Source organism: Candidatus Ruthia endofausta (assembly GCF_013342985.1).
GTDB classification, from domain to species: domain Bacteria; phylum Pseudomonadota; class Gammaproteobacteria; order PS1; family Pseudothioglobaceae; genus Ruthia; species Ruthia endofausta.
In genome coordinates, this window is sequence record NZ_CP054490.1 from 113369 (window position 1) to 171039 (window position 57671).

Annotated in this window: 55 protein-coding genes, 1 tRNA gene and 4 pseudogenes (2 of these 60 running past the window's edge); 39 read left to right on the top strand and 21 right to left on the bottom strand. The window is 36.4% G+C overall.

Annotated elements, in window-relative coordinates:
• The 12 genes from nuoL to HUE58_RS07270 all read left to right on the top strand — a co-directional run.
• Nucleotides 1-373, top strand: partial view of an NADH-quinone oxidoreductase subunit L gene (gene nuoL, locus HUE58_RS00645; protein ID WP_174605176.1) — the 3' portion only. 1589 nt of this gene lie to the left of the window's left edge; 373 of the gene's 1962 nt are visible here — the last part of the coding sequence; its start codon lies beyond the left edge, outside the window; it ends in the stop codon at nucleotides 371-373.
• 2 nt (nucleotides 374-375) lie between these two features.
• Nucleotides 376-1881 (top strand): NADH-quinone oxidoreductase subunit M, encoded by a 1506-nt coding sequence (locus HUE58_RS00650; RefSeq protein WP_174605177.1) that lies wholly within the window; start codon nucleotides 376-378, stop codon nucleotides 1879-1881.
• A gap of 3 nt (nucleotides 1882-1884) precedes the next feature.
• Nucleotides 1885-3339 (top strand): NADH-quinone oxidoreductase subunit NuoN, encoded by a 1455-nt coding sequence (gene nuoN / locus HUE58_RS00655; RefSeq protein WP_174605178.1) that lies wholly within the window; start codon nucleotides 1885-1887, stop codon nucleotides 3337-3339.
• Nucleotides 3340-3538: 199 nt separating this feature from the next.
• A complete protein-coding gene (locus HUE58_RS00660; RefSeq protein WP_174605179.1) occupies nucleotides 3539-4165 on the top strand; it encodes a hypothetical protein in 627 nt (208 codons plus the stop codon).
• Nucleotides 4166-4347: 182 nt separating this feature from the next.
• Entirely contained in the window at nucleotides 4348-12342 is a 7995-nt protein-coding gene (locus HUE58_RS00665; protein ID WP_174605180.1) for an Ig-like domain-containing protein, read from the top strand.
• 169 nt (nucleotides 12343-12511) lie between these two features.
• Nucleotides 12512-12874, top strand: a complete 363-nt coding sequence (locus tag HUE58_RS00670; RefSeq protein ID WP_174605181.1) for an addiction module protein — start codon at nucleotides 12512-12514, stop codon at nucleotides 12872-12874.
• A 52-nt stretch (nucleotides 12875-12926) separates the two neighbouring features.
• Nucleotides 12927-13217 carry a type I secretion C-terminal target domain-containing protein gene (locus HUE58_RS00675; RefSeq protein WP_174605182.1) on the top strand — a complete coding sequence of 97 codons (291 nt, stop codon included), beginning with the start codon at nucleotides 12927-12929 and terminating at the stop codon, nucleotides 13215-13217.
• Between the two features lie 8 nt (nucleotides 13218-13225).
• Nucleotides 13226-14821: a TolC family protein gene (locus HUE58_RS00680; RefSeq protein ID WP_174605183.1), complete on the top strand. Its 1596-nt coding sequence runs from the start codon at nucleotides 13226-13228 to the stop codon at nucleotides 14819-14821.
• A 413-nt stretch (nucleotides 14822-15234) separates the two neighbouring features.
• Entirely contained in the window at nucleotides 15235-15402 is a 168-nt protein-coding gene (locus tag HUE58_RS00685) for a hypothetical protein (RefSeq protein WP_174605184.1), read from the top strand.
• A 608-nt stretch (nucleotides 15403-16010) separates the two neighbouring features.
• Complete coding sequence (locus tag HUE58_RS00690) at nucleotides 16011-18104, top strand: ATP-binding cassette domain-containing protein (protein WP_174605185.1); 2094 nt, start codon at nucleotides 16011-16013, stop codon at nucleotides 18102-18104.
• Nucleotides 18101-19270, top strand: coding sequence for a beta-barrel domain-containing protein (locus HUE58_RS00695; protein WP_174605186.1), 1170 nt, complete (start codon nucleotides 18101-18103; stop codon nucleotides 19268-19270). Before HUE58_RS00690 ends, HUE58_RS00695 begins: the two co-directional genes overlap by 4 nt.
• 111 nt (nucleotides 19271-19381) lie before the next feature.
• A complete protein-coding gene (locus tag HUE58_RS07270) occupies nucleotides 19382-19798 on the top strand; it encodes a DUF2927 domain-containing protein (RefSeq protein WP_174606199.1) in 417 nt (138 codons plus the stop codon).
• Nucleotides 19799-20030: 232 nt separating this feature from the next.
• On the opposite strand, the gene bioC is transcribed toward HUE58_RS07270, so the two are convergent.
• From bioC to cmoB, 3 genes are read right to left on the bottom strand one after another with little or no spacing between them, the layout of a single operon-like run.
• Nucleotides 20031-20819 carry a malonyl-ACP O-methyltransferase BioC gene (gene bioC, locus HUE58_RS00705; RefSeq protein ID WP_174605187.1) on the bottom strand — a complete coding sequence of 263 codons (789 nt, stop codon included), beginning with the start codon at nucleotides 20817-20819 and terminating at the stop codon, nucleotides 20031-20033.
• Nucleotides 20807-21784 (bottom strand): metal ABC transporter solute-binding protein, Zn/Mn family, encoded by a 978-nt coding sequence (locus HUE58_RS00710; protein ID WP_246260815.1) that lies wholly within the window; start codon nucleotides 21782-21784, stop codon nucleotides 20807-20809. The genes bioC and HUE58_RS00710 overlap by 13 nt, the downstream gene beginning before the upstream one ends.
• Nucleotides 21759-22715: a tRNA 5-methoxyuridine(34)/uridine 5-oxyacetic acid(34) synthase CmoB gene (gene cmoB, locus HUE58_RS00715; RefSeq protein ID WP_174605188.1), complete on the bottom strand. Its 957-nt coding sequence runs from the start codon at nucleotides 22713-22715 to the stop codon at nucleotides 21759-21761. The genes HUE58_RS00710 and cmoB overlap by 26 nt, the downstream gene beginning before the upstream one ends.
• A 101-nt stretch (nucleotides 22716-22816) precedes the next feature.
• Between cmoB and HUE58_RS00720 the strand changes: the two genes are divergently transcribed.
• Entirely contained in the window at nucleotides 22817-23197 is a 381-nt protein-coding gene (locus HUE58_RS00720) for a hypothetical protein (RefSeq protein WP_174605189.1), read from the top strand.
• Nucleotides 23198-23275: 78 nt separating this feature from the next.
• Here HUE58_RS00720 and frr read toward each other — a convergent pair whose 3' ends face one another.
• Both frr and pyrH read right to left on the bottom strand, forming a co-directional pair.
• Nucleotides 23276-23833, bottom strand: coding sequence for a ribosome recycling factor (frr, locus tag HUE58_RS00725; RefSeq protein WP_174605190.1), 558 nt, complete (start codon nucleotides 23831-23833; stop codon nucleotides 23276-23278).
• 3 nt (nucleotides 23834-23836) lie between these two features.
• The gene (pyrH, locus tag HUE58_RS00730) at nucleotides 23837-24550 is read right to left on the bottom strand and encodes a UMP kinase (protein WP_174605191.1); all 714 of its coding nucleotides are present in this window, start codon (nucleotides 24548-24550) and stop codon (nucleotides 23837-23839) included.
• 85 nt (nucleotides 24551-24635) lie between these two features.
• On the opposite strand from pyrH, the gene uvrA reads away from it, so the two are divergent.
• A complete protein-coding gene (gene uvrA / locus HUE58_RS00735; protein WP_174605192.1) occupies nucleotides 24636-27452 on the top strand; it encodes an excinuclease ABC subunit UvrA in 2817 nt (938 codons plus the stop codon).
• Here uvrA and HUE58_RS00740 read toward each other — a convergent pair.
• Genes HUE58_RS00740 through purM form a run of 3 tightly spaced genes read right to left on the bottom strand, consistent with a single transcriptional unit; the run spans nucleotide 27409 to nucleotide 29794 of the window.
• Entirely contained in the window at nucleotides 27409-28176 is a 768-nt protein-coding gene (locus tag HUE58_RS00740) for a DUF3108 domain-containing protein (protein ID WP_174605193.1), read from the bottom strand. The two genes, uvrA and HUE58_RS00740, sit on opposite strands and share 44 nt — an antisense overlap.
• Nucleotides 28173-28778 carry a phosphoribosylglycinamide formyltransferase gene (purN, locus tag HUE58_RS00745; RefSeq protein WP_174605194.1) on the bottom strand — a complete coding sequence of 202 codons (606 nt, stop codon included), beginning with the start codon at nucleotides 28776-28778 and terminating at the stop codon, nucleotides 28173-28175. Before purN ends, HUE58_RS00740 begins: the two co-directional genes overlap by 4 nt.
• Nucleotides 28779-28792: 14 nt before the next feature.
• Complete coding sequence (gene purM / locus HUE58_RS00750; protein WP_174605195.1) at nucleotides 28793-29794, bottom strand: phosphoribosylformylglycinamidine cyclo-ligase; 1002 nt, start codon at nucleotides 29792-29794, stop codon at nucleotides 28793-28795.
• 54 nt (nucleotides 29795-29848) lie between these two features.
• Here purM and HUE58_RS00755 point away from each other — a divergent pair, with 54 nt between their 5' ends.
• Nucleotides 29849-30415, top strand: coding sequence for a CDP-alcohol phosphatidyltransferase family protein (locus tag HUE58_RS00755; RefSeq protein ID WP_174605196.1), 567 nt, complete (start codon nucleotides 29849-29851; stop codon nucleotides 30413-30415).
• Entirely contained in the window at nucleotides 30412-31086 is a 675-nt protein-coding gene (locus HUE58_RS00760) for an HdaA/DnaA family protein (protein ID WP_174605197.1), read from the top strand. Before HUE58_RS00755 ends, HUE58_RS00760 begins: the two co-directional genes overlap by 4 nt.
• Here HUE58_RS00760 and HUE58_RS00765 read toward each other — a convergent pair.
• A complete protein-coding gene (locus tag HUE58_RS00765) occupies nucleotides 31083-31490 on the bottom strand; it encodes a hypothetical protein (RefSeq protein ID WP_174605198.1) in 408 nt (135 codons plus the stop codon). The genes HUE58_RS00760 and HUE58_RS00765 overlap by 4 nt on opposite strands.
• Nucleotides 31491-31588: 98 nt before the next feature.
• Here HUE58_RS00765 and cysG point away from each other — a divergent pair, with 98 nt between their 5' ends.
• Entirely contained in the window at nucleotides 31589-32989 is a 1401-nt protein-coding gene (cysG, locus tag HUE58_RS00770) for a siroheme synthase CysG (protein ID WP_174605199.1), read from the top strand.
• Nucleotides 32990-33043: 54 nt separating this feature from the next.
• On the opposite strand, the gene HUE58_RS00775 is transcribed toward cysG, so the two are convergent.
• Nucleotides 33044-33247, bottom strand: a complete 204-nt coding sequence (locus tag HUE58_RS00775) for a YgaP family membrane protein (RefSeq protein WP_174605200.1) — start codon at nucleotides 33245-33247, stop codon at nucleotides 33044-33046.
• A 94-nt stretch (nucleotides 33248-33341) separates the two neighbouring features.
• On the opposite strand from HUE58_RS00775, the gene HUE58_RS00780 reads away from it, so the two are divergent.
• The 18 genes and pseudogenes from HUE58_RS00780 (at nucleotide 33342) to HUE58_RS00860 (ending at nucleotide 48808) form a co-directional block, all read left to right on the top strand.
• Nucleotides 33342-33426 (top strand) — tRNA-Leu (locus HUE58_RS00780).
• A gap of 22 nt (nucleotides 33427-33448) precedes the next feature.
• Nucleotides 33449-34252, top strand: coding sequence for a phosphoserine phosphatase SerB (serB, locus tag HUE58_RS00785; RefSeq protein WP_174605201.1), 804 nt, complete (start codon nucleotides 33449-33451; stop codon nucleotides 34250-34252).
• Between the two features lie 6 nt (nucleotides 34253-34258).
• Nucleotides 34259-36163: a heme lyase CcmF/NrfE family subunit gene (locus tag HUE58_RS00790; protein WP_174605202.1), complete on the top strand. Its 1905-nt coding sequence runs from the start codon at nucleotides 34259-34261 to the stop codon at nucleotides 36161-36163.
• A 23-nt stretch (nucleotides 36164-36186) separates the two neighbouring features.
• Nucleotides 36187-37326, top strand: coding sequence for a c-type cytochrome biogenesis protein CcmI (ccmI, locus tag HUE58_RS00795; RefSeq protein ID WP_246260816.1), 1140 nt, complete (start codon nucleotides 36187-36189; stop codon nucleotides 37324-37326).
• Between the two features lie 4 nt (nucleotides 37327-37330).
• Complete coding sequence (gene dapE / locus HUE58_RS00800) at nucleotides 37331-38461, top strand: succinyl-diaminopimelate desuccinylase (protein WP_174605204.1); 1131 nt, start codon at nucleotides 37331-37333, stop codon at nucleotides 38459-38461.
• A gap of 3 nt (nucleotides 38462-38464) precedes the next feature.
• A complete protein-coding gene (gene trmD, locus HUE58_RS00805) occupies nucleotides 38465-39157 on the top strand; it encodes a tRNA (guanosine(37)-N1)-methyltransferase TrmD (RefSeq protein ID WP_174605205.1) in 693 nt (230 codons plus the stop codon).
• A gap of 157 nt (nucleotides 39158-39314) precedes the next feature.
• The gene (locus tag HUE58_RS06730; protein WP_246260817.1) at nucleotides 39315-39539 is read left to right on the top strand and encodes a hypothetical protein; all 225 of its coding nucleotides are present in this window, start codon (nucleotides 39315-39317) and stop codon (nucleotides 39537-39539) included.
• 41 nt (nucleotides 39540-39580) lie between these two features.
• Nucleotides 39581-39988: pseudogene (locus tag HUE58_RS06735) on the top strand (hypothetical protein).
• A gap of 422 nt (nucleotides 39989-40410) precedes the next feature.
• The gene (locus HUE58_RS00815) at nucleotides 40411-40749 is read left to right on the top strand and encodes a P-II family nitrogen regulator (RefSeq protein WP_174605206.1); all 339 of its coding nucleotides are present in this window, start codon (nucleotides 40411-40413) and stop codon (nucleotides 40747-40749) included.
• Between the two features lie 10 nt (nucleotides 40750-40759).
• Nucleotides 40760-42034, top strand: coding sequence for an ammonium transporter (locus HUE58_RS00820; protein WP_174605207.1), 1275 nt, complete (start codon nucleotides 40760-40762; stop codon nucleotides 42032-42034).
• Between the two features lie 281 nt (nucleotides 42035-42315).
• Entirely contained in the window at nucleotides 42316-43206 is an 891-nt protein-coding gene (gene dapA, locus HUE58_RS00825) for a 4-hydroxy-tetrahydrodipicolinate synthase (RefSeq protein ID WP_246260818.1), read from the top strand.
• A 2-nt stretch (nucleotides 43207-43208) separates the two neighbouring features.
• On the top strand, nucleotides 43209-44345 hold the full coding sequence (gene bamC / locus HUE58_RS00830; RefSeq protein ID WP_174605208.1) for an NlpB/DapX family lipoprotein: 1137 nt from the start codon (nucleotides 43209-43211) through the stop codon (nucleotides 44343-44345).
• 14 nt (nucleotides 44346-44359) lie between these two features.
• Nucleotides 44360-46252 carry an NAD-dependent DNA ligase LigA gene (locus HUE58_RS00835; RefSeq protein ID WP_174606202.1) on the top strand — a complete coding sequence of 631 codons (1893 nt, stop codon included), beginning with the start codon at nucleotides 44360-44362 and terminating at the stop codon, nucleotides 46250-46252.
• A 115-nt stretch (nucleotides 46253-46367) separates the two neighbouring features.
• On the top strand, nucleotides 46368-46742 hold the full coding sequence (locus HUE58_RS00840; RefSeq protein WP_174605209.1) for a P-II family nitrogen regulator: 375 nt from the start codon (nucleotides 46368-46370) through the stop codon (nucleotides 46740-46742).
• Nucleotides 46723-46937 (top strand): annotated as a pseudogene (locus HUE58_RS00845) (ammonium transporter); the annotation flags it as partial. The gene HUE58_RS00840 and the pseudogene HUE58_RS00845, both read left to right, overlap by 20 nt.
• Before the next feature lie 295 nt (nucleotides 46938-47232).
• On the top strand, nucleotides 47233-47418 hold the full coding sequence (locus HUE58_RS00850; protein WP_174605211.1) for a hypothetical protein: 186 nt from the start codon (nucleotides 47233-47235) through the stop codon (nucleotides 47416-47418).
• Nucleotides 47419-47786: 368 nt separating this feature from the next.
• Complete coding sequence (locus HUE58_RS00855; RefSeq protein ID WP_174605212.1) at nucleotides 47787-48227, top strand: CBS domain-containing protein; 441 nt, start codon at nucleotides 47787-47789, stop codon at nucleotides 48225-48227.
• Entirely contained in the window at nucleotides 48224-48808 is a 585-nt protein-coding gene (locus tag HUE58_RS00860; RefSeq protein WP_174605213.1) for an ANTAR domain-containing response regulator, read from the top strand. The genes HUE58_RS00855 and HUE58_RS00860 overlap by 4 nt, the downstream gene beginning before the upstream one ends.
• A 4-nt stretch (nucleotides 48809-48812) precedes the next feature.
• Here HUE58_RS00860 and tatC read toward each other — a convergent pair whose 3' ends face one another.
• From tatC to hisI, 5 genes are read right to left on the bottom strand one after another with little or no spacing between them, the layout of a single operon-like run.
• Nucleotides 48813-49679, bottom strand: coding sequence for a twin-arginine translocase subunit TatC (gene tatC, locus HUE58_RS00865; RefSeq protein ID WP_174605214.1), 867 nt, complete (start codon nucleotides 49677-49679; stop codon nucleotides 48813-48815).
• A complete protein-coding gene (tatB, locus tag HUE58_RS00870) occupies nucleotides 49679-49981 on the bottom strand; it encodes a Sec-independent protein translocase protein TatB (RefSeq protein WP_174605215.1) in 303 nt (100 codons plus the stop codon). The genes tatC and tatB overlap by 1 nt, the downstream gene beginning before the upstream one ends.
• A 3-nt stretch (nucleotides 49982-49984) precedes the next feature.
• Nucleotides 49985-50197: a twin-arginine translocase TatA/TatE family subunit gene (gene tatA, locus HUE58_RS00875; RefSeq protein WP_174605216.1), complete on the bottom strand. Its 213-nt coding sequence runs from the start codon at nucleotides 50195-50197 to the stop codon at nucleotides 49985-49987.
• Between the two features lie 17 nt (nucleotides 50198-50214).
• A complete protein-coding gene (locus HUE58_RS00880) occupies nucleotides 50215-50535 on the bottom strand; it encodes a phosphoribosyl-ATP diphosphatase (protein WP_174605217.1) in 321 nt (106 codons plus the stop codon).
• On the bottom strand, nucleotides 50528-50908 hold the full coding sequence (gene hisI, locus HUE58_RS00885) for a phosphoribosyl-AMP cyclohydrolase (protein WP_174605218.1): 381 nt from the start codon (nucleotides 50906-50908) through the stop codon (nucleotides 50528-50530). Before hisI ends, HUE58_RS00880 begins: the two co-directional genes overlap by 8 nt.
• A gap of 58 nt (nucleotides 50909-50966) precedes the next feature.
• On the opposite strand from hisI, the gene HUE58_RS00890 reads away from it, so the two are divergent.
• Nucleotides 50967-51167 carry a thermonuclease family protein gene (locus tag HUE58_RS00890; RefSeq protein ID WP_174605219.1) on the top strand — a complete coding sequence of 67 codons (201 nt, stop codon included), beginning with the start codon at nucleotides 50967-50969 and terminating at the stop codon, nucleotides 51165-51167.
• A 19-nt stretch (nucleotides 51168-51186) separates the two neighbouring features.
• Entirely contained in the window at nucleotides 51187-51405 is a 219-nt protein-coding gene (locus HUE58_RS00895; RefSeq protein WP_174605220.1) for a hypothetical protein, read from the top strand.
• A 339-nt stretch (nucleotides 51406-51744) separates the two neighbouring features.
• Here HUE58_RS00895 and gorA read toward each other — a convergent pair whose 3' ends face one another.
• The 3 genes and pseudogenes from gorA to HUE58_RS07275 form a co-directional block, all read right to left on the bottom strand.
• The gene (gene gorA / locus HUE58_RS00900; RefSeq protein ID WP_174605221.1) at nucleotides 51745-53076 is read right to left on the bottom strand and encodes a glutathione-disulfide reductase; all 1332 of its coding nucleotides are present in this window, start codon (nucleotides 53074-53076) and stop codon (nucleotides 51745-51747) included.
• Between the two features lie 60 nt (nucleotides 53077-53136).
• Nucleotides 53137-53333, bottom strand: a pseudogene (locus HUE58_RS00905) (ferritin family protein).
• 320 nt (nucleotides 53334-53653) lie between these two features.
• A complete protein-coding gene (locus HUE58_RS07275; RefSeq protein ID WP_174605222.1) occupies nucleotides 53654-53776 on the bottom strand; it encodes an NAD(P)H-dependent oxidoreductase in 123 nt (40 codons plus the stop codon).
• An 80-nt stretch (nucleotides 53777-53856) separates the two neighbouring features.
• Between HUE58_RS07275 and HUE58_RS07280 the strand changes: the two are divergent.
• A pseudogene (locus HUE58_RS07280) lies at nucleotides 53857-53904 on the top strand (hypothetical protein); the annotation flags it as partial.
• A 50-nt stretch (nucleotides 53905-53954) separates the two neighbouring features.
• Here the strand turns inward: HUE58_RS07280 and prfB are convergent.
• The 3 genes from prfB to HUE58_RS00925 form a co-directional block, all read right to left on the bottom strand.
• Nucleotides 53955-55031, bottom strand: a complete 1077-nt coding sequence (prfB, locus tag HUE58_RS00915) for a peptide chain release factor 2 (protein ID WP_174606203.1) — start codon at nucleotides 55029-55031, stop codon at nucleotides 53955-53957.
• 76 nt (nucleotides 55032-55107) lie between these two features.
• Entirely contained in the window at nucleotides 55108-55368 is a 261-nt protein-coding gene (gene rpsO, locus HUE58_RS00920) for a 30S ribosomal protein S15 (RefSeq protein ID WP_174605223.1), read from the bottom strand.
• A gap of 57 nt (nucleotides 55369-55425) precedes the next feature.
• A complete protein-coding gene (locus HUE58_RS00925; protein ID WP_174605224.1) occupies nucleotides 55426-56322 on the bottom strand; it encodes an LpxL/LpxP family acyltransferase in 897 nt (298 codons plus the stop codon).
• A 40-nt stretch (nucleotides 56323-56362) separates the two neighbouring features.
• Here HUE58_RS00925 and dnaG point away from each other — a divergent pair, with 40 nt between their 5' ends.
• Nucleotides 56363-57671: the 5' portion of a DNA primase gene (gene dnaG / locus HUE58_RS00930; protein WP_174605225.1), read on the top strand. 476 nt of this gene lie beyond the right edge of the window; only the first 1309 of its 1785 coding nucleotides appear in the window; its start codon is at nucleotides 56363-56365; its stop codon lies beyond the right edge, outside the window.

Below are 57671 nucleotides of genomic sequence, written 5' to 3' on the forward strand. Positions count from 1 at the left end.
GATGGTAAGTGGTATTGCCACTGCCTGGGTTTTTTCAATTTATAAAACACAATGGGCTGATTGGATACAAAAGAAATACCACCGTACCAACTACGTACTTGAATCCTTGTACGGTTTTGATCGTTTTAATGATATTGTTTTTGTCAGTGGTGTTAAGAAATTAGGCAATCTTTTATATAAGGTGTCCGATATTGGTTTGATTGATCAGATACTGGTCAATGGCAGTGCAAAATTTATTGGTTTTATTGGCAAGATTGTGCGTCCTATTCAAACAGGCTATGTTTATCATTACGCTTTTTTTATGATTTTTAGTTTATTAATTATTTTAACTTGGGCGCTGTTTGCAGGCGATAATCCATTACTTGAACTTTAATTATGGAAAATTCATTACTTAGTTTGCTAATTTGGTTGCCGATTTTCTCTGGTGTACTGGTGATTTTTATTGGTAACAATCGCGCCAATACAGCCCGTTGGGTGAGTGTCATCATTTCAGTACTTGTTTTTATGATGTCACTAAGTCTTTATACAGGCTTTGACTCATCAACGCATTTAATGCAGTTTGTTGAAAAAGTCTCTTGGATATCACAATTTAACATTCATTACCATATTGGTATAGATGGCATTTCTATACCATTGATTATCCTCACAACCTTCTCAACAATTTTAGTTATTGTTGCAGGCTGGGAAGTAATTACCAAAAGATGCGCCCATTATATGGCAGCTTTTTTGATGATGGAAGGTTTGATTATTGGCGTGTTTTCCTCATTAGACGCCATTCTATTTTATGCATTCTGGGAAGCATCATTAATCCCCATGTTGTTGATTATTGGCATTTGGGGTGGGGACAATCGCGTGTATGCTTCTATTAAGTTTTTCTTGTATACCTTTTTAGGTTCGGTATTTATGTTGGTGTCGCTCATCTATATGTATAACAAAGGTGGCTCGTTCTCAATCCTTGATATGCACAATTTAGAATTAAGTCTTGCGGAGCAAAGCTATATTTTCTGGGCGTTTTTTATGGCATTTGCGGTTAAAGTACCCATGTTTCCCGTGCACACTTGGCTACCAGATGCACATGTACAAGCACCAACAGGTGGTTCTGTTATTCTAGCGGCAATCATGTTGAAAATGGGCGGCTATGGTTTTTTCCGTTTTTCACTTCCTATCACGCCCGACGCCTCATTAGAATTTTCAGAAATCATCATTGTATTATCCCTTATTGCCATTGTTTATATTGGTTTTGTTGCACTGGTGCAACGTGACATGAAGAAACTCATCGCCTACTCCTCAATTTCACACATGGGTTTTGTAACATTGGGTGTATTCACCTTATTTTTAGTCTACAAGTCAGGCGCAATAGAAGGCGCGTTATTGGGTCTTGAAGGCGCTATGGTACAAATGATTTCACATGGTTTTATCTCAGCCGCTATGTTCTTAGTGGTGGGTGTGTTGTATGATCGTTTACATTCAAGAGAGATATCAACTTATGGTGGTGTGATTAATTCTATGCCTAAATTCACGGGTTTTGCTGTGCTGTTTGCAATGGCCAATGCAGGCTTGCCAGGTACCTCAGGTTTTGTGGGAGAGTTTATGGTCATTTTAGGTGCCATTCAAGCAAATATCTGGTACGGCGTATTAGCGGCAAGCACGCTTATTGTAGGTGCGGCGTATACATTATGGATGGTAAAACGAGTGTTTTGGGGCGCTGTTACCAATCCTGCTGTGGCAACTCTAAAAGACATTAATGCTCGTGAATTTTCAATCCTTGCTATTTTGACAGTGGCAGTACTGGTCATGGGCCTGTATCCACAGCTACTGATTGAGCTGATACATACCTCAATTGAGCATTTATTATATCAAGCCTTAACGTCTAAACTTTAACTTATGAATAATATTATCGAATTTGACGCATCATCTTTGTGGATTGCTCTACCAGAGATTTTTTTACTCAGTGCAATTGTGGTCATTTTATTGCTAGATTTATTTCTAGACAAGCGTTTTAAGCAAGTTACCTATTATTTAATTCAATTCAGTTTATTAGTCACTGGACTACTGGCATTTAATTTAATTAACCACCCCCAAACAATCATTTTTGATGACTCATTCGTGTTGGATAATATGGCATCCGTGTTTAAAGTATTTATGATGGGTGCTACCATGGTTGCCATGGTTTACTCGCGTCATTATTTAAGAGCGCACTCCCTTTTTAGGGGGGAGTATTTTGTTTTAGTCTTGTTGTCAGTACTAGGTATGATGGTAATGATATCGGGCTACAGTCTACTAACCTTATATCTAGGTTTAGAAATCTTATCTTTGTCACTGTATGCACTTATTGCTATTGCACGTGAAAGGGCAGACGCCATTGAGGCAGCACTTAAATACTTCGTTCTAGGCGCAATTGCATCAGGTTTGTTATTATATGGCATGAGTATGATTTATGGCATTAGTGGTAGTCTTAATATTAACGACATTGCTAGTTTTGTATCCAACGTCAATCTTGCCCCAAGAGAAACACTGATTATTAATTTTGGCTTAGTATTTTTGGTTATTGGTATTGCCTTTAAATTAGGCGCTGTGCCTTTTCATATGTGGGTGCCTGATGTCTATCAGGGCGCACCAACTTCAGTCACATTATTTATCTCAACTGTGCCTAAAATCGCAGCAGTTGCTATGTTGCTGCGCATTTTGGTTGATGGCTTGGGCAGTATGCACGCTTATTGGTCAGATTTATTCATGGTGCTGTCTATTTTGTCCATTGCACTGGGCTCTGTTGTTGCGCTCATGCAAACCAACATCAAACGCATGTTGGCCTATTCAACCATTTCACATGTTGGTTTTATTATGCTTGGTTTTGTCACTGGGACGCTAACGGGTTATGGTGCAGCAACATTTTATATGTTGGTTTATGTACTGATGAGTTTGGCAGCGTTTGGCATGATTATCTTACTCAATAAACAAGGCTTTGAAGTTGATCAAATTTCTGACTTTAGGGGACTTAGTAAACACGCCCCATGGTTTGCACTGATGATGCTCATTATCATGCTGTCTATGGCAGGTGTTCCACCATTGGTTGGTTTTTATTCCAAATTTTTCATCCTTCAAGAAGTGATATCAGCAGGGTTTATAATGATTGCAGTTATTGCTGTTATCTTTGCTGTTATTAGCGCTTATTACTATTTACAAATTATTAAATCCATGTATTTTGATGAGACTGATAAAAACATAACCATCCAAGCGTCAATAGATATACAGTTAGTTTTGTCAATCAATGCTATCTTAATATTGGCAGTTGGCTTGTTCCCAGATTTTTGGATGAAATTAGCACTGTCATTATTCTAAGCCAGTTCTTATTTTAAGATTTTAAGCAGTAAAAACCTCAATGCCTGACTAAGAATACCTGTTTAAATTTATACTTAACAAATCACCAATACAAAAAAGTTAAAAATAAACTTGCAGAAATAACTTTTGTTTATGTAATAACGAACTATGAAAAAAAATTATTAGAAATTTTCCCAAAACGATTGCTCCTATGGTGAACATGGGGTTAGAGTTAGGCATCACGTATAAAGAGTTTAATGCTGCAATAAAGCAAATGTTTGTCGAGCAAGCCAATGGAATTGTTAAAAACAAGGGTGGTAAAGTAATGGATGCTGCTGTTAGTATTATTAGCGGGCTATCAAGAACTTACGTGACTCAACTAATTAACAACAAAACCAAAGCCAGTCGTGAATGGGTTAGCACTCCTGTAAGAATTCTTGTTACTTGGGTGGCACAAGACTTAGAGTCAGTCATTTCTTATTTTTCTGAAGATGACACGCCTGATATTGCCACATTGGCCAAAGGCGTTACTTTAGATAAATTCATCAAAGTTATTTTAGATGAGTTGGTGCGCTTAAAGCAAGTCAGCGTAACTGATAATAAGGTGACATTCATCCCTGTTAGTATTGATGAAAATCAAGCAACTGGTAAAGAAACTTTATTGCTTGATTTTACTGACAATCTTCAAGCACATGCATTGGCAGGTGTTGGCGATTTAACAAACACATCCTATGTACCGTTTTTAGAACAAGCCGTCAAAGTTGATGGCATTCACAAGAACAGCGCTAAATATTTGTCTAAATTTAATGTTGATATTTGGAAAGAAGTTTATAAAGAAAATCATTGATGAGGCGTGGCCTATTTCTGACAAAGAAGGTGAAAAACACAAAATAACCTTCGGTATTTATTGTTATTACGAGTAAAACACCGAAAAACTTAAGTACAATAAAAAAAATAAGTAAAAAAATACAACAATAGGAAAAGATAATAAAAACTAACAGCACAAAAACAACAGCACAATTAAAAGCATTGCAAACTCAAGCACAAGTTCTTTCCCAAACGCTAAGTAAAGAAGTTGTTGTTGTCACCAAAGGTGAGCAACACATTAGGGTCGTGCCAAATCGTGCTTATGAGCTAAGCATCGAAGATGGCAAAGACTTTGACCTAATTGCTAAAAAAGTAGGCGATGATTTGGAAGTGTTGTTGCCTAATGATACCACTGTTGTGTTTGATGGATATTTTGAAGTGTGTGCAAGTGATTTGTCTTGTTTAGTATCTTTACCAAGCGAAGGCGGTATTTATTATGTTGTTGAGGGTAATTTTGTCACGCTTGCTGATAGCTCTCAAATCATTCATTTTTATGGCGATGAATCTGCATTATCAGCCATCGCTACTTATCAATCTTCCTTGTTTTCTGAAAGTTTTAGCGAAGTTTATCTTATTGGTTTTTTTTCATCTTTAAGTATAGGTAGCGGTGAAATATTAGGTGGCTCAGCAGGTGTAGATGGCGGCGACATTTCTTCTTTGGGAGATGTTGTCCTTCAGATAGTCGCTAGTGCAGGTGAGTTTATTGAAAATAATGGTGGACTTGTTAAATTATACAAATACAATCCTGCCACTGGCAAGTTAAACTTTTTCACGGACGTGGATCTGAACAATTCAGGCGCGCAAGATTTCTCTATTGGTAGTTATGAAGGTATTATTGTTGCCAAATTAATTGATACTAATGGCGACAACGCTGATTTTAGAGACGAAGCAACAGGCGTGGATACCGACATATCTGCTATATTATTAGCAGTTATTGACACCTCTAAAGGTGGCAATATTGACGTTAGTATTACACCATTAACAACCATAGCTGCACTTAGAATGGATTTAACCACGTCTGGTGAATTACCTACAGGGGTAATGCTGGATGCATCCACTATTAATAACACCAATAAAGGCGTGGCTAAGGCCTTTGGTTTAGGCAATGATGCTGATGTAGTCACCACTAGAGTACAAACAGTAACAACACAAGATGGCGAAACCTCTACTTCCAATGCCTATGGTAATGCTTTAGCAGCATTATCTGGTGTAGACTCAGAGAAAAACTCAGGTGATATGGCTGCAACCATTACGCAGTTTGAAGAAGAATTAACAGGCACGGGCGCTGATTTAAAACTAACCAGAAATGGGCAAGAAGATTTGCTTGCTGGTGCCTCTAAAGCCGAAACAAGCAATAGCAAGATTGATGTTGCTTCAGGATTAGCCGCCGCCATTAAAAGTACTGATGCTATTGACAGTTTTAGTGGCATCGAGATTATGTTAGGTTTTGAAGATACAGGCACTAGTGCAACAGATGATATTGTTCAGGCTATCGATGCTGATGATAACCCGACTGTTGGCACTGTTGCTACTGGAAATATAAGAATTAATGTTGTTGGTGTTGGTTCAGATTGGTTTTATTCAACTAATGATGGTGTGGGTTGGACTCAAGGCGTTACAGATGCTGAGCTTGGTGTTGGCTTTAATTTAGCTGAAAACGCAAATGCCTACAACAAAGAACACATTATGGTTCGACCTACTGGCAGCCTTTCTGGTAAAGATGGTACTGAAGTGATACTAGGTACTGGAACAATTCTTGTTGATGGAGAAGCGCCAAATGGAGCCACTTCAACAGCATTAAGTTCGTCTACTGCTTCAGTGATAGATGTAGCAATAGCAACCGGCAATACTTGGCAGTATTCTACTGAAAATGGGGCCGATGGCACTTGGAAAGTAGGTGTAGGTACTAGCTTCTCTTTGGCTGCTAATGTCGTCCATGCAGCAAATCAAATACAAGTTAAAGAAATAGATGCTGCAGGCAATGAGTCTACAATACTTAAAAATGCTGTAGAAATTACAGGGTCAAGTCTAGCATTAAACCTTAACAGTGATACAGGTAATGATATATTTGATGGTAAAACAAAAGATGCCACTATTAATGTAATTACTGGCTCTAACGTTACTTGGGAGTTCACAATTAATGGCGGCACAGATTGGAATCCAGGTGATACAGGCAATGGTAGTTTTGAATTATTAATTCCAGGACAAGAAACAGGTGATATTTTACAAAGCAATATCAAGGTTAAAGTAGCAGGTCAAGATGACTCAAATGCCGTAACTCTTTCTCACTACGATGTAGCATCAATAGATGTATCAACTCTTACTATCGATGCCACATTAACACTTGCATCTGATGGCGACACAGGCACTGCTGGTGATAAAATTACCGGTAATAAAGTAATTAATGTAACTGGCGGCGGCATTTGGGAGTACTCTACTGATAGTGGTGGAAATTGGAAAAAAGGCTCAGGCTCATCATTTGAACTATCAAGTCAATCTTATGTGCAAGGTCAAGTACAGGTTAAAAAAGTAGACGAGTATGATAATGATTCTCAATCCACTCTATTAAATGCAATAACTATTGACTATATATCCCCTAGTGTCATCTTATTCACCTCAAGCACAGTTGGTGGTTCTCATGGTGTAGGTAGTAAGATTAATATCACTGCTACAGTGAGTGAAGAAATTACTTCAGGCGCAATCACAGTGACACTAAATACAGGCGAAACAGTAACTTTAATAGTGTCAGCAGATGACAAAACCCTTTTGACAGGAGACTACACAGTAAATACTAACGACGCCACGACAGACTTAAAAGTAGCCAGTTTTTCTATCAGTTCAATCATTGTTGACATTGCAGGCAATGAAATGACTGGCACGAGAGTGCCTGATAAAAATATCTCAGACAACATCGAAGCTAGCGATAGTGCCATTCTCATAGACGGCGTTGCACCAACTATTACTTCTTTTATTTCAACAACAGCAGACAATTCTTACAAAGCAGGCAGTGAAATTAACATTACTGCCACAGTAAGTGAGTCAATTAAAGCAGGCGGTAAAATTACAGTAACACTAAATTCAGGTGGCGCCGCAGTATTAACTATTGCTGCAGGCGGCGCTAGCTTAACAGGTACTTATACTATCGGCTCATCTGATAACACTGCAGACCTTAGCGTTGTTAGTTTTGTAATCGGAACGGAAGCAGACGCAGTAATTGATGTTACAGGCAATGCAATGACTAGTAACACATTACCTTCTGGTAGTAACATTTCAGATATAAGCGCTATCGTTGTTGACACAACTGCACCAACAGCAACACTCAGTAGTAATATAGCGCCAGTAGTAAACTTAATCATGACATTTGATGCAGACGTTACAAAGATTGACGGCAAAGAAATCAAGATTCATAAAGTTGGTGAGGCGACAGCTGTCCACACTACTATTATTGGCAATGATGTTACTGGAACTGTGAGCATTACTGACAACAGAGTAACAATTGATCCAATTGTTGATTTAGAGCCTAATACAGATTATTATGTAACAATAGAAACTGGCACTTTTAAAGACATAGCAGGTAATGAATATGCTGGTATTACTGACGCAGCAGATTGGGCATTCACCGCAGCCGCTTTAACAACATCTGCCATATGGTCTAATAGCTCAACTGATGTATCATCAAATGGTATTAATATTGCTGAATTTGGTGCTTTATCTATTAAAGGTATCTTGTCCAATATAGGTGATGCAGCTACTGGTGTTACTATAGATAGGATAGTTTTTAAAGCGGCAAGTGGAAGTGACAATGATATTACTTACTCTGGCGGTATGCCAACTCTAAGTGGTGATACCAACGAAAGTACTTGGGAGTTAATGCACGCTAATATTCTTACTTTATCTTTAGTAGATGGAGAAACCTATACAATTGAGGTGAGTTTAACTGCAAGTGGTGGTATTACAGGTAGTGGTGGTAGTAGTACACAAGTTTTAATTGATCAAACAGCTCCGACAATACCAACTATTAATACAATAGCTAGAGATGATGTAATCAACTTTTCTGAGAAAAATTCAGCTATTACAGGCACAAGCGAAGCTAATAGCACTATAACACTATCTATCGGCGGCAACACTAGAATTGCTGCAGTTACAGGCATAACTTGGAGCTATACACTAACAGACGCAGACATCACTGCCATGGGTCAAGGTTCAGAAAGCATCACTGCTACAGCAACTGATATTAATAATATAGCCACTTCATCAGCTAAATCTATTACTGTTGCAACAGTAGCCCCAACCATTACTAGTGTGACAGATGACCATGATCAGTCTGGACAAGAAGTCACATCTGGGATAGTAATTTACACCGTGACTTTCAGTCACGGTGTAAATTCGAGTTTCACCTCAAACGATGTCGTTTTAGTAGATAATTCAGGAGAGGTAATAGATACCATGGATCGGGTCATAGGCATCCTTACTGAGCTCTCAGGGAGTTCTGGTACTCAATGGACTGTTTCAGTCACCCCGCCTTCTGGCTTTAACGCTATTGATGTTACTGCGGTACGTCTAAAAATAAAAAAAACAGGCTTGACAGATATCTATGGCAATGACCCTTTTGACATCAATCATACTCAAGATATTGCTGATGCCCAAAGTTTTGACACTCAGCCACCTTCTGACCCAATCCTCACCCTAAATACAGATACAGGTACAAGCGCTACTGATGGCATTACTAATAATGGCGTGATGGATGTTACTAATCTTGCTGTTGATCTTGCTTCATGGCAATATAGTATTGATGGTGGTGTGAACTGGGCAACTGTTTCAGACAGTGTTGTGACTAGCTTTACTTTAGCAGCGGGCACTTATGGTGTTAATCTTATTCGAGTTAGACAAACGGACAATGCAGGGCAAACCAGTAACATTACTAAATACATTACTGATATTACGGTTGATACTTCCATTGACACGCCAACGCTTGCTCCTGCAGATGGTGGCACAATGTCTAGCACAGACAGCTTTGTCTTAACCTTTGCAGAGAATATGAATGCAGTGATAGGTAAGAGCATTGTTATTAAATGCTTTAGTGATGACACTGTGATAGAAGCCATTACAGCAGATAGTGGCATACAAGTTAGTATTAATGCTGCAGGTGTGGTCACCATTAACCCAACCGATATTAAGTTAGTTGCAGGAACAAGTTACTATGTTGAAATAGATGCAGGTGCTTTTAAAGACACTGCAGGTAATGAATCCACTGCCATTACTGGCAGCACTGCTTGGAATGTTACTGTGAATGAAATGGATGTTATCATTGCAGTTGCTACAGACAACAAGGTTAACGCGATAGAGAATGCCACTGACATTACCATTGCAGTAACCATTAGTAGTACATCTGCTATCTTAGGTGCTTTATTGCTTGGTGACTTTAGTGTGACAGCGACTAAGGTTTCTGATAGTAGTAATGTAGTATTTACAGGCGCTACTTATGATAATGCAACAGGCATATGGACAGCCACCATCAGTGATGGTGGACTTATCAATGGGGATAGCTACACCATACAATCCGATGTCACAGGTAGTGTTCTTAACATAAACGCATCAAGCACACAAACAGTCAGGGTTGATACTGACGTACCAATCCTGAGCTTAACAGGCAACATTGCAATAGACAATGTCATTAACATTGCTGAGTCTGCCAGTGGCTTTAGTATCACAGGCACTTCTACAGGCTTAGCAATAGGCAGAGAGATGAGTATTGTACTTAACACTCAAACTTATACAACAACAGTGACAGACGTTAGTGGCAGTTGGGATGTTAACATTCCTTCAACAGACGCAAGCGCGCTAATGGAAGGTACAACTTATGCAGTCACTGTTAATGCCAGTGATGACTATGGCAACCCTGCCACACAACTATCACAAGATATCACTGTAGATAAGACAGCACCTGTTAGCACTGTGGTGATTGATGAAGTCATCACTGACTTGCCAACCATCACAGGACAGACTAGCGCCAGTATAGCTGTAGAGATTAAACTAGATACAGACAATGACAATAGCTATGATGATGTCACTTATACAGTTACTAGTGATACCACTGGTAACTGGACGCTAGACTTAACCAGTGTTGCCTCACTTATTTCAGGCATTGCATCTACCTTTGCAAGTATTGATACTCAACTGGGTGTTCAAGTAAGCATCACCGATGCTGCGGGCAATATGACAACCAGAACAGGAATAGCAACCAAGCAAGACTCTTCTTACTCTATCTCTGACTCAAGAGTGATTGAAGGCATAACAGGGAGAAAGACCATGACTTTTATGGTGACTAGAGAGGGGGGGTTGTCAGCAGCAGGGACGGTTGATTATGCAGTAGACACGACATTAAGTTTGGCTAAGTCAGGTGGTACGGCTGATGGTATTGATGATGACTATTCAGTAGACGGAGATGGGGATGTAAGTGGCACAGTTACTTTTGCAGCAGGTGAAAGTTTTAAAGAGATTACCTTTATAGTGAATGGTGATTACTATAAAGAAGTGAATCAGAACATCATTGTTGATTTAACCAATCCAACAGAAGGTGCAATTTCTAAGGCAACGGGTATTGGTGAGATTAGTGAGGTGGATGTTTCAGCGATGAGCGGTGCGTTTAGTCTAAAAGATATAAATGCAGACTTAGCAAGTAATGCAATTAGGGTTAGACGTTCAAGTGATGATGCTGAGTTGGATATTGGATTTGATAAGTATGGTAATTTGGATACACAAGCATTGCTAAATTTTGTTGGCACAGGCACAGGAGACACAGGTTATGTCACGACTTGGTATGATCAGTCGGCTAGAGGGGGAAACCTAACACAAACTATTAATAGCAAACAAGGGGTGATTATAGATGATGGACAACTTGTTACCACATCAGATGGGGCAAGGACTATCAGCTTTAATCAAGGATTGAATGGCAGTAATAATGACTGGATGAGCATGTCCGGAACCGGGGGAAGTGCTACTAATATAGAGATGTATTTTACTTATCAGTACGCCGCTACTTCTAATGGAACTCTGGTAAATATAGGAACTGCTGTAAGCACTGGTCGTATATCAGTACATTCTCCGTGGAGCACTGGAATAACTTATTGGGATGCCGGCTCGGCAGTCGGTGACGCTCGTTTATCTGCTGCTAACATCCAAACAGTAAATCAAGTGCAACAATTGGTGTTTACAGCGAACTATAATCATAGTGGTGCTGGAACCCTTACTCAAAATAAAGTAGATGCAAAACAAGCTATTTTTGTTGATGGGGAAGTTAAAGGGGCTGATGACAATCTATTGGATTCAGCTTTAGTTCTTGGTTTTACTTGGTATCTTGCAACTTTTGGATATGGAGGTACAGGGTTTCAATCGGGGATGATTAGTGAATTTTTGTTCTATACCAATAATTCCAACACCACTGTAACAGACCCAACAGCTTTCCTAGGTACCGCTGTCAACAACACCTTTACCTACGCAGGGGAGACTACATTAGCAAGCATTGATGGTAAAGTTGGTTATGACACAGTGATTCTATCAGGCGCCTCAAGCAACTTAGACACAACCACAGTAGCGTTAAACTCTATTGAATTAATCCACATGCGAAATGGCGAAACTAACACACTCACCATCAACAATACACAACTAGACACAAACGTTCCTGTCCTAAGTGTTCTGATGGACACCGGTGATAGTATTGTCTATGAAGGTACTATACTTAACTACAGTGCCACCCAAGAAGTTGTGAACTTTGGCACAACAGGCAATGACACCATTAATATGTCTTCCTTCAATGAAACAGTTTATGGCAGAGGCGGCAACGACACCTTTGTCTATAAATCATGGAGTGATGCCGCAGCAAGCAGCAGTTCTGATAGCATTGCTGACTTTACCATTGGCGACACTGGTGCTGGCAATGACACTCTTAACCTTAAAGACTTACTCAGCAGTTATAATTCTACAAACTTAACTGACTTTATCAACTTAACTGAAAGTGGCGGTAACACGATCATTAATGTTGGTAAGAATGGTGCTGTTGGTGGCGCATTTGCTGAAGATATTAGCATTACTTTAACAGGCGTGACTGGGGCTAATTTGCTTACCATGATTACTGATGGTAACTTGGTGCTTGAGTAGTGTTATTTATTATTGATATTTGATAAATGACAGACCTATCTTTTGTAGTAACAGTGAAATATTGATAGTACCTAATTTTATTGTGAAAATTTTATAATCATTGCTTATATTAGTGACTTGATACTGATGTGTTAAAATTCATAAAAGATATTTAAATATTGGAGGCTACATGTCAGTTGTATTTAAGCAAGTTATTGAGAATATTGGTGCACTTTCTTCAAGTGAAAAAGCGCTAATGGCTCATTGTTTAATCTCTTCATTAGAGTCAGAACAGGATAAAAATGTAGATGAAATTTGGGTAAAATTAGCCGAAAAACGATATTTAGATTTGACGTCAAGGGTAGCAAAAGGCGTATCATGGGGAGAGATAAAAAACACAGTAAAATTCAAAAGTGGCCAGTCTGAAAGTGTATTTACTGTTGAAAATAACATAGTTAGTAAAGTGAAAACTGATGGCAACAAAGCATATCTTTCTGTTCAGAATACAGTTGATGATGCTAGTGCTATTGAAATAAGCTACACCAAGACATAGTAGCGATAAGCTATCATCTATAAAAGACAAAGAAAATAATTTGGTTAATAACTTGAAAATTAGCACAAAAGATGCTGATACTCCATTAACTGGCATAAGCTTTAACGATACCTTTAAAGAAAGTTTGGGCAATAATACGCTTACAGAAAATAGCGGTGTCGATACTTTTGATTACAACGCTATAACCGACTTTGTCATAGGCAATGGTGATAAACTAAATCTTAAAGACTTACTAAGTTATCAAACAGGAGATACTTTGAATGACTTTTTAAGCGTCACAGATGGTAGTTCTGCTGGAGATGTTGTGATTAATATTGAGGCGAACAACTTAATTGTGTTGTAGATTTAAAAATGATTAAAAGAACGGTTGTATTATTATTTTTTAGTTTTTTTCTTGGTAATGCGAGTGCACAAGAGCAATCAAAAGGTGAGTTTAATTTATCTAATTTAATCAATAAAGCAATTACCTATCACCCTTCTATTAAAAGTAATATTTTTTTAGAAGACGCTGCTAAAAATGAAATTACCAGTGCTAAATGGCAATATTTTCCAACCCCTAAGTTTTCAGTAAGTCAAGTTGACAGTTCTGGTACAGACCTTAGTTATAAAAATAGTGATAGTCGTGTTTTAATTATCAGTTTAACGCAACCGCTTTGGGCGGGTGGGTCTATTGATGCAGGTTTGGCAAAATCAAGAGCTCAACTTTTATTAGCTCAGGCATCAACCAAGGCCACACAGCAAGATTTAGCTTTAAAAGTAATCAATGCTTATAGTAAATGGTATGACAGTTATTTAAAAAAAAAGTCGTATAGTAAGAATCAAGAGGAGCATGACATATTGCGCGCTCGTCTAAGGCGTCGTATTAAACAAGGATTGTCTTCTAGTAGTGATTTAAATTTGGCAAATTCACGCTCAACTCAGGCAGAGGCTGGCCTTAATTCGGCCATTATTCAACATGAAAATAGTCTGCTTAATTTGGAAGAACTATTGGGTACTTCGCTAGATCCAAAAGATTTGATTAGAGACTTTAGCATTGTTAAGTTTGAAACTAGTCAAGCTAAATTAAGCAAAAGGGCATTACTAACCAATCCTAGAATTAAGCAAATTAGAGCGGAAAGTTTGGTGATTGAGGCTGAACTAGATCAAAGTCGTGCCAAACTTTATCCAGATGTTAATCTTAAATTGGAGCGCCAGTGGGGTAGTTTTACTGATAAAGATGTCAAGACTGAGAATCGTGTTTTTATTGAACTTAACAGTAGTTTTGATGCAGGTTTGTCTAATTTTTCACAGATTAGACAAATTAAGAGTCGCTATCAATCTCTACAAGTAAAAATTAAAGATGAAGAAAATAAAGTCGTGCGTCAAATTGAGCTAGATTGGATGTCTTCCATCTCTTTGAAGAAACAAAAAACATTGCTTGAGTCATCACTAGCCAATACAGAAAAAGTACGAAAATCTTATTATCGACAATTCTTGGCAGGTAGAAAAACATGGCAAGATGTTATGAACTCCATTCGTGAGATTTCTCAATTGGAGTCTCAATTAGCTAGTGTTTACGGCGAGATAATACTAGTCAATTGGCGTATTTTTGTCTATGTTGAAGATATTGGCGCTGTTGTGACAACTTTTAATGAAAGTTTAGCATTTAATCAAACAGATAAGATATTGCGGCATCCAACAATGAGCTCTAAAGAAGAGCAAAGTGCCATTGATAAAATGCTAAATTTTGTCATACCTGATGAAAAGCCGGTAGAAAAAATTATCTGGTATTCTGATATGGATAGTACCCAAGACTTTAAATCCTCTTTAAAGAAAAGAGATTTCGTAACATTTGTAGAATTTTTTGATGAAGAAGAAAAGTCTAGTCGTGAAAAATTAACTAAAGTTGCTATTCAAAAAAAGACAACAAAAATGGCTCCAGTAGAGGGTATTACACAAAAAGAGTAGATAAATATTAATCAAGAATAGGATAAAAAAACAAAGCAATGCCATGCAAAAATTAATCAAAAGAAAAAAGCGTCAATTACAGGAAAAAACAGAGTGGAGTAGTCAAAGTCATATCTAATGCTTTAGGTAAAAGTGTTCAAGACAAAATACACAACGTTAAGAAAGAGGAAGAAAGTCAAAAAAACCTTAATAAAAAAATATTTAAAATCAAATTAAGTACAAAGACTCTTCTTAAACAACAGACAGTCTACTAAAAAGATTATAAAGATTATATGGCGTAAGAAGCAGTTTTAATAAAGAGACTTGTTTTTGGAGTGAGTGTAAAGTGAAAAAAATATACTAATGAGTGTTACAGCGTTATAATTTATCTTGGTTTTGGTGGATTTATATATATAAATAATATGGATAAAAATATGAGTTTAGTTAAATATATTTTAGTATTAGGTGTAGTTGTCACGGTACTTTCAGGGCGCTTTTTTGGTAAAATTTGGCCAAACCAAAATAATCAATTAAAATCAAGCAGTGAAAAAAATTGTTTTTTGCTGCTGATAATAGTAATAAGCAGAAGAAAAATGGCTTAAATAAAGAAGTAGTAAATCCCTTCATTTGCTAAAAGTACTCCAGTTATTAAGAGTGTTTTAACATCCAAAATTGTTTTTTTTCGATATACAGAATTAACTGTTCAAACACAAGAGTGCTTATAAAAGTATTATGTTGGTTATGAGTACGTATTGTGTTTATATAATAGTGGCGACATATCAAATGTTGTAAGTTATTTCAGTTCAAAAAGAAATTGGGGCTAAAAACTACCTTGTAGAGAAGAGGCATAAGGAAAAATAGTTATTTATAATCAAGCATTGGAATCTTATAATACCCATCTTCCTGATGAGAAAAAACAAAGAGAAAGTTTCGTAGTGAAGATGTTTATTTAGATTTTGTTAACATGAGTATTATTAATGTGCTGGAGCTCCTTATTTTTCTAATCTAATGTACAATGCTAATACTCAAAAAATGTTTGTATATCTATCTTCTAAGAAAAGTAATTTTAATAAATTAGTTGCGATTGATCTGCCACTTGAAGAGGCTAAGTTATTTAAAGTAATGTTACTCAAACTTTTCTGTATTAGACGCTGACGCTGTGTAAAAAAATTACTTCTAAATTTTCTAAGTAACCTTTAATAGTACATATATGGAGCAAAGTTTATTATTTAGTTTACAACGTTTATCGCAGTTGCAAAGGTCTCGTTTTGATGCATTAGAATTACAACAGGTTATTGAGGATGAATGTAATGGCTTAATTAAAAAATTGGTAATGTTGCATAATGTATGCCATGCATTATTAATTCCTAATCCTAAAGCATTAAAATCTATTAACGACCCCTCTTTGTTGCCTTTATTGATTTTTGATGAATTCCAGCAATGGGGTATTATTAAAAGTTTTAATACCAAAGGCGAATGGGTAGCAGAATGGTTCTCTAAAGAGAAAAATTCTTGGTTAGAAGTAATACTTGATGATTTGGGTGAGTATGAGATTTTTGCCATAAAAATGAAAAAAAAGTTCGATATAGGTAATAGTCGAATCTTTCAAATGGTTAAAACTGAATTAATTACTCATAAGAGATGGCTGATTGACGCTTCTTTAGCAGGAATTTTGATTAATATTGTGGCTGTGGTTAGTGCTTTTTATTCTATGCAGATTTATGACCGCGTTGTGCCAACAGGCGCTCAACAAACTTTATTGGTGCTGACAATAGGCGTATTAGCAATAACCGTATTAGATTTTATTGCTAAGTTAGTGCGTGCAGGGCTATACGAAAAGTTAATTGATAATATAGATAGACGCCTATCTAGAGATGTATACAAACGGTTTTTGGCATTACGAATGGATCAATTGCCAAGAAGTGTGGGTAGTTTGGCTTCGCAAATGCGAGGTTATGAATCAGTACGTAGTTTTTTATCTGCCATTACGACTTATCTGGTAGTTGACGTTCCATTTGTGCTGTTCTATGTTTTATTAATCGCTGCTATTGGTGGTTATTTGGCCTTAGTACCTATGATATTTTTTTTTATAGCAACTTTAACAGGATTATATTTCCATAAGAAGATAAAAACGCTAGCAGATAATATTAATGAATCTGTTAATCTTAAAGTGGGTTTATTGGTGGAGTCAATTGAAGGCGCTGAAACGATTAAATCGGGCCAAGGTGGTTGGCGCATGCTTTCTAATTGGATGAATATCACTGACGAAGGCCGTGGTTATGATTTAGAGATGAAGCGAATGACTGACCAATCTCAGTATATGGTAGCGTTTTTTCAACAATCTTCGTTTGTGCTGATGGTGGCATCAGGTGCATTATTGATTAGTGGTGGAGGTTTGACTATGGGTGGATTAATTGCTTGCTCTATTTTGTCAGGTCGAATTTTGGCACCTGTTGCACAAATTCCATCTCACCTAGTTCAATGGGCAAATACTAAGTCAGCAATTAAATTACTAGATGTGATTTGGGATTTAAAATGTGACCATGATGGTATAGACTTGCCTATTGTGCCTGAAGATATATGTGGTGAATTTTGTATTGAAGCGAAAACACAAATAAATTATGGCGAAAAGGTGGCTTTAGCTTTGCCAGAAATGAGAATCAACCCAGGTGAAAAAATTGGTGTTTTAGGACCTATTGGCTCTGGAAAAACATCATTATTACGTCTGTTAAGTGGCATGTACAAGCCCAATGTTGGTCAGATTTTATTAGACGACATTGATTTGGCCCATATTTCAAAACCTGTTTTAGCTGAAAAAATTGGTTTTTTACAACAAGAAGGGCGACTATTCAAAGGCACACTTAGAGAAAATTTAATTTTAGGTTTGCTCGATCCGGGTGATGATAAAATTTTGGAAGTATCTAAATTAACAGGCTTATTAAATAGTGTTATCTCTACTACTGAAAAAGGGCTAGAACAAGAAATATTTGAAGGTGGGTTAGGTTTGTCTGGTGGACAAAAGCAATTACTTAATTTAACTCGGGTAGTTTTACGAGCACCAAAAATATGGTTATTAGACGAACCAACTGCATCTGTTGATCGTAACTTAGAAGTGTTGTTAATCAACATGTTTAAGAAAACAATAAAGGCAGAAGATACGTTGGTATTGGTAACGCATAAAATGGAAATGATAGAATTGGTTGAGCGTTTAATTGTTGTTAATAAAAATCAAATAGTGATGGATGGACCAAAGGCTGATGTAATTGCACAACTTTCTGGTAAAGTACAAGAGGCCAAGTCATGAATTTAGAGAAAATTTTATTAAAAGTTGAGCATTCATTTTCGATTGTTTATGTTTTATTAGGTGGCTTCATTGCTTTTATACTATGGGCATCACTATTTGATATTGATGAAACAGTTCGTTGTCAAGGTAAAGTGGTTGCTAATAGTAGTAGCCAAATTATTCAAGTGGTTGATGGCGGTGTTTTATCTAAATTATTAGTTAGTGAGGGTGAGCACGTTAAGCAGAGGCAACTTCTAGCAACACTTGAAAAAGATCGTGCACAAGCGAGTTATTACGAGGTAAGGTCTCAAGTAGCATATTTGAAGTCAGCATTAGCAAGAGCCAATGCAGAAATTTTAGAAAATCCCATTGTATTTGATGAATTAACCCAAGATTATCCTGATTTTATGAGTGCACAAAAAGCTTTGTATGTTCAAAAGAAGCGCTCTTTAAATCAAGAGGTGTCCATGCTGGAGGAAAGTCTTGCAATGAGTACTAAGGAGTGGGAAATTACTCAAAGTTTAGAAAAAACAGGTGATGTTAGTCAATTAGAAGTTTTAAGAGCTAAACAGAAAGTATTAGACTTTAAGCGTAAAGTGGCAGATACTAAAAATAAATATTACGGAAAAATCAGTGCTGAAATTGAAAAGTTGGAAGGTGAGTTGGCTAAAAATCTATATAAACTTAAAAAACAAAAAAGTGTCTTAGAATATACTGATATTTATTCACCTGTGTCAGGTATTGTTAAAGAGCTAAAAGTAACCACTGTTGGTGGTGTTTTACGTGCTGGAGAGCAATTGATGGAAATATCCCCTTCTCAAGGTGGTGTTATTTTAGAAGCAAAAATTAATCCTGTTGATATTGGTAGACTAAAATTGGGTATGCCAGTGGTGATTAAACTTGATGCATTTGATTATACTATTTTTGGTGGTTTAAAAGGCACACTAAATTACATCAGTTCGGACACTTTGTTAGATAAAGACTCTTCTGGAGGGCAAATGACTTTTTATCAAGTAAATGTCAAAATTGAAGGGCCAGAACATGAGGATAATGTCAAATCCAAGGCGATTAATGTCAAATTAGGCATGTCAGGTACGATTGATATTAAAGTCGGAAGGCGTTCTTTATTCACTTATTTAACCAAGCCAATTAGTCGTGGCTTTAGTGGTGCTCTTAACGAGAAGTAATCAAATATCGTTTTTGAGTGGAGTGTGAATATTATTAGTTTGTTTTTACTCAAGCATTGTATATGCTGACTTATTGAGACCATGGTAATCTAAGGACTATATTAAAAGAGCATTTTTGAAGTTGCTTATAAGAACGAGTATCAGTTAAGACAAACAAAATTAAGACGTTGGCAACAACCAATTAGATACCGGGTTGGCTATTTTAATTTAGATGCGTCCGGGTTTGATATTGCTGAAGCACTTATCCAAGACCATTTCCAAGATTTATCTAAAATTACAAGAGTGATTATTAATAAAGATGATAAGAATCCCAATTTTAAAATACTGTTAACCAAAAAAGCACATTGTAAATTGGCGATTAATCGTTATACCAACATCAAAATAAAAAATCTCGATACTCAAAGTAACTGTTTGTTAAATTTCAAGCATAATAAGAAATCCGAATTAACCAATGCACTGGTTATTATTTCTGTTGATCATGCAATACTATTATGGTTTATTGCCAGACTTGTGTTGTTAAGAAATTAACGTGAGCAATGGGATTTCCAAATGGGGCTAAGCCCTTCCATTGCAAATGACAAAAGTGTACTAGATTTATTAAGAGGTTTGGATGATTTACTACCAAAGATCCTTTATGATAATCGCCTTTACGCAGACATGAGTGTGAACCTATAGTAGATAAAATATTAATTGATTTTGAACGCCAGGATATGGTTGAATCATCTATATTAAAAGTACAAGAATTTAATTAGAAAAAGATTTATTGACTTTCAAGTGTGATATTACCAACGCCAGTTGTTTTTTTCCACGCATGTCCATAAATAACTTCGTAAGTGGCTGGTAATTTCCCATTATTTTTGTAAGATTCATACATTTTAATCATCAGTTGGAACTTGTCTTTACCAGTTAGGGACTTTGAGCGTTTAGTAACTGTTTGGGCGCCAATAGCTTTAAGATCGTGCAATAAATCAATGACTGTTTGATAAGTGAGTGTTAAGGTTTCCATTTCCATTACAGGATTTTGAAACCCGTTTTGTAGCATTTGATCGCCAATATCATGCATATCAATAAAAGTGTTGACATGTGTTTTATCATCCACAATTAACCAACTTTTTTTTAATTCTTTTAGCGTATCTGGACCAAAGGTAGAGAATAGAATTAATCCATTGTTTTTAAGCACGCGGAAACATTCTAAAAACAAAGTGTTAAGATTTGGACACCACTGCATCATCAAGTTAGAAGTAATCATATTAACGCTATTGTCTGGTAGTGGTAAATAATTAGCATTGGCACAAATTTTACTACTAGATGGATTATATTTTAAAGGCTGTTGGGCAAAATCTAGACAAATAATTTCTGAGTTCGAAAAGCGTTTAGTTAGTTGTTGGCTAAGTAAACCGGTGCCTGCACCAAGATCAAGAATGATGTCAGCTTTGGATGAAATAGTATTAAGTTTTTGATCCAACCTAACAGCAATTTCTTTTTGTAAAAATGCATGATCATCATAATTATTTGAGGCTTTATTAAAGGCAGATCTTACCTGAGACATTGGACAACTTTATTGGTGATATGATGCATTAGTTTAAAATAATGACCAGATCCTTGCTGAATATTAAAACCTATAATGTCAATGTTTGCTGAATTTATATTCAGACCTTCGGTTAATGAATTAGTACGTTTTTTTGGTACTTCTATGGTGAGCAAACATTTTGTTTGAGTATTTTTCATTATCTTTCTAGCTTGAAGCATTTTAAATATACTCAATCTTTCACCGTGATAACTCGTAATATTAATCGATTTATTTAATTGGTTGGCGTTGGTAAAATAATCAAAAGTATTGGAATAACTTGCAAGTACTTTAGATTTATAAGCTGATATATCTTGATTAATATCTTGTTTGAGTTTGTCTAAATTTTTGTTAAGTTTGTCTAAATTAACTGTGTAATTTGATTGGTTATCAGGATCAATTTTAATCAATCTTTCAATCAGTTTTTTTGCAAATATTTGCATATTGTTTATATCTAGCCAGAGGTGATAGTTGACTACCTCCTGATGCTCATCATGCCCATGTTCTTCATCACTCTCTTCATGTTTTTCGCCTCCCTCATGTTCCTCATTGTGAATAAGATGAATATTTTCCACATTGCCAATAATTAGTTTTTTATTAGCATCAAGACTAGCCAATACTTTTTTAAGCCCGCCTTCAAAAGTAGGGTGAATAAAAATAGCTAAGTCCGCATGGCTCAATAAGGATAATTGAGAGGGTTTTAGATGAGTATGATGCGCTGATTGATTGGTTTTTAGTAATAATTTCGGTTCTGTTATTCCTTGAGTTAGGCTACTAACAATAGAGTGAATGGGCTTAATACTGACTACAATATTTTGTACTGCAAAGATATTTACAGAAAGTAACAGGATTATTATTGCTAAGAGTGAACGAAAAATCATAATAATTTTTTCTAAAAATAAGAATATTATACTATTCAATTTATTTTTGACAAATAAAAATTGCACGTCTGGGTGCTGGCAACCCTTCAATAGTTAAGTCGCTATTATTTGGGTCAAGAAAATCTTTAAGAGATTGTGTGTTATTGCCAATCCAATGGGTGGTTCGTTGTTCTTTTGATGTGGTTTTGGTAATGTCCAGTAATTTAATGTTTTTAAATTCTGCATCTTCAAGCCAAGTATGTAGTGTATTTACTGATGGCAAGCAGTAAACGTTTCGCATTTTAGAATAACGTCCTTTTGGAATGATTTTTTCAACTTTTTCCAAATCAATAATGAATGTTTCTAAGATGAGCTCTCCATCTGGTTTCATAACATCTTTTAGTTGTTTCAAATGTAACCTATGGTTTTTTTGGTGATATAAAACACCCATGGAAAATACCGTATCAAATAAGGGCCTTTTTGGCATTTCTTCTAAGAGTAATGGTAATACAAATGCATTTGGTGGATTGTTAATTAATGTGCGAATAGCTTGAAACTGATAATTAAATAATAAGAAGGGTTCAATACCTAGTGCAATTTCAGCACCTGAAATGGCCATAAGATAAGTAAAGTAGCCATTGCCAGAGCCAACATCAAGCACAACTTTATCTTTAAGTGGCTTGATATGGGGAATGAGTCTATGCCATTTCATATCACCACGCCATTCGCTATTAAGTTGTAAATTGCCAATTTGATAAGGCCCTTTGCGCCAGGGCATAAGCTGTTTTAAAGATTTTTCTAAAGTGAGATTATTAATATGGTGAGCACTAATATTTAAATAAGGCGTTATAAAATCAAGACTGCCAGTATTTTGAGTTTTAATTTGTTCAATGGCTTGTTCCCATTTGGGTATATTGCCGTTATTTGCATTAAATGCACGGGTTGATAAGTTGATAAGTTGTGTACATATCAAATCTAATTGTGTTGATGTGGCACATTTATAAAAATCACTAAGCATAAACTTATCTAAAGGTGGCTATCTTATAATAAGTAGTATAAAATAAAATATAGAATCAAAAGGGGAAATAAGTCAACTTTGAATAATTTGGAGATAGAAAAATGATAAATAAAACACTGAGTCTTGTTATAACGTTTGCATTAGTAAGTAGTGTAATGGCTGGTGGAGACGATTGTGATATGGGACCTGTTGAGCCAATTTTTGATAAAGTTGTGGTGAAGGGTGAGCATAATACTGACACAATGACACTAACCACCTCCAAGGTGATTGAGCAAACTACAACCGGAATTCCGGTTGTAGTAGCAGCACATAAGACTTGCAAAGATAGACTTGATTTATCTAATACCAATATAGAAAGATTCAAACAAACACTTGCGAGTGGCTTTTTGTATAGTACAGGTCCGCTTGATGAAATGGGTACATTGTTTTCACCAAAGAGATGGGAAGATTATTTCACCTGCGTAGAAAATCATCAAGATTAATTATTAGTGTACTTATTAAATCAATAAAAAGTCCGATATAAAACGGGATTTTTATTGACTAGCTGTTTAAAACTTAGATTAAATTTCTAATAGAGCGTTTTCCTTTTCACCAAGTTTGGTTTCTATTTCTTTAATATATGTATCAGTAATTTTTTGAATATCATCTTCTGCTTTTCTAGCTTCATCCTCTGAAATTTCCTTTTTTTTAAACAGTTCTTTAAAATCAGAATTGGCGTCGCGACGAATATTGCGGATGGCAACTTTAGCTTGCTCTGCCTCATTTTTGACGACTTTTACCAACTCGCCTCGGCGCTCTTGGGTAAGTGGCGGCAAAGGAATGCGTATGACTTCTCCCATGGTTTGTGGGTTAAGTCCTAAATCTGATGTCATAATGGCCTTCTCAATCACAGCGACCATGTCCTTTTCCCATGGAGATACCTTAAGTGTGCGTGAATCTTCTGCGTTGATATCAGCCACTTGAGATAGTGGCACCATAGAGCTATAATAATCCACATGAATTTGTTCGAGTAGTGATGGATGTGCACGACCTGCTCTAATTTTACTAAAAGAATTCTTAAGTGAAGCAACACTTTTATTCATTCTGTTTTGTACGTCTTGTTGTATTTTATTTAACATAATTTATTTCCTTACGATGGTGCCCAAAGGTTCGCCTTTTAAAATATCTGATAATGTATTGATGTTTTCTAGCATATTGAATACACAAATTTCTAAATCATGTTCACGACATAGTGCAAATGCAGATATATCCATAATTTGAAGATTTCTCTCAATTGCCTCATCAAAACTTAATGAATCATAACGTTTTGCATCAGGATTTTTGATAGGGTCGCTAGTATAAATGCCATCTACTTTAGTAGCTTTAAATACAATATTTGCATCAATTTCAATAGCACGTAGTGCTGCGCCGGTGTCAGTGGTAAAACATGGGCTGCCTGTGCCTGCACAAAAAATGACGACTTTGCCCTTGTCTAAAGCTTGTTTAGCACGCACATGGTTAATTGAATCACAGACACTACCACCAATTGGAAAACCAGACATGACCAATGTATCAACCTTATTTTTTTGACAAATATCTGCAATAGCAAGTGCATTTATAACTGTTGCTAACATACCTATATGGTCAGCAGTAATATGATTCATACCAGCTTGTACGAGTGTTGCACCTCTAAAAATATTACCACCACCAACAATAATTGCTATTTCAACATTTTGACTAAGTACTGATTTTATAATACCAAGCACTTTGTTTAGTGTTACTGGGTCAATTGTATTTTCAGTGCTGGCTAAAGCTTCGCCACTGAGTTTTAATAAGATACGTTTGTATTTCCTCATTATTAACGTGCTCTAAAAGTCATAATATTAAAGGATTTTACCTGTCTTGATGGTTATAATTAACTCTTTGTCCGATATATTTCATATGGATCAAATTAGTATTCATGGCGCTAGAGTCCACAATTTAAAAAATATCGATATTGACATCCCTAGAAATAAGTTAGTTGTGCTTACTGGTTTGTCTGGTTCGGGTAAATCTTCACTGGCTTTTGACACTATTTATGCAGAAGGGCAGCGTCGTTATGTGGAGTCTTTATCAACTTATGTGCGTCAATTTTTGTCACTCATGGAAAAACCTGATGTTGATTATATTGAAGGACTCTCTCCAGCCATCTCCATTGAACAAAAAGCCATCTCACACAACCCCCGCTCAACGGTTGGCACAATTACAGAAATTTATGATTATTTAAGATTATTATTTGCTCGCGCAGGCATTCCTAAGTGCCCAAAACATCAAATTAATCTTGAGTCTCAAACCATTTCTCAAATGGTGGATAGTATTGTCAAATTACCAACAGGTGAGAAAATCATGCTGCTAGCACCCATTGTGCAAAATCGCAAAGGCAGCCATGCAAAATTATTGGAAGAATTAAACTACCAAGGTTTTTTAAGGGCTAGAGTTAATGGCGTAGTCGTGTATATAGATGAAATGGAAATGCTTAATGGCAAGGTTAACCATACTATTGAAATTATCATTGATCGTTTAAAAATACGAGAAGACATGGCCTCACGCTTGTCTGAATCGTTGGAAACTGCACTTAATTTGAGCGCTGGTTTGGTGCGAGTTGTACCTATGGAAGAAGATCCATCTTGGCAAGAAAAGGTGTTTTCTGCTAAATTTTCTTGCGTTGAGTGTGGCTACTCATTAAGTGAATTAGAACCTAGACTTTTTTCATTTAACAATCCAGTTGGTGCTTGTCAAACTTGCGATGGCTTGGGTGTAAAAGATACGTTTGATAAACAAAAAGTTGTGGCTAATCCTAACATGAGTTTGGCAGATGGTGCTGTTTATGGTTGGGGGCGCTCAAATGCTTATTTTTATCAAATGCTAATGTTGGTAGGTAAGTATTACGGATTCAGTATTGAAACTCCTTATGAACAATTAAGCGATAAGCATAAAAAAATTGTTCTTTATGGAAGTGGTACAGATGACATTGATTTTTCCAAAATAAAAGGACGTAAAGGCTGGTCTAATAAGGCTAAGCCATTTGAAGGCATTATTCCAAGAATGATGCGACGTTATGAAGAAAGTGAGATTCGTAGTGTTAGAGAAGAGCTTTCTCGTTATGTAGTGAGCAAGGATTGTGAGCAATGTCATGGTGATAGGTTGAATGAATCAGCTAGAAATGTGTTTATTGATGGGCAGAACTTATCAAATATCACCAAACTTTCTATTGCTGATATTTATGATTTTCTCAAAGAGTTGAAGTTGGAAGGTGCTCGTGGTCAAATTGCGGATAAGATTTTAAAAGAAATTGTTCAGCGTTTGGCATTTTTAATTAATGTAGGTTTGGAATATTTAAGTCTTGACCGTAGAGCAAATAGTTTGTCAGGTGGTGAAGCGCAGCGCATTCGCTTGGCTAGTCAGATTGGTGCAGGGCTGATGGGTGTGCTGTATGTGCTTGATGAACCATCAATCGGTTTGCATCAAAGAGATAATCAAAAGTTATTAAATACACTGATCTATTTACGTGATATTGGCAATACAGTGATTGTGGTAGAGCATGATGAAGAGACAATTAAACAGGCTGATTATGTGATTGATATCGGTCCTGGTGCTGGTATTCATGGCGGTGAAATTGTTGCAATGGGCAGCCCTAAAGACATTGAAAACAACCTTAAGTCTTTAACGGGTGATTATTTAAGTGGTCGTCAAAGTATTGAAGTACCTGCTAAACGTAAAAGTGCCAATCAGTGGTTGTGTATTAAAGGTGCTAAAGGTAATAATCTTAATAAGGTTGACTTGTCTATCCCTGTAGGCGTATTAACTTGTGTGACAGGTGTGTCTGGTTCTGGGAAATCAACCTTAATTAACGACACTTTGTATGCTTTAGCGGCTAGAGAAGTTAATCGTGCACAGACAACGCCTGCTGAGTATGAATCAGTTGAAGGTTTAAATTATTTTGATAAGATTGTCAATATTGACCAAAGCCCAATTGGACGTACGCCACGTTCTAATCCAGCAACTTATACGGGCGTGTTTTCGTTAGTACGTGATTTATTTTCACAAACTTTAGAGGCAAGAACGCGCGGTTATAAAGCAGGGCGTTTTAGTTTTAATGTTAAAGGTGGTAGATGTGAAGCATGCAAGGGTGACGGGCTGATTAAGACGGAAATGCATTTTTTGCCAGATGTTTATGTGTCATGTGATGTGTGCCAAGGCCAACGTTACAATCAACAAACTTTAGAAGTATTTTACAAGGGAAAGAGTATTGCACAAGTGCTTGATATGACCGTAGAACAGGCTTGTGAATTTTTTCAACCTATGCCCAAAATTAAACAAAAATTACAAACTTTAATGGATGTTGGACTCTCCTATATCACCCTTGGACAAAATGCAACCACCTTGTCTGGCGGTGAGGCGCAACGCATTAAATTAGCAAAAGAATTGTCAAAAATGGATACTGGACAAACACTCTACATTCTTGATGAACCGACAACAGGTTTACATTTCCATGATATTAAACTTTTGTTATCAGTTATCAATAGATTACGCGAGCATAACAATACCATTGTTATCATTGAACACAACCTTGATGTTATTAAAACTGCAGATTGGATTGTTGATTTAGGCCCTGAAGGGGGTAATAAGGGTGGGCAAATTATTGCGTTTGGTACACCAGAAGAGGTGGTAAAAGTTAAAGGCTCGTATACGGGTCAATATTTAAAAGCTTACTTGTAGGTTTGTCTTTGGCTCCATTTTCAATTTGTAAATTGGTAAGTTTGTATGTGTAGTTTTTGCCGTTTTTATTTCGCTCTATCAATGCGGGTAAATATCCATACTTGGGTAAAAAATAGGCCTTTATATTATTACTAGTATTGATTCTACTAATTTTAATAACTTTAACAGATTGGTTGTTGATTTTAATCAGGCGTTCGTTGACTCTTTTGTATTGATGCTGTTCGATTGATTCTCCATTGGCCACTTGGTAGGTAAATATAGATTGATTAGGGTTATGCTCTAAATCATTTGATAAAGCTAAAAACAAACTTAGAGGGTCAACAATATTACCACCTTTAGACTGCCAAGTTTTAATTTTTGTTTGGATCTTAGTGAGAATAGGCACAATAGTATGATTTTTTGAGTAAATGTCAAAGGCATAATTTTTGACCAATTCCCCGTCTTCTTGCTCTATGATTTGGTAATGTATGGCATCAACACCTTGATGACTAATCGAAAAGGTAGAGCTTGCCGCTATAGAATAGTCTTTTATGAAGGCTGCAAGTCCTGAGGTTCTAGCATTTGCAGTATAAAAATAATGTTTATCTAGTTTGTGTAATGTCCTAACTTCTTCAGCTATCTTAAAACCATTAATAGATAATTGATAGTTGGCAGTATGTGCTTTTAAGGCGTACGCTACGGAGTTAATTAAAATTGAAAATGTAATTAAGGTAAACAATCTCATAAGACTTTTCCATCTAGCATGGCGTGATTTTTTTCAAGTTTTAGCCTGCCTTCTGTAAACCAATGAATGACTTTTGGGAATAATTTATGTTCCTCAAACAAAACACGTTTTGCCAAAGATTCTGTTGTATCTGTGTCAATGACATCAACACTAGCTTGGGCAATAATAGGGCCTCCATCAAGCTGCTCAGTCACAAAGTGAATACTAACACCATGCTGATTTTCTTTAGCTTCTATCACTCTTTGATGGGTATTAAGTCCTTGAAATTTTGGTAATAATGAGGGATGAATATTAAGCATTTTACCTGAATATTGATGTGTAAATTCCGCACTCAGTATGCGCATAAAGCCATCAAGAATAACAATTTCAGGATTATATTGATTAATAATGTTGCTTAACGCTTGGTCAAATTTTTCTCTAGATGAGAAATGTTTGTGACTCAGTGTATGGGTAGGAATGTTTGCACATCCAGCACGTTTTAGTCCATAGGCTTTGCTGTCGTTGCTAATAACTGCTTTAATGTCTAAATCAATAGCAGTAGAATGGTTAATAATTGATTGTAGGTTTGAACCATTACCAGAAATTAAAACAACGCCATTCATGCTTAATATACAAATTAAATGATAACTTGAGAGCCTTGATTGTTCGTAATTTCACCCACTAGCCAAGCATGTTCGCCCAGCTCATTTAAGTGTTGAATGGCACTAGTACTTTGTTCTTCTGGCACAATAATAACCATACCTATGCCACAGTTAAATACTCGATACATTTCCATCATATTAATATTGCCATTGTCTTGTAAAAACTGAAAAATACTGGGTAGTTGCCAAGAGTTGGCGTCAAGTTTTGCGCTCAAATTTTCAGGCAATACTCTAGGAATGTTTTCCAATAAACCACCGCCTGTAATGTGTGAAATAGCATGTACTGAGAACCTTTCAATCGATGATAATACTGATTTTACATAGATTTTAGTAGGATCAATTAGTGCATTTAATTGTGCGTCAGTTGGGTCTGATTGCGCTAGAACTTTGCGTATTAGTGAATAACCATTAGAATGTGGACCAGAAGATGATAGGGCAATGATATGGTCGCCTTTAGTAACTTTTGTGCCATCAATTATTTTGTCTTTATCAGCAATGCCCACGCAAAAACCAGCAAGGTCGTATTCTTCACCTTGGTACATACCTGGCATTTCAGCTGTTTCGCCACCGATTAAAGCACAACCTGATTGCTTACAACCTTCACCAATGCCATAAATAACGGATGTAGCCAATTTGATATTTAACTTGCCTGTTGCATAATAATCTAGGAAAAATAATGGTTCAGCACCTTGGACAATTACGTCATTGACACACATGGCAACTAAATCAATGCCAATCGTATCATGTTTGTTTAACATTTGCGCCACTTTGAGTTTGGTGCCAACGCCATCTGTGCTTGAGATTAGAACAGGGGTTTTATATTTATTAATAGGCAATTCAAACATCGCACCAAAGCCGCCAAGACCAGATAATACCCCAGATCTAGTGGTTGATTTAGCAATCGGTTTGATTTGTTCAATCAGCGCATTACCTTTGGTAATGTCAATACCTGAGTCAAGGTATGAGAGTGATGACATGATAGTTCTTCCGTATAATTAATTTCTTTATGAATTCTTTTTAGTAAATAAAAAATGAGTTTTTCTTCATTGCCTAATGCGCTTTCAATTTTACGCATTATTTTAACAGTGCCAGTTGTTATGACTTTGTTAAATCACCAATATTTTTTGGCAATGGTGCTGTTTTTTATTGCAGGTATTACCGATGCGCTGGATGGATGGATTGCCAAACGCTACTCTTTTCAAAGTAGGTTAGGTTCTATTTTAGATCCAATGGCGGATAAGTTGCTATTAGTCAGTAGTTTTGTGGCTTTATACGTGATTGAATTATTGCCGCTGTGGTTATTAGTGTTGGTTTTTTTGCGTGATTTTATGATTGTTTCAGGCACAGTTGGGTGTTTTATTGGCTCAGGCACCTCTAAGAATGATTTATTATCACCCTCAAAACTTTCTAAAATTAATACCGTGCTGCAAATTGCACTAGTTTTGTTTTTAGTGGTGGTGCAAATTTATCCAGTCTTGCCACAATACAACACTATTTTCTTTATTATTACAGCCACATCAACCGTGCTTAGCGGTGCAGATTATGTGTGGATTTGGATTGAACAAGTCATTTTGCAAGAAAAAAAAAATCCTCAATGAATCAACTTGGATTGCCACTTTCATTGAATTCAAAAATGTTGTTGTCCAATTTTATTGGCAAGAGAAATCAGCAAGTCCTAGATTTTGTTAATCAGTTATTTACTCAAAAAGGCTCAGCTGTTGTCTTTATTTCGGGTGTCAAATCTAGTGGTAAAACTCATCTATTGCAAGGTTGTGCTCTTAGTGCACTAGATAAGCGATTAAATGTTGTTTTTATTGATATAAAGCAAGAACTACCAAAGGAGGTGATAAGTGATTTAGCACCTGTTGATTGGATTTGTATTGACAACGTTGATTGTTTGAGTATTGTCCAACAACAGGCGTTATTTGATTTACATAACAGAATTAAGTTAACCAACACTAAGTTGATTGTTTCTGCAAGCGGTTTATCTAGTGAGTTGAACTTATTAAAGGATTTGAAAACACGCTTGTCTTTAGCGGTTGCTTTCACACTAGAGACGCTCAATGATGAGCAAAAAATTCTTATTATTGAGCGTAAAATGGTGGATAAGAATATCAACATAAATAGCAAGGTATACTATTATTTGTTCAAAGTTCTTTCACGTGATTTGAATGATGTTTTGAACATAATTAGTGTTTTAGATGAAGCATCATTACAGCAAAAGAGTAACATTTCCATCCCCTTTGTTAAACAAACACTGGGTATCTAAGGTTTTTTTCTAAATTTGAATTGTGCAATTTTAGGCATGAGTTTTGAGAAAGGGATGTGTTTAAAATCCATATATTTCTCTTCAACAACTTTTACTAAATTAGATATATCCTTGATCTGATTGCTATTTTCAATGTCAAGTATTTCTTGCAAAGCCAACAGTCCACCCATTTTAATTTTTGATTGCTGTCCGACTGATAAATTATTTTGATGGTGCGTGTTTAAGACGAAATCGCTATTATCGCGTAAATAAGCATACAACGATTGACATTGTTTAGAAGACGATTCGTCCAAACAAGCGCCAAATTCTTTTTCTGCAATACAGTTTTTCGCCCCAAATTTACAACCACATCTACCGCTAAGTATCAGGTGGGAGAAAGGGCAGGTATAGTGTTTATTGGGCATAACAATTAAGTGTTTTGTGTTTTTATGGATTATTAAGACATTATAATATAAACTTTTATCTTACTTATTGCTGGCTTGTTAGTAGCATTAAACAATCTATGAATTATTTGCCTATTTTTATTGAGATTAAACAAAGACCTTGTCTGGTTGTTGGTGGCGGTGATATTGCTTATCGGAAAATTAATTTATTGTTGAAAGCCCATGGGCAAGTTACTTGCGTGGCAAAAAGTTGTTGTAAAAATATTACTAAATTAGTCAATGACAACAAAATTATTTTTATTGAAAAAAGCTTTGAGCTATCTGATGTTAAAGGGCAGGTTTTAATTGTTTCTGCCACAGGTAATGCTAGCCTGAATAAACAAGTATCTGAATTAGCCAGCCAAAATAATGTCCCTGTTAATGTGGTTGACTCCCCAGATTTATGTACGTTTATTATGCCTTCAATTGTGGATAGGTCGCCAATTGTAATTGCTATTTCATCAGCAGGAAAATCGCCAGTTTTGGCACGTTTAATCCGTGCAAAACTAGAAAGCACATTGCCACATACGTATGGTAAATTGGCAGAATTAGCGGGCGATTTTAGAGACAAAGTTAAAGCAAAGTTTAACAACATTGAAGACAGGAGATACTTTTGGGAAAAAGCTTTTTCTGGCATTATTGCTGAAAAAGTATTCTCAGGTAAAGTATCGGAAGCCAAAGTAGATTTACAAGCACAACTTGATAGTACCACTAAAGCCCAAGTGGGCGAAGTTTACTTGGTGGGCGGCGGCCCTGGTGATCCTGATTTGTTAACCTTCAGAGCTTTGCGTCTTATGCAACAGGCAGATGTTGTTTTGTATGACCGTTTGGTTTCAGAAGGTGTGATGGAGCTGGTTAGGCGCGATGCACAACTGATTTATGTTGGCAAAGAGTGTGATAACCATGCTGTGCCACAAGGCGATATCAATCAATTGTTGGTAGATTTAGCCAAACAAGGCAGAAGAGTTTGTCGTCTTAAGGGGGGGGATCCTTTTATTTTTGGTCGTGGTGGTGAAGAAATTGAAACGTTGGCTGAAAACGGCATACCTTTTCAAGTAGTACCTGGTATTACAGCGGCTTCTGGCTGCTCTACTTACTCAGGTATTCCATTAACACATAGAGATTATTCGCAATCTTGTCGTTTTGTAACGGGGCACTTAAAAGACGGCAGTATGAATCTGCCTTGGCATGAGTTGGCACTTGAACAACAAACCATTGTATTTTATATGGCACTTAACGGCGCAAGACATTTATCAAAGCAATTAATCACACATGGCATGCGTGTTGATATGCCAGTGGCATTGGTTGAAAAAGGTACAACACCTGAGCAAAAGGTTTACACCACAACCCTAAAAGGATTGCCAGACTTAGTAGAAAATGAAATCATCCACGCCCCTACCTTGATTATTATTGGCGAGGTGGTGAAACTAAGAGAAAAATTAAATTGGTTTGACGTTAAATCTGCATCATATAAAAAATAATAGAAGTCACAAGCCTTACTTATTTAGTAGGTGAAGGTTCGTGTGTAGATGTGATTATTTAGCACCCAATCTTTTTGCAATGATTGCCGCTGGACAAAACCCTGTGAATGCTGATTGAAATAGATTAAAACCAACAAATGCTGTTAACCACAACCAATTAGAATTATAAGCAAATGGACTGATTGCTTGTGCACCTAGTAGTAGTGAAATCATAATAATAATGCCAGCCATTGCTGATACGACGTTATTAACTGTCATGCGTTCTCCTTCATGTTTTAAAAGCCGTCACTATAACATTAATTAGGTATAATTTCAAATCTTCAAACTCCCTGAGAGGGTGTTAGATTCACATGCGGGAGTGGTGGAATTGGTAGACACGCTGGATTTAGGTTCCAGTGTTGAAAGACGTGAGAGTTCGAGTCTCTCCTTCCGCACCAATATTAGATTGTTAATTTAAGCATGCAAACTACTATTCAACACAGTCTAGATGAAAATATTGCCAAGCAAATTTCAAGCAAATTTCAAGTTTTCAACACTCATATCCGTCATCAAATGGTATCAGCCAATCTTGATGATTTAAGACAACAATATCAAACTGATTTTAACTATTTGCCTGGGGTTGATTTTTCCAATATTAAGTTATTTGTCAGTGATATGGATTCAACCTTGATTAATATTGAATGCATTGATGAAATTGCTGATTTTTCCAATATTAAACCACAAGTATCAGCCATTACTGAGCTTACTATGCAAGGTAAATTAGATTTTGATGCTTCTTTAATTAAACGTGTTGCCTTGTTAAAAGGGCTTAGTGTTGATGTGCTAGATAAGGTTTACACTCAACGTTTATCAGTCAATCCTGGTGGTAAGGAACTTATCTCATTTTTTAAAACCAAGTCCATCCAAACAGCAGTCGTGTCAGGCGGTTTTACTTATTTTACTAATCGTTTGGCTCAAGATTTAGCGCTAGATTATGCATGTGCTAATGTACTAGCAATTGAAAATAACCAATTAACTGGCGTTACAAAAGGCCTGATGATTAATGCACAGACTAAGGCAGATTTTGTTAAGGAGTTGTGCGATAAACAAGGCTTGTCATATAGTCAGGTTATTGTAGCGGGTGATGGCGCTAATGACTTAAACATGATGCGTATTGCTGGATTGAGTGTTGCTTATCACGCCAAGCCTAGCGTTATAAAGCATGCAAATATTGTCATTAACTTCAGTGGATTGAATAAAATAATAGATTTATTTAATCCATAACCATCTATGTTAATTGAAATTGGACATTTTGCATTAGTGCTTGCCTTGATATTTGCGTTGTTACAAGTTGTTTTGCCCACTATAGGTATAATTAAACACAATGTCGTACTGTCTGGCTTATCCAGACCCTTATTGTGGGTGCAATTCTTTTGGATTTTGATTGCTTTTTCCATCCTTATGAATGCCTTTGTGATGGACGATTTTTCTGTTAAGTATGTTGCAAGTAATTCAAATACAAACCTGCCTAGTATTTTTAAGATGTCAGCCGTTTGGGGCGCGCACGAAGGTTCTTTATTGTTATGGGCTTTAATTTTAGCTACTTGGAGTGTGACAGTATCTATCTTCTCTAGGCGTTTGCCTGCTGAAGTATTGAACCATACTCTTATTATTCTTGGTTTAATTAGTATTGGGTTTTTACTGTTCTTATTATTAACCTCTAACCCTTTTGAGCGTCTAGATATTGTACCAGTACAAGGGCGAGAGCTTAATCCCTTGCTACAAGATCTTGGTTTAATTATTCACCCACCTATGTTGTATATGGGTTATGTGGGGATGGCAGTTCCTTTTGCCTTTGTCTTGTCATCACTCATTCGTGGACAGCTAGATTCTACTTGGCTCAGGTGGTCACGCCCTTGGACATTAATCGCATGGGCATTTTTAACATTTGGCATCACACTTGGTTCTTGGTGGGCGTATTACGAGCTTGGCTGGGGTGGTTGGTGGTTTTGGGATCCAGTAGAAAATGCCTCATTTATGCCATGGTTAGTGGCAACAGCATTGGTGCATTCTTTAAGTGTGAGTGAAAAGCGTGGTGCATTTAAACATTGGACTGTACTATTAGCCATTTCTGGTTTTTCATTAAGTTTATTAGGCACGTTTTTAGTCAGATCAGGCATTCTTACTTCTGTACATTCATTTGCTGCTGACCCTGCTAGAGGTTTGTTTATTTTGATATTTTTAGTGATTGTGATTGGTGGCTCGTTGGCACTGTATGCTTGGCGCGCTTCACTCATGCAAAGTAGTAATACTTTTTCTCTTTTATCAAGAGAGAGCGGTTTGCTAATTAACAATATCTTATTAGTGGCAGCAATGTTAAGTGTCTTTTTAGGCACGCTCTATCCACTACTGTTAGATGCATTAGGTTTAGGAAAAATCTCAGTAGGTGCGCCTTATTTTGGTGCAGTGTTTGTGCCTATTATGATACCAGCAGTACTGGTCATGGTGATTGTCCCCTTTTTCCGTTGGAAGAAAGATACCACACAAAGACTAGCGGGTTTATTAAAGTGGGTGTGGGCAGGTGTCGGTTTGTTGTTTGTTATTAGTGTATTATTGGTTGATAATACCTCAGTTTTATTAGCCGTCTTTTTGTTTATTTGGATAGTTGCACACTCATTGGTACTTTTGTTTCAAAGGTTGAGTCAAAAAGGTAGCATGAGTTTTGCTTTCATCGGCATGATTTGTGCTCATATTGGTATTGCTGTATTTTTATTAGGTGCGACAGTGACAACCCAGTATGGCGTTGAAAAAGATATAAAAATGGATATTGATAAACCAATCACCATAGCAGGTTATGATTTTATCTTTAAAGGCGTGACACGCCTATCTGGTCAAAACTACCAAGGCAATAAAGGCCATGTAGAAGTTTATTTTGAGGATGAAAAAATAGCAGATTTAAGGCCTGAAAAACGCCAATACGTCACAGGTATGCCTATGACCGAAGCGGCGATTGATCCATCTTTATATCGTGATATTTATATTGCACTGGGTGAGTCTTTAGAAGAGGACTCATGGAGTTTAAGGATTTATTACAAGCCCCTCATACGCTGGATTTGGCTAGGAGGCTTCTTGATTACATTAGGTGCGTTACTAGCTGCATTTGACAGAAGATATCGATTGAGGGTGAAAGGATGAGTTTATATCTATGGTTTACTTTAATGGTAGTTACCTCCTCTGCTTGGATAATTTGGTTTTTATATCGACCTCTTAAATCCAATAAAATTAATCTTGAAAGTTCTAATATTACCCTAGGCAAACAAAAATTACTAGAACTTGAGCAAGATTTACACCAGAATTTGATTGATGAGAAACAATTCAACCAAGCCAAAGAAGAGATTTCAACAACACTGGCTATTGAACTTCAAGAAGTGAGTAATATTCAAAATAATGCCAGCAATAACACATGGGTTTTGATATTAATATTGGTATTATTGCCTGTTATGTCCATTAGTGTTTATCAATATTTGACACCAGAGAGTAACATGAGTCAACCACTTGAAAGTGCAGAAAAGCCATTAAGTTTAGAGCAAAGCGCTAACAAAATTGTGCAGTATTTGCAAACTAACAAGGATGATTCCGAGGCTTGGAGAATGCTCGGGCTTACATATTTTGAACTTGGAAAATTAGACTTATCAATAGATGCCTATGAAGAGTCTTATCAAATTAACCCTAAAGACCCAAGATTGTTAGTTGAATATGCCTCTATGATGATTAGTGCTAGTGACAATCAATTTTCAGACCACTCTGTTAAATTAATTAAACAAGCTCTAGAGATTGAGCCAAACGCACCAGACGCCTTGTATTTAGCAGGTATGTTTGCCGTGAGCCAACGAGACTTTATTTTGACCAAAGGGCTTTGGCAACGTGCACTTAGTGCCCTGCCAGAGGATAGTATTGACCGAGTGGCTTTGGTTAATATTTTATCTGAGCTAAAAGCGGCTGAAGGGAATAAGAACACGCCTAAGCGTTTTGTTAGTGTGCGTGTCGATGTGTCTGACAAGATACTAAAGTCAAGGTCTAGCGAAGATTTTATCATGATTTATGTCAAAGCAGTCAAGGGCAAACCAATGCCAATTGCGATTAAAAAAATCAAGCTAAAAGATTTTACAGGCCAGATGGTTTTAACCGACCAAGATTCTGTTATACAAGGCAATCAACTGTCAACCCACGAGCAAGTGATTGCAGTAGTGCGTATTAGCGCAACTGGCTCCGCCATGCGAGGTGTGGGCGATATACAAGTGCTTAGCAAAGCTATTAATGTGGCTGATAATCCATCCATTCACTTGGAAGTAAAATAACCCTATGAGTGAAACCTTAGCATTAGCAAAAAAGCTCGTTAGTATAGATTCGTTCACCCCGAAAGACAAAGGTTGCCAGTCCATTATGAGCAATTATTTGAGCCATCTTAATTTTAAAATTATTGATTTAAAATTTGGCGAGGTTGATAATTTTTGGGCAGTACGTGGTCAGCAATCTCCTGTGTTTGTGTTTGCAGGGCATACCGATGTCGTGCCTGTGGGTGATGAGTCAAAATGGTACACACCGCCTTTTTCTGCCCAAGTTAAAGATGGCATGTTGCATGGCCGTGGAACAGCTGACATGAAGGGCTCTTTGGCAGCTATGCTTAGTGCCACGGATAGATTTGTTAAAGATTATCCTAATCATAAAGGCTCAATTGGGTATTTAATCACCTCTGACGAGGAAGGCCCTGCTACTGATGGCACTGTTAAAGTTGCGCAGTACTTAAAAGAAATCAATCAAACCGTTGATTATTGCTTAGTGGGCGAGCCATCAGCCACTAATGAGCTAGGAGATGTGATTAAAAATGGTCGTCGCGGTTCTCTAAATGGCATTTTAAAAGTCATTGGAAAACAAGGGCATATTGCCTATCCGCATTTGGCAAATAATCCTATCCACTTACTCATACCAGCGTTAGATGATTTGTGCAATGAGGTTTGGGATGAGGGTAATGAGTATTTTCCAGCCACCAGTTTTCAAATCTCTAATATCCACTCAGGTACAGGAGTTACTAACGTTATTCCAGATGAAAGTGATGTTATTTTTAACTTTCGTTATTCCACGAAAAACACTCATGAGCAATTGCAAAGCCGAGTCTGCGTGATTTTAGACAAGCATAATTTTGAGTATCAAATTACTTGGAAGCATTCTGGTCACCCCTTTTTAACCCCAAAGGGTGAATTGGTTAATGCCTGTGTTGATGCGATTAAAACCGTCAAAAATATAAACACCCAACTATCCACCTCAGGCGGCACTTCTGATGGGCGTTTCATTGCACCAATTTTAAAGGCTCAAGTGGTAGAATTAGGTCCTTTGAATGCCACCATTCATCAAGTTGATGAATGCGTATCTACCCAAGACTTAGAAGATTTGAGCGATATTTATTATCATGTTTTAAGAAACATACTCACCTAGCCTATGCGCTTTGATGTTATCACCCTATTCCCTGATATGTTTAATTCCATTAAGGATGAAGGTGTTATTGCACGCGCCATCAAAAAATCACACCTCTCAATCCACACTTGGCAACTCAGAGAGTTTAGCAACAACAAATACAAAAATATTGACGATAAACCCTATGGTGGTGGTGGTGGCATGGTGATGCAAGTCAAGCCTATTCGTGATTGTATTAACAAAATCAAACAAGCCAACCCAAAAACAAAAGTTATTTATCTATCACCACAAGGACAACTACTTAAGCATAAATTAGCTAAAGAATTATCTACGCTTGACTCAATTACTCTACTATGTGGGCGCTATGAAGGCGTAGACGAACGCATTATTGAGTATGATATTGATATGGAAATATCCATTGGCGATTATGTTATTAGTGGTGGTGAATTAGCAGCTATGGTACTTATTGACACGGTTAGTCGGCAAATTCCAAACGTACTTGGCAATGTTGATTCATTAAACGACTCTTTTACAAATAATTTACTAGACTATCCGCACTATACACGCCCTAAAGTTATTGATAACCAAGCAGTGCCTGAAGTATTACTAAGTGGACATCAAGCTAATATTGATACTTGGAGAAAAGAACAATCCATCAAAAAAACCCAAAAAAAACGCAAGGATTTGTTGTCTATCTATAAAAACTGCCTACAATAATCGGCATCCTTTATGGAAAAATGCAGTTTAAGTTATGATAGCTTGTTATCTTTATAGTGTTGTTTTTATAGATGGATAAAAAAATGATTATTGGGGTTCCAAGAGAAATTAAAAATAATGAATATCGTGTAGAGATGGATGCCTGAGTCGGTTTTTAGTGCAACAAAAACAGGGCATAAAGTGTTGGTCAATTCTGGTGCTAGTCTGTATTGCTTATGAAACTATTACTGATGACCAAGGCGAACTACCACTACTTAAGCCTATGAGCCAAGTGGCAGGGCGCTCGTCTATTCAAGTTGATGCTGGCGCTTTGGAAAAAACCATAGCAGTAGAGGGGTTTTGTTGGGTGGTGTTAGCGGTGTTGTTTCAGCAAGTGCTATGATTATTGGGTGAGGTATTGTTGGTTTATAAGCAGATGTAACAATTCTTGATACTAATGCCTATACGGCGGAAAAACTTAGTAATTGTTTTAGTGCTAAGGTACGTGTCTTGCATTCTAATGATAGTATATTAAAAGCGCATATTGCTAGAACCGATCTTATTATTGGTGGTGTTTTAATTGCTGGGGCGAAAGCGCCAAAGGTCATTAATAAAACTATGTTATCTTCCATGAAACAAGGCAGTGTTTTAGTTGATGTTGCCATTGATCAAGGCGGTTGTTTTGAGACTTCTTATACGACCACGCACGAGGCCTGGACCCAGCCTATGTTATAGATGAGTGTTGTGCACTATTGTGTTGCTAATATGCCAGGCGCCATTCCAATCACCTTTACTTATGCACTTAATAATGCAACCCTTTCAGGGCTTCTTGCCATTGCCAATCAGGGTTGAAAAAAAGCACTAAGCAATGATAAGCATTTGTTAAATGGATTGAATATTTGCCAAGGAAAGGTTACTTATAAAGCTTGTTGCCAATAATTTGGGATATAAATATACCGAAACAAACACATTGCTTACGTCTTCGAAAAGATAATGGGAATTGCCGCCTGTCCCTATTATTTGCGCATAACATTTTTTATTTAGCCTACTTTACAACAATCTTACGATATAAATTTCAAGTTCATTAAACCTAAACCCCAATCTTGTGTCAATGATTATATATCAGCTATAAATGGTTTAATTGTTTTTTTAAGTATCTATAAAAGGCCGCTATGGGCTATTGCTTTTTTTCTAAATAATTTCTATAATCAGGCGATGTATGGCAATGAAAATTGCATGATGGTTTAGATTAATGACGAAAATAGGAGAGAAATATGAAGTTTGTGACAGCGATTTTAAGACCGCATAAATTAGACGATGTTAGGGAGGCGTTATCCGAAGTTGGTGTGTCTGGCGTAACGGTGACTGAAGTGAGAGGTTTTGGTCGTCAAAAAGGACATACAGAGTTGTATCGAGGAGCGGAGTATCAAATTGACTTCTTGCCTAAAATTAAATTAGAAATTGCGATTGAAGCTTCAAGACTTGATGAAGTGATTGGGGTGATTAGTAATGTGGCTAATTCTGGTAAAGTAGGTGATGGCAAAATCTTTGTGACTAATTTAGACAAGGTGATTCGTATTCGTACAGGCGAAATTGATAAAGACGCGCTTTAAGGAGTTAGCAATGAAGAAAATATTAACAATATTGATGTGTCTGCCAATGGGTGTGTTTGCACAAGATATTAATGGCGCTGATACGGCTTGGATAATGACATCAATAGCTCTGGTGTTGTTTATGACATTGCCAGGTTTGGCGTTATTTTATGGTGGACTAGTTCGCACTAATAATATCTTATCAATACTAATGCAGTGTTTTGCTATTACGGGCATTATTAGTATTTTGTGGTTTGTAGTGGGTTATTCTATTGCTTTTTCAGGTGATAACCCTTACTTTGGTAATTTTTCTAATGTACTTTTGACACAAGTCAGTATAAATACAGTCAATGGCTCAATTCCAGAATCTTTGTTTATCATGTTTCAAATGACATTTGCCATTATTACTCCGGCTTTGATTATTGGTAGCTATGCAGAAAGAATGAAATTTTCAGCGGTGTTATTATTTAGTTCTATTTGGTTATTAGTGGTTTATGCACCTATTACACATTGGGTGTGGGGTGGCGGGTGGCTAGAGAATGTGCTTGACTATGCTGGTGGTATAGTTGTTCATATTACTGCAGGTATTGCGGCGTTAGTAGCGGCTATTGTTTTAGGTCCTAGAAAAGATTTTTTTAAAAAACCTATACCACCGCACAACATGACCATGACCATTACGGGTGCGGCGATGTTGTGGGTTGGTTGGTTTGGTTTTAACGGTGGTTCTGCTTTGACAGCAGGTGGGGATGCGGCGATGGCTATTTTGGTGACGCACATCTCAGCAGCAACGGCTGCGATTACGTGGATGTTTTACGAGTGGATTAAATTTGGCAAACCAACTGCATTAGGTACAGTAACAGGCATGGTCGCAGGCTTGGGGACAATTACACCAGCCTCAGGTTTTGTAGGCCCTACAGGTGCTTTAGTAATTGGATTTATTGCGGGTATTGTGTGTTTTAATGCGGTGATTATCATCAAGCAAAAATTTAAAATTGATGATTCATTAGATGTATTTCCTGTGCATGGTGTGGGTGGTATTATTGGTACCTTAATGGCAGGATTTTTTGCCTCTAAAGAGTTGGGTATTTTTTCTGGACAAGGTGGCTGGGACCATGAGGCAATTGTGATTTCTGATCAATTACAAATTCAATTTACAGGTGTAGTAGCAACGGTTGTTTATACGGCTGTTGTCACTTATCTTATTCTTAAAGTGGTGGATGCTATAACGGGTTTAAGAGTGAGTGAAGAGGAGGAACAACAGGGTTTGGATATTGTTTCTCATGAAGAAAAAGGCTACGATTTGTAAGCCAAACTAAGCTTAATTGAACCTGCTAATTGTTAGGCTATCTAGCAGGTTTTTTTTATGTTGGTAAAAACGGATTCGTATATAATGAAACCATTGCATTAACTCATTTCAATTTATGAAACGTATAAAACAGTACCTTTTCTACCCAAAAACTCCTCAAATAGCTGGTTATTTTCTTTATTTTTGGATGAAAAATGCACTATGCTCTACATTTTTCTAAGTCGCACTGAGTTAATGCAATGGTTTCAATTCACACTAATTAGTTTTATTAAGTAATCAAAGTGCGCATAAATCACCCACTAACTGGCTCAATGGTTGCTCTAATCACCCCGATGTTTAATGATGGGTCGATAGATTTTGGTGCGCTAAGATCATTGGTGGCGTTTCATATTGATGCTGGTACCAAGGCAATTGTCTCGATGGGCACCACAGGTGAGAATGCAACGCTTAACCGGGATGAGCATATTGAAGTGATGCGGGCAACGGTTGAATATGCTAATTCGTATATTCCAGTCATTGTTGGCACAGGTGCAAACTCGACTTCTGAAGCTATTGAACTTACTAAAGCTGCTAAAGCAATTGGTGCGGATGCTTGCCTTTTAGTCACACCGTATTACAATAGGCCGACTCAAGAGGGGTTATATCAGCATTATAAGTTGATTGCTGAAACAGTAGATATTGATCAAATTTTATATAATGTGCCCAGTAGAACGGCAGTTGACCTCTGTGTAGAAACAACACTTCGTTTGTCCAACATTGATAATATCATTGGCATTAAAGATGCAACGGGTGATTTGAATGTTGCAAAGGTATTGATTGAACAATGTGCAGATGATTTTTTGCTTTATAGTGGCAATGATGCAACAGCGGTTGAATTTATTTTAATGGGCGGACATGGTGGTATCTCTGTGACGGCTAATGTTGCACCAAAGCAGGTAGCTTCTGCCTATCAATTTGCGTTTGAGAGTGACAGAGAATTAGCAGAATTAACCAATGCAGTACTGACTGATTTGCATCAACATTTGTTTATTGAGTCTAATCCAATTCCTGTTAAATGGGCAATGTTTAAAATGGGCAAGTGCAATCATGGTATTCGTTTACCCTTAACGATATTATCACAACAAGCTCAAGCAATGCTAAAGCAAGATTTATCCAATTTAAGAGTTATATAATAATGGTAATCAGAAAATTAACAACATTGCTTTTGGTGTTTTCTTTAGGTGGTTGTATTTCTTCAGGTAGTAAAGAAATACAAAAACAAGACGGACTTGGCGAAAGAGACATTAAATATTATTCAAATAAAACATTAACTTCTTTAGAAATCCCACCGGATTTGACTAAACCTAGTGCCCAAAATTCCTTAAAGTTAAGTGAGTATGTTGCTAATATTCAAGAGGATTTGATTAGTTTTTCTGAAAAAAATAGCGTAATTAAAGAAGCTTCAAGTGTTTTAAAAACGTTTTCTAATGTTGAGGTGAAGAAATCCGGTAGTCTTCGTTGGCTAGTGGTTGATAAAAAACCAGATGCAGTGTGGGGGCTGGCCAAAAGTTTCTTTAAATCTCACGGCTTTATTATCAAGAAAGCTAATAAAGAAATTGGCGTTATGGAGACTGATTTTTTAGAGAACCATCCAGAAATTCCTGATCAATCTTTGGGTTTTATTCATTCTATGCTTAGAAAGGTAACAAAAACTAGATATACACTACCGATTGCTGATAAATATAGACTTCGTATTGAGTCGACTGACAATGGCAATAAAACTGAGATTTATTTATCACTTACTTCAATGCAAAAAGTATTAATCAATAAAGGTAGTGATGATGAAAATACTATTTGGCAATCCGAAGTCAAAGATCACACACTTGAAACAGAGATGCTATACCGATTAATGATCTTTTTAGGTAGTGACCATGCACTTGCTAGAGAGAAGATTATGGCCGCTAAAGGACGACAAAAGTTAACGGTGAAGGTTGCTAAAAGTATTAGTGGTTATGCCAAGTTGATGTTCTTATTAACGCAATATGAAACTTGGAATAATGTCGGCTGGGCGTTGGACCAACTTGGTATTGATGTTGAGGATAAAGATGTTAAAGAAGGTAGTTTTTATATCAATATTGTTAAAGAAGAGGATAAGGGTATATTCTCAAGATTGTTTGGCGATGATGCGATTAAAAAATCTTTTCAAATTGTTGTTAGGCAAGTTGGTAGCAATATAACAGAAGTTTATTTTAACGATTTGTCTGAAGAGAATAAGCAAGCAACAATTGACTTTAGTTATCAATTCTTAGGCGATATTGCCAAGCAGTTTTAGTTAAATAAAGGGTGATATTGTCGCAAGACATTGTTGATAAACTTACCCACCAAGAGATATTGACGGATGAGTTATTAGATGAAGAATTAGCACAATTTTGCCAAATAGCCAATCTAGCTTATCGAGCTGGAAAGCCTATTATTAGCGACCAAGACTATGATTTTATTTATCTTGCTGCACTTAAGGATAGAGACCCCAACAATTTGTTACTCAAATCTATAGAGCCAGAGGGGTGGTCTTTTTCTGAGGAAAAAGTCTTATTACCAAAGGAAATGCTTTCCATTGACAAGGCGTATTCATGGGGTGAAATAAGCAAATGGATAGAACGGTTAAAAAAATCAGCTATGCAGATTGGGCTGGGTTTGAGTGACATTCAAATTAAAGCCACTCCTAAACTAGATGGTTTTGCTGGATTTGATGATGGTAATCGGCTTTACACACGGGGTGATGGTAAAAAAGGCAGCGATATTTCCCGGGTATTCGAGCGAGGTTTGTGTGTTTTTAACGATGCTAAGCGTGGACTTGGTGCCGGTGAAATTGTGATTAAGAAAAGCTATTTTGAAAAATATTTAGCACACAGTTTTGAATACCCACGTAATTTTCAAGCTAGTCTTATTAAAGAAAAAGCCTTAAGTGAGCAAGCTCAAAAAGCCATTATAGACAAGGCCGCTTTGTTTTTTCCGTTTGTTCAATTACCTATTTGGTCAGGCTCTACAGCTGAAATGGTTGCTAAATTTGACCAAATTGTTGCTCAGGTGTTGGTGATGGTAGATTTTGATGTAGATGGTGTAGTTTTTGAGGTCATTAATGCTGATTTAAAAACACAAATGGGCGCTAATCGAAAATTCCACCGTTGGCAAATTGCCTTTAAAGAAAACAAAGACAAGGCACACGTTAAAGTGCTTAGTGTGACACCTCAAGTAGGGCGTAGTGGAAAAATAACCCCAGTAGTAGAATTAGAACCTACCTTGTTAAGCGGTGCAACTATTGTACGTGCAACAGGGCATCATTATGGGTTGGTGAAAGAGCAAGGCCTTGGTGTAGGTAGTGTAGTTGAGTTAACTCGTTCTGGGCTGGTTATCCCTAAAATTATATCCGTATTAAAGCCTATGCCTGTTGATATTCCTGATAATTGTCCAAGTTGTAGTAAGCTACTTGTTTGGGAATCAGACTTTTTAACGTGCATTAATCGTAAAAATTGTCCTGCTCAAATTGTTGGGAAAATGGCCTATTTTTTTAAGATACTGGCTAATAATGACGGTTTTGGTATTGTTACTATTAAAAAGCTATATGCATATGATATTAGATCAGTTTCACAAATTTATGCTTTAAATATAGAGCATTTAGTAACAATGGGGTTTGGCGAAAAAACCAGTATGAATCTTATTAACCAGCTAAATCGCTCTGTTAGTGAGCAGGTTGAAGACTGGCGTTTTTTAGCAGCATTTGGTGTACATCGAATGGGTTTGGGCAATTGTGAAAACCTTTTAAAGTTCCATTATCTGAATGATATTTTTAATTTAAATTTAGAGCAAATAGCTAATATTGACGGCTTTGCTGAATTAACAGCGCAAATAATTGTACAAGGGTTAATTCCTATTGCTGATGAGTTTAATCGATTATATCGATATGGTTTTAATTTGGAAACAACCTTATTAACCAAAAATTTACAAACATTAGCACATGAACTATTTGATAAAAGGATTGTTTTTACTGGTAAAATGAGTTATTCAAGAAATGATATGAAAAAACACGCTAAATCAATTGGTATTAAAGTTTCAATTACCATTAGTGCTAAAATAGATTATTTAGTTATTGGTGATAAAGTTGGACAAAAGAAAATCCAAGATGCTGAAAAATTTGGCGTGGCAGTAATGACTGAAGCTGATTATTTATCTAAAATTTAATTTTTATCAGTTTCATGATGGAGCTGAAAATAAGGCATTGAAGTCAGTCGTTAAGTTTGTATTTTTTTACAAGCATAATGACTGGCTTTTTTGTTTTTAAGAAAGGAAAAACTAAATGAAAATGGTAACAGCAATCATTAAACCGTTTAAGCTTAATGATGTTAGAGAGGTGCTTTCTGGTATGGGTGTTTCAGGTATTACAGCTATAGAAGTCAAAGGTTTTGGTCGTCAAAAAGGACATACAGAGCTTTATCGTGGTGCAGAATATACGGTGGATTTTTTACCCAAAGTTAAACTAGAAATTGTCATTGCAGCAAATCAAGTTGATGGCGTGGTTGAGGCTATTAGCACCGCTGCTAAATCAGAAGGTGAAGGAAAAATTGGCGATGGAAAAATATTTGTTTCATCATTAAAGCAAGTACTTCGTATTCGTACGGGTGAAACTGGCTCAGTAGTACTTAAGGGGCAACATGAAAAATACATTAATTGAAATGCAATTCGTCCTAGATAATTTTTAGTAATGGGCGGGTTGGTTATGTGGATGTCTGCTGGTTTTTCGATGCTAGAAGTGGGATTGGTTCGTAGTGAAAATACAGCTGAAATTTTGACCAGAAATATTGGACTGTTTGCGATTGCTTGTACGATGTACATGGTGGTTGGTTATGACATTATGTATGGTGGCGGTCATTTAGTGGCCAGTTAGGCACGTGTAGGAACATCTTTATCTGGGTATTTGGCAATTTCAATGATGTTGTGGTTAGCACTTAAAGTAGTGATGGGTATTCGAGTCTCTGAAGAAGAGAAGAATTCTCAGGTGTTGATATTTCAGAATGTGGCTTGAAGGCTTATCCTGAATTTGCCAAATAAAGATAACAAGTAATACAAAAAAAGTAAGCGTTTTTGATGCTTACTTTAAATAAAATTTTTAAAATTAAAACAAGACAAAAAAGATATTATTAGTAATTGGTTTAACCTCAATAATGAGTTTTACATCTTTAGCTGAAGAAGCACAATTGCCAATTAGTGATAATATTACTATTGCTAATGACTACATTTGGAGAGAACTAGCACAACATGTTGATAGTGCAAACAATTATGAGGAAGAAGTGACTATCTCAGGTGGATTGAATTATGATTTTAACAATGAATTTGCACTTGGGGGGTGATGGCGCAAATGATAATTTAGAATTATCAGGAACAGAGATCCACATTGGTATATGGCGATTATAAAGATAGTAATAAATACCATTCTATAACACTTACATAAATCTACGGGTGGACTTGATTATACCATTGCTTAGAATAGATCTAAACCAACAGATGGTGAATAGCGAGAGCTATGTTGTTTTTTAGTATCAGAAAAAGTTCTTAATGTATTAAAGAATTCTGTGTTACTAGCCAAGTTTGGTTTTATATAAAAAAATTGTTATAACTTTTATCAATAAAACATAAGGTATTCTGTCTTATGTTTTATTTGAATTTAAGAGAAATCAGGTAGAATGAAAGTTTTAATAAAAGATACTGAGGTATAAACATGCAAGTTCAAGATATTATGTCAACCAATGTAAAAACAGTTACCCCTAATCAGCTGGTCAAAGAGGTTGCTATTATTATGGTGATGGATCATATTAGTGGCGCACCAGTGGTGGATGATGATAACAATTTAGTCGGCATTATCTCTGAAAAAGATATTCTACAACACATGTTTCCAAAATTAGATGAAGTGATGAGTGATACGCATTTTGACTTTGAAAATATGGAGCATAATTACAAAGACACAATGAATGTTAAAGTCGGTAAATTGATGACTAAAGATGTCGCTAGTATTGATTTAAGCATGCCTTGTCTTAAGGCGGCATCAACCATGTGGCTTAGAAATTTCAGAAGAATCCCAGTAACTCACAACAATAAATTAGTTGGTATTGTTAGTATTGGTGACGTACATAGAGCTATTTTTAAATCACGCATTAAATGAATACCGCTTTAAAAATTATCCTAGTTGATAAAAATACAGGGCGCTCAGCTATGTTACGTAGGGCTTTGCAGGACAAGGGTCATGAAGTGATTTGTCGTATGAGCGACAGTGTAAATTTGCAAGATAGCAATGAAATGACCCATGTGGATGTGGTGATTGTTAATGCAGATATTCCTGATGAACAGGTATTTGCAAATTTAACAGATATTAACAAAACCAAACCCAGGCCTATTGTTATGTTTACCGAAGAATCAAACCCCGGGATGGCAAGTTCTGCCATTAAATCTGGCGTGAATGCTTATATTGTTGATGGGCTTGAAGAGAATAGAGTGCAACCCATTATTGATGTAGCAATTGCTAGATTTAGAGAGTTTCAAGCACTTAAAGACGAGCTGGATGCGACTCGTAATCAACTTTCAGAGCGTAAAGTAGTTGAAAAAGCCAAGGGCTTACTAATGCAGCATAAGGGTATTAATGAAGATGAGGCTTACCAATCGTTACGTAAAATGGCTATGAATAAAAACAAGCGCATTGTTGATGTGGCTGAAAGTGTGATTAACGCTTTTGAGTTGTTAGAGTAGAGTTTTACTCTTTGTCTAGTTTTTCCATTTCGGCATCAATCTTTTCCATTTCTGCCTCCATCTCATCATCACTCCAATCGTCATCATCTGAAACTGACTCTTTTTCTGAAGAAGCTTTGCTAGAGTTTGGAGAAGGCTTATCAGGCGTTTTTTGTTTATTTTCTTTGAATAATGGTGCAAAAATTAGACCTGCTTCAAATAACAACCATATTGGAATTGCGATTAAGGTTTGAGAGATAATATCAGGCGGTGTTAACAACATACCCAAAACAAAAGCACCAATAATAACATAAGGTCGATTATTTTTTAGCTTTCCAACTGTTGTGATGCCAAACATAATCAACAATATGGTGGCAATCGGCACTTCAAAAGCTACACCAAAGGCAAAAGAAACTTTGAGTACAAAGTCTAAGTAGTATTGAATATCTGGGGTAAAGTCGACAATATTGGGACCAACACTAGACAGAAAACCAAATATAACAGGAAAAACAACATAAAAAGAAAACAACAATCCTGCATAAAATAAAATGGTTGATGAAACAACCAAAGGCAAAATCATTTGTTTTTCGTGCTTGTAAAGTGCAGGTGCAATAAACGACCAAATTTGATATAAAAGATAGGGCATGGCCGCGTAGACAGCAATAATGAGTGCCATTTTTAAGGGTGTTAAAAATGGCGATATAACACCGATGGCAATAATGTTAGTATCTTGAGGTAGTACGTTAATAATGGGTGCTGCAATAAAACCATAAACTTCATTAGCAAAGGGAAAAATGCCAATAAAAATAACAAAAATAGCAATAACTGAGTGCAACAAAATATTACGAAGTTCAATCAAATGCTGAATAAAAGTCATTTCTTTATTGGTCATTATTTTTGATCAGTGTTGTTTTTAATATCATTCAAGGTGTTTTTAGCGTCACTTAAAGTATTTTTTGTGTCATCAAAAATCTCTAAAATATTGGATTTTTTATCCACAGCATTTAGGTGTTCTTTAAGTTTGTCCATCTCAAACTCATCACTAATATCATCTTGAATATTGGCAATAAAGCGCTTGGCTTTGCCAATATAAGTGCCTGCTTTTCTAGCAATTACGGGCATACGTTCCGGCCCAACTATAATAAGTGCAATGATACCAATTAAGGCAAATTCCCAAAAGCCAACGTCAAACATAGTTTATTTTTCTTGTTTTGTATCCTCTTTGATAATTTTGGCTTCAACAATGTCGTCTTTTGCATCAATCTTATCTGTTGGCTCTTTTTTCATAGATTTTTTAAAGCCTTTAATGGCGTTGCCCAAATCACCACCAATATTCTTTAAGCGCTTTCCGCCAAAAAGAAGCAGTACGATTACTAAAATAATAATCAGTTCGAATGGTCCTGGCATCATGATTTTTCTCCTATTGTTTAGTTGTTTCTTCTATTGGCTTTTTCTTGCAAACCAGACAAGCCAAATCGTTTGGATAATTCATTCGTTATTTGATCTACTTTTATCTCTTTAAAACGAAGCAGTACAAGCGTGTGAAACCAAAGATCAGCCACTTCATAGATGATTTTATCGTTCGCACTATCTTTAGCTGCCATAATCACCTCGGCAGATTCCTCATTAATTTTCTTTAAAATTTCATCCATGCCTTTGTTGTACAAAGATGAAACATAAGATTCATCTACTTTAGCAGATTTTCTTTGTTCTAAAACTTCTTCTAATTTTGTTAGTATATCATCCATAAATATCTTTCGAATCTTTTAATATGTTAGCAACGGTTTTCCAGTTATTTTCATCCAATTTTTGGAAAAAACAAGATTTTCTACCTGTATGGCAAGCAATCTCTCCAACTTGTTCAACCTTAAGCAGGATAACGTCATTGTCGCAATCTGTAAAGATTTCTTTAACGAGTTGTGTGTGTCCTGACTGCTCACCTTTAAACCAAAGTTTTTGACGTGATCGAGAGTAATATACCGCCTGTTGTCTTTCAATACTCAGTGCTAAAGATTCTTGATTCATCCAAGCAAACATCAAAATCTCCCCTGTTTTAAAGTCTTGAGCGATTGCAGGTATCAGGCCTTTATCGTCAAATTTTGTTTGCTCTAATGCACCCACGCTTTATAAAGACCTTAAGATAAAACGATTAATTTTACCGCCAGATGAGAGACTTTGTATGAGATTATTTATTTTATGTTTTTTATTAAGTGTTAGTGCATTTGCAAACCTAGATAATTTTTCATTGGCAAGCGAAAAAACGTTATATGTGCTTGATGGTGATAGCATTAGTTTACAACTGCGAATTAAAGGCATTGATACGCCAGAAATACTAGAAGGTTTGCTAGGTAAATTATCAATTAAACCAATGGGGGTTTGATTATTACAATCGTGTTTTAGTGCGTATTTTAAAGGATGATGTTGATATTGAGGCGTATATGATGACACAAGGTACGGCATCTTCTTATAAAAATGCTTATCAAAAAGAAGAGGAAAACGCTAAGGCAAACAAACGTGGTTTTTGGGGTTTTTACAAATCATCTATCAAGATAAATGGCGTAAGTCTAACCCTCGTTAGTTTGTCATATGGGCAGGGTCGGAACCTTATCGTATTGTAGTGGGTATGAGTGATATCATTATTAGCGTTATACCTGATAATGGGTAATAAAGCTTTGCCCATCAATTGCATGAGTAGTATTGGTAATATTACCATATTTGTCATAACGATAATTTGTTGTGCCACTATCCATCTGCTATGACTCAGCCTAGCAATTGCATTGACTCTATCAGTATCATCATAACCATAGATAGTAGTCAGTCTATTTGCGTTTATTTGCTCAGTTGTTTGTATTGGTTGGTTATTAGTATTATAGATAATAAGTTAAAAAATAGTGTTTTTCAGTGGTTTATAGAAACCTAGCATAACTTTGACAAGCTTGAGCCTTATCAAGTGATAACTATCTTAAAGTTACTAATTCTTCGGCACTAGTCGGATGAATAGCAACCGTATCATCAAACTGCTTTTTAGTCGCTCCCATTTTGATAGCTACCGCAAATCCTTGCAACATTTCATCAGCACCGTGTCCCATAATATGGCAACCAACAACTTTTTCATCATCACCCACACAGACTAATTTAAGTGCTGTGGTGGTTTTCTGGTTAAGCAAAGCATCTGCCATTGGGGTAAATTCTGATTTGTAAATTTTGACTTTATCAAATTCTTTATTGGCCTCAATTTCCGTGAGACCGATAGTGCCAATCGGTGGATGTGAGAAAACCACAGTGGAAATATTACTGTAATCTAAATGCCTATCGGTCATATTGTTATACAGCCTATCAGCTAATCTTCTGCCTGCTGCAATCGCTACAGGCGTTAGTGACGTTCTGCCTGTGGCATCACCGAGTGCAAAAATATTATCCACATTGGTCACTTGAAATTTATCTGTTGGAATAAAACCACGTTGATCGCATTCAACACTTGCATTTTCCAAACCAAGATGTTGCGTCATTGGGTCTCTACCAACTGCCCAAATAATGCTATCAAACCCAGAAAACTCACCATGATTAGTAAATATCGTTTTATCGACTGAGACTTTATCAATTGTAGTGCCATGATGAAGGATAATACCGTGAGAGGTATAGTTTTTATCCAAGACCTCTTGAATCATCGGGTCAAAACCACGCAATAAGATGTCAGCTCTACCGAAAATCTCAACTTCACTGCCGAGTGCATTCAATACACCAGCCAACTCAACACCAATATAGCCACTACCAATAACTGCTACTTTCTTGGGTAATGTTTCTAATTCAAAAAAACCATCTGAGGTAATGCCATATTTGGCACCTTTAATATTCGGAACAGATGGCTCACCACCGGGTGATAATACAATATGATCTGCCGTGTAAGTTTCACCATTTACGGACACCGTATTTTTATCGACTAATTGGCCAAAGCCATGAATATAATTAATCCCTAATTTTTCTAAATGACTGTCATACCAGTTAATAATACCTTTGATATAGTTATCGCGACTTTGTTTAAGTTTTTTCCATGAGAAATTTTTAACCTCAATATCAAAACCAAAGCCTTGGGCACTGTCAATCTGTGTGGCAGTATTGGCGGCAAACCACATCACTTTTTTAGGCACACAACCGACATTTACACAAGTACCACCAATAGTTTTTACCTCAATCACCAAGCATTTTTTGTCATATTCGCTGGCGCGTTCAACAGCTGAAAGACCGCCAGAGCCTGCACCAATTGCAATCATATCGTAATGTTTTGCCATTTTTTTTCTCCAATAAATAAAAAGGAGTTCCCCACTCCCTTAACCTCTAACTTGTTGGGTTTAGTGTGCAATCGGTTTGCCAGTAAAAAGATAGTCTTTAAGCTCTTTATCAAAAGTCTTATCTTTGCATCTAACCCACTCTAAGACCATTGATGCGTGTTCTTTTTTCTTCATCATGATTATGTGTACCAAAATCGCTGATTATACCAATCAATGGCTTCTAATTCCTCCATCAAAGACATAATTGCTTTGTGCATGTTGTCCTTGGTCAATTGTATTGATTAAATCTTTTTGTGCGTCAAAATGGACACGCTTTTTTTGCCTTGATATTGTCTATCGTAAAAACAATCCCAATCAGGGTAATATTTTAGCATTGAGTTTGCTTTTACAACCAAACACTAAAAATGCTCATCAAGATGTTTAAGATTAGTATCATCTGAAATCACATTATCCGTATGAGAAGTTGGAAGTTGGTTGTGGATACTTAGATAAACATTATAAGTGGACGTAATACCTTATCCAGATTACTACTCTTCAGATTTGAAGTGGTTACAATCATGAATTTATTGGTCGGCACTTATCCACCTTCTCCGTACTCGTCGGTAGTAATAAAAGTTTTTTCATAAAGTAAAATCTCCTCAAGCCATTTAACCAATAGGACGGGCATATTAAACCACATAATTGGTGTAATATAAACCATAAAAGCTTATCAACCTCTCTATTTACATTATTTACATTCCAAATTCATCGAGAAGTGTATAAAGTTGTACCAACCTAAGGTTGGAATACAGCCTTACTAAACAGGGAGAATCACTTAAAAACACTATTTTTTTATCGTTAGAAAAATGGGGTAAGAATCACCAAAAAAACAAAGACAACTATAACCCAGTTTTTAAACTAGCTTCAATAAATTTATCCAAATTTCCATCTAACACATCACCTGTATTGGCACTTTCAACACCTGTACGCAAATCTTTAATTTTTGATTGGTCAAGGATATAAGAACGAATTTGATGCCCCCAGCCAATGTCAGATTTTGCCTGCTCTAAACTTTGCTTTTCAGCGTTTTGTTTTTGCATTTCTAACTCATAAAGCTTAGATTTTAGTTGTTTCATGGCTTGATCTTTGTTAGCGTGCTGTGAACGACCATCTTGGCATTGCACAACGGTGTTAGTGGACAAATGGGTGATGCGTACGGCTGATTCAGTCTTATTAACATGTTGGCCGCCTGCACCACTAGCGCGATAAGTGTCAATGCGTAAATCCGACGGATTAATCTCAATGTCAATATCATCATCCACTTCGGGGGAGACAAATACAGAGCAAAATGAAGTGTGGCGTTTGCCGTTGGCATTAAATGGGGATTTTCTAACCAAGCGATGAATGCCAATTTCTGTGCGTAACCAGCCAAATGCATACTCGCCATCAAAATGGATGGTTGCAGATTTAATACCAGCAACTTCACCTGCTGAGACTTCCATGAGTTTGACTTTGAAATTGTGTTTTTCGCCCCAACGCAAATACATACGCAGCACCATCTCTGCCCAATCTTGAGCTTCTGTGCCACCTGAGCCAGATTGAATATCTAAATAAGCAGAGTTAACATCTAAATCGCCACTAAACATGCGTTTAAATTCAAGTTTTTCAATGGCAGATTGGGTGGCATCTAAATCATCAATGACGCCATTTTCTGTGTCTTCATCATTTTCTGCTTGAGCTAAGTTTAACAATTCTTTTGCATCTTCTAAAATAGCATTCACCTGCTCAAAGGTTTGACAAATTGATGTTAGTCTTGATTTTTCTTCTCCTAAGGCTTGTGCTTGATCAGGATTTGCCCAGATGTCCGGATTCTCCATTTCCAATAAAACTTCTTCTAGGCGGGCTTGTTTTTCTTCTAAATTAATGTCTATTGATAAGGCAATTGTGCGTTGCTTTAAATTTTGGATTTTTTTGATAAGTGGGCGAAGAGGGTTCTATGGTTGTTATTTTAGGTATAAAACCCAAAATGGGGTTTTATAAAAATGTTATAAATTATTTTCTAAGTCCTAGATGGGTAATCAAGTTTGAATATGCAGTTGTATTAGTGCCTTTAAGATAGGTCAGTAATTTTTTGCGTTGAGAAACTAAATGTAGAAGTCCTCTTCTTGAGTGGTGATCTTTTTTATGAGCTTTAAAATGCTTAGTTAGGTGTTTGATGCGAGCTGTTAATAAAGCGACTTGTACATTGGTCGAACCAGTATCACCAGTTTTGCTCTGATATTTTTTAATAATTGCTTGAGTATCAACCGACATAATAAAACCTATAATCAAAATTATAAATTATACACTAATTGCTTTGTTCTTTAAAAGTTAATAAAAAGATGGTTCATTATTTGGTCTAGTTTTAAAGCGCCTGTGAATCCATAAATATTGTTCTGGCGCTTTTAAAATTTGTTGTTGTAATATTTGGTTGGTTAGTCGTGTATTTTGTTGGGATTTGTCATTAGGATAATCTATCAAAGCAGGAGAAAATTTTAGTGTGTAAGTTGTGTGTTGACGAACAAAGGAGAAAGGAATAACGACCGTACTATCAATGCGAGCTAGTTTTTCTGTGGCTTTTATGGTGGCAGTTTGTATGTCAAAAAAAGGTGAAAAAATGCTAATTTTTGCACCTAAATCTTGGTCGTGTGTGTACCAAATGGGTAGGCCTGATTTTAGAGTTCGGATTAAGGTTCTGGTGTCTTTCACCTTAATCATCAAACTGCCATGTTGGGTGAATATTTTTTGCATTTGATTGTCAAATAAGGCGTTGTTTTGTGGGCGGTAAACATCAGCAAAATTAAAGTTTTGTAGTAGCATCCTACCAGCAAGCATCATGGTTGTAAAATGCCCAACGAGTAAAATAATCTTTTGTTGCTTGTCCAAGGCGTTTTGTAAAATCTCAGAACCTTCAATATGGTAGCGTTGCTTGAGTTTTTTGTCGCTTAAATAAAAGCAATTTGCTATTTCAAACAGTCCAATACCTAATGCTCCAAAATGTTGTTTAACTAAACGGGTTACTTGGACTTTATTTTTATTAGGGAAACATTTAGTGATATTCACAAAAGCAATTTTTCTATATCTACTTAAAAGAAGATATAGAATTCTACCTATTATTTTGCCCATCATTAACTGGATTTTAAGCGGTAATTTAGCGCTTAGTTTCATCAAGCCAATTAAAGTCCAGGTGGGTATAAATTTAGGATGATAAAACTTTGTTTTTGTCATTAAAATGTAATATTTAAATGTTTTAGTATCGAGTTACAGAATGCCGTTTGTTAATGCAAATTTTAAAGATGATTTACCTAATCGTGTAGATATTGTTGATATAATTAATCGGCGTGTGCCACTTAAGAAGGCAGGTAAAGATTACAAAGCATGTTGTCCATTTCATCATGAAAAAACCCCATCGTTTAGCGTTTCAGTTGAAAAGCAAATGTATAAATGTTTTGGTTGTGGCGAAGGTGGCGGTGTAATTAACTTTGTTATGAAGTTTGACAACCTAGGCTTGGTTGAGGCGATAGAGACCATTGCTGGCGGATCAGGCATCAGCGTGGTGTATGATGAGAATGTCAAACCTGTAGATTCAAGATTAACTCGTTATCGAGACCTAATGCAACGAGTTGGTCAGTTTTATATTCAGCAATTAAAGCAATCTCCTGCAAAAGACAAAGCGGTTAATTATGCTAAAAATAGAGGTATTAGTGGTGAAATTGCTAAGCGTTTTGAGTTGGGTTTTGCACCACCTAGTAGTAATTTACTATCTGAATTTGAACAAAGTGATCAAAATATTGCTGATTTAAAGGCGATGGGATTGCTAAGTGATGATCAATACCGCTCAGGGCAATATTACGATTTTTTTAAATATCGTCTTATGTTTCCCATTCATAATGCCAAAGGCAATATTATTGCTTTTGGTGGTCGAGCGTTTGGTAAAAATACCAAGGCAAAATATTTAAATTCACCTGAAACGCCTATTTTTTCAAAATCAAAAGAGCTTTATGGCTTGTATCAAGCGCGTAAATATTCACGCTCGATTGATTATATTTTGGTAGTAGAAGGTTATATGGATGTGGTTGCCCTTCATCAAGCAGGTATATCACAAGTGGTTGCTGCGTTAGGTACGGCAACTACGATAGAGCATTTAAATATTTTATCGCGCACAACAAACATCATCATTTTTTGTTTTGATGGCGATAAGGCAGGAAAGAAAGCCGCTTGGCGGGCGTTAAATACCACTTTGTCAGTGATTAAAGCAGGCATGATTGTTAAATTTTTATTTTTGCCAGATGGGGAAGATCCAGACACTTTGGTTAAAAAAGAATCAAGCAAAGTGTTTGTAAAACGTATTGACAATGCACAACCCTTGAGTAAATTTTTATTTAGCCATATCAAGGCAAAGGTGGACTTTGACACAATTGAAGGCAAAACCCTATTTTTAGAAAAAGTATCAACATTACTAGGGAAAATAAATTATGAAACTTACCAACAACAGTTGCTAGAAGGGTTAGCAAGTGAGGTTAATCAAAGTGTTGAACAGGTTAAATCTATATTAGAGCGACAAGATACATTCACTC

Excerpts from the sequence above, each read along its gene's own strand:
- HUE58_RS00740 (WP_174605193.1), bottom strand. The coding sequence starts at position 28,176 with ATGAGATTGTTTACCTTAATTACATTTTCAATTTTAATTAACTCCGTA.
- bamC (WP_174605208.1), top strand. The coding sequence starts at position 43,209 with ATGGTAATCAGAAAATTAACAACATTGCTTTTGGTGTTTTCTTTAGGT.
- HUE58_RS00680 (WP_174605183.1), top strand. The coding sequence starts at position 13,226 with ATGATTAAAAGAACGGTTGTATTATTATTTTTTAGTTTTTTTCTTGGT.
- purM (WP_174605195.1), bottom strand. The coding sequence starts at position 29,794 with ATGTCATCACTCTCATACCTTGACTCAGGTATTGACATTACCAAAGGT.
- ccmI (WP_246260816.1), top strand. The coding sequence starts at position 36,187 with ATGGTAGTTACCTCCTCTGCTTGGATAATTTGGTTTTTATATCGACCT.
- nuoN (WP_174605178.1), top strand. The coding sequence starts at position 1,885 with ATGAATAATATTATCGAATTTGACGCATCATCTTTGTGGATTGCTCTA.
- cmoB (WP_174605188.1), bottom strand. The coding sequence starts at position 22,715 with ATGCTTAGTGATTTTTATAAATGTGCCACATCAACACAATTAGATTTG.
- tatB (WP_174605215.1), bottom strand. The coding sequence starts at position 49,981 with ATGTTTGACGTTGGCTTTTGGGAATTTGCCTTAATTGGTATCATTGCA.
- HUE58_RS00660 (WP_174605179.1), top strand. The coding sequence starts at position 3,539 with ATGGGGTTAGAGTTAGGCATCACGTATAAAGAGTTTAATGCTGCAATA.
- tatC (WP_174605214.1), bottom strand. The coding sequence starts at position 49,679 with ATGACCAATAAAGAAATGACTTTTATTCAGCATTTGATTGAACTTCGT.
- HUE58_RS00840 (WP_174605209.1), top strand. The coding sequence starts at position 46,368 with ATGAAAATGGTAACAGCAATCATTAAACCGTTTAAGCTTAATGATGTT.
- HUE58_RS00695 (WP_174605186.1), top strand. The coding sequence starts at position 18,101 with ATGAATTTAGAGAAAATTTTATTAAAAGTTGAGCATTCATTTTCGATT.
- HUE58_RS00755 (WP_174605196.1), top strand. The coding sequence starts at position 29,849 with ATGAGTTTTTCTTCATTGCCTAATGCGCTTTCAATTTTACGCATTATT.
- frr (WP_174605190.1), bottom strand. The coding sequence starts at position 23,833 with ATGTTAAATAAAATACAACAAGACGTACAAAACAGAATGAATAAAAGT.
- HUE58_RS00775 (WP_174605200.1), bottom strand. The coding sequence starts at position 33,247 with ATGACAGTTAATAACGTCGTATCAGCAATGGCTGGCATTATTATTATG.
- HUE58_RS00690 (WP_174605185.1), top strand. The coding sequence starts at position 16,011 with ATGGAGCAAAGTTTATTATTTAGTTTACAACGTTTATCGCAGTTGCAA.
- tatA (WP_174605216.1), bottom strand. The coding sequence starts at position 50,197 with ATGATGCCAGGACCATTCGAACTGATTATTATTTTAGTAATCGTACTG.
- purN (WP_174605194.1), bottom strand. The coding sequence starts at position 28,778 with ATGAATGGCGTTGTTTTAATTTCTGGTAATGGTTCAAACCTACAATCA.
- HUE58_RS00670 (WP_174605181.1), top strand. The coding sequence starts at position 12,512 with ATGTCAGTTGTATTTAAGCAAGTTATTGAGAATATTGGTGCACTTTCT.
- HUE58_RS00820 (WP_174605207.1), top strand. The coding sequence starts at position 40,760 with ATGAAGAAAATATTAACAATATTGATGTGTCTGCCAATGGGTGTGTTT.
- HUE58_RS00925 (WP_174605224.1), bottom strand. The coding sequence starts at position 56,322 with ATGACAAAAACAAAGTTTTATCATCCTAAATTTATACCCACCTGGACT.
- HUE58_RS00685 (WP_174605184.1), top strand. The coding sequence starts at position 15,235 with ATGAGTTTAGTTAAATATATTTTAGTATTAGGTGTAGTTGTCACGGTA.
- HUE58_RS00860 (WP_174605213.1), top strand. The coding sequence starts at position 48,224 with ATGAATACCGCTTTAAAAATTATCCTAGTTGATAAAAATACAGGGCGC.
- HUE58_RS00880 (WP_174605217.1), bottom strand. The coding sequence starts at position 50,535 with ATGGATGATATACTAACAAAATTAGAAGAAGTTTTAGAACAAAGAAAA.
- HUE58_RS00855 (WP_174605212.1), top strand. The coding sequence starts at position 47,787 with ATGCAAGTTCAAGATATTATGTCAACCAATGTAAAAACAGTTACCCCT.
- HUE58_RS00650 (WP_174605177.1), top strand. The coding sequence starts at position 376 with ATGGAAAATTCATTACTTAGTTTGCTAATTTGGTTGCCGATTTTCTCT.
- uvrA (WP_174605192.1), top strand. The coding sequence starts at position 24,636 with ATGGATCAAATTAGTATTCATGGCGCTAGAGTCCACAATTTAAAAAAT.
- cysG (WP_174605199.1), top strand. The coding sequence starts at position 31,589 with ATGAATTATTTGCCTATTTTTATTGAGATTAAACAAAGACCTTGTCTG.
- pyrH (WP_174605191.1), bottom strand. The coding sequence starts at position 24,550 with ATGAGGAAATACAAACGTATCTTATTAAAACTCAGTGGCGAAGCTTTA.
- HUE58_RS00760 (WP_174605197.1), top strand. The coding sequence starts at position 30,412 with ATGAATCAACTTGGATTGCCACTTTCATTGAATTCAAAAATGTTGTTG.
- HUE58_RS00850 (WP_174605211.1), top strand. The coding sequence starts at position 47,233 with ATGAGTTTTACATCTTTAGCTGAAGAAGCACAATTGCCAATTAGTGAT.
- dapE (WP_174605204.1), top strand. The coding sequence starts at position 37,331 with ATGAGTGAAACCTTAGCATTAGCAAAAAAGCTCGTTAGTATAGATTCG.
- HUE58_RS00890 (WP_174605219.1), top strand. The coding sequence starts at position 50,967 with ATGAGATTATTTATTTTATGTTTTTTATTAAGTGTTAGTGCATTTGCA.
- HUE58_RS00790 (WP_174605202.1), top strand. The coding sequence starts at position 34,259 with ATGTTAATTGAAATTGGACATTTTGCATTAGTGCTTGCCTTGATATTT.
- rpsO (WP_174605223.1), bottom strand. The coding sequence starts at position 55,368 with ATGTCGGTTGATACTCAAGCAATTATTAAAAAATATCAGAGCAAAACT.
- gorA (WP_174605221.1), bottom strand. The coding sequence starts at position 53,076 with ATGGCAAAACATTACGATATGATTGCAATTGGTGCAGGCTCTGGCGGT.
- HUE58_RS00720 (WP_174605189.1), top strand. The coding sequence starts at position 22,817 with ATGATAAATAAAACACTGAGTCTTGTTATAACGTTTGCATTAGTAAGT.
- trmD (WP_174605205.1), top strand. The coding sequence starts at position 38,465 with ATGCGCTTTGATGTTATCACCCTATTCCCTGATATGTTTAATTCCATT.
- HUE58_RS07275 (WP_174605222.1), bottom strand. The coding sequence starts at position 53,776 with ATGGTTTATATTACACCAATTATGTGGTTTAATATGCCCGTCCTATTG.
- HUE58_RS00765 (WP_174605198.1), bottom strand. The coding sequence starts at position 31,490 with ATGCCCAATAAACACTATACCTGCCCTTTCTCCCACCTGATACTTAGC.
- serB (WP_174605201.1), top strand. The coding sequence starts at position 33,449 with ATGCAAACTACTATTCAACACAGTCTAGATGAAAATATTGCCAAGCAA.
- HUE58_RS00815 (WP_174605206.1), top strand. The coding sequence starts at position 40,411 with ATGAAGTTTGTGACAGCGATTTTAAGACCGCATAAATTAGACGATGTT.
- bioC (WP_174605187.1), bottom strand. The coding sequence starts at position 20,819 with ATGTCTCAGGTAAGATCTGCCTTTAATAAAGCCTCAAATAATTATGAT.